This window comes from Herbaspirillum sp. SJZ106 (assembly GCF_006715495.1).
Lineage (GTDB): Bacteria > Pseudomonadota > Gammaproteobacteria > Burkholderiales > Burkholderiaceae_D > Herbaspirillum.
The window spans coordinates 402,745-459,735 of sequence record NZ_VFNI01000001.1 but is presented as its reverse complement, the minus strand read 5'-3'; the positions used below and the strand labels follow the sequence as shown (position 1 = coordinate 459,735).

At 61.0% G+C, this 56,991-nt stretch carries 54 protein-coding genes, 1 tRNA gene, 1 other RNA gene and 1 pseudogene (2 of these 57 cut by a window edge); 15 read left to right on the top strand and 42 right to left on the bottom strand.

Translation table 11 applies throughout. The features are described from left to right. The 8 genes from FB598_RS02045 to FB598_RS02010 all read right to left on the bottom strand — a co-directional run. Positions 1–144, bottom strand: the 5' end (the start) of a protein-coding gene (locus FB598_RS02045; protein WP_221292297.1) for an MFS transporter. The gene continues 1,047 nt to the left of window position 1, outside the view; 144 of the gene's 1,191 nt are visible here — the first part of the coding sequence; the start codon lies at positions 142–144; the stop codon falls past the left edge of the window. Positions 145–165: 21 nt separating this feature from the next. Further along, a complete protein-coding gene (locus tag FB598_RS02040; RefSeq protein ID WP_141912231.1) occupies positions 166–1,197 on the bottom strand; it encodes a transporter in 1,032 nt (343 codons plus the stop codon). A gap of 294 nt (positions 1,198–1,491) precedes the next feature. Then, positions 1,492–2,466 carry a helix-turn-helix domain-containing protein gene (locus FB598_RS02035; RefSeq protein ID WP_141912228.1) on the bottom strand — a complete coding sequence of 325 codons (975 nt, stop codon included), beginning with the start codon at positions 2,464–2,466 and terminating at the stop codon, positions 1,492–1,494. A gap of 98 nt (positions 2,467–2,564) precedes the next feature. After that, positions 2,565–3,341 carry an IclR family transcriptional regulator gene (locus tag FB598_RS02030; RefSeq protein ID WP_141912225.1) on the bottom strand — a complete coding sequence of 259 codons (777 nt, stop codon included), beginning with the start codon at positions 3,339–3,341 and terminating at the stop codon, positions 2,565–2,567. Between the two features lie 31 nt (positions 3,342–3,372). Next, positions 3,373–4,206, bottom strand: a complete 834-nt coding sequence (locus FB598_RS02025; RefSeq protein ID WP_141912221.1) for a VOC family protein — start codon at positions 4,204–4,206, stop codon at positions 3,373–3,375. An 11-nt stretch (positions 4,207–4,217) separates the two neighbouring features. Continuing rightward, entirely contained in the window at positions 4,218–5,912 is a 1,695-nt protein-coding gene (locus FB598_RS02020; RefSeq protein WP_141912217.1) for a bifunctional 3-(3-hydroxy-phenyl)propionate/3-hydroxycinnamic acid hydroxylase, read from the bottom strand. Between the two features lie 73 nt (positions 5,913–5,985). Beyond that, positions 5,986–6,825 carry a fumarylacetoacetate hydrolase family protein gene (locus FB598_RS02015; protein ID WP_141912214.1) on the bottom strand — a complete coding sequence of 280 codons (840 nt, stop codon included), beginning with the start codon at positions 6,823–6,825 and terminating at the stop codon, positions 5,986–5,988. 132 nt (positions 6,826–6,957) lie between these two features. Further along, positions 6,958–7,884 carry a LysR family transcriptional regulator gene (locus tag FB598_RS02010; protein WP_141912211.1) on the bottom strand — a complete coding sequence of 309 codons (927 nt, stop codon included), beginning with the start codon at positions 7,882–7,884 and terminating at the stop codon, positions 6,958–6,960. Positions 7,885–8,082: 198 nt separating this feature from the next. Here FB598_RS02010 and FB598_RS02005 point away from each other — a divergent pair, with 198 nt between their 5' ends. After that, a complete protein-coding gene (locus FB598_RS02005; protein WP_141912206.1) occupies positions 8,083–9,405 on the top strand; it encodes an MFS transporter in 1,323 nt (440 codons plus the stop codon). 66 nt (positions 9,406–9,471) lie between these two features. Here FB598_RS02005 and FB598_RS02000 read toward each other — a convergent pair whose 3' ends face one another. Both FB598_RS02000 and FB598_RS01995 read right to left on the bottom strand, forming a co-directional pair. Continuing rightward, a complete protein-coding gene (locus tag FB598_RS02000) occupies positions 9,472–10,917 on the bottom strand; it encodes a carotenoid oxygenase family protein (RefSeq protein WP_141912203.1) in 1,446 nt (481 codons plus the stop codon). A 33-nt stretch (positions 10,918–10,950) separates the two neighbouring features. Further along, complete coding sequence (locus FB598_RS01995) at positions 10,951–12,432, bottom strand: aldehyde dehydrogenase family protein (RefSeq protein ID WP_221292298.1); 1,482 nt, start codon at positions 12,430–12,432, stop codon at positions 10,951–10,953. Positions 12,433–12,635: 203 nt separating this feature from the next. On the opposite strand from FB598_RS01995, the gene FB598_RS01990 reads away from it, so the two are divergent. Beyond that, a complete protein-coding gene (locus tag FB598_RS01990) occupies positions 12,636–13,250 on the top strand; it encodes a TetR/AcrR family transcriptional regulator (protein ID WP_141912198.1) in 615 nt (204 codons plus the stop codon). Positions 13,251–13,466: 216 nt separating this feature from the next. Here FB598_RS01990 and FB598_RS01985 read toward each other — a convergent pair whose 3' ends face one another. From FB598_RS01985 to FB598_RS01970, 4 genes are all read right to left on the bottom strand, one after another. Continuing rightward, on the bottom strand, positions 13,467–13,868 hold the full coding sequence (locus FB598_RS01985; protein WP_370454987.1) for a DoxX family protein: 402 nt from the start codon (positions 13,866–13,868) through the stop codon (positions 13,467–13,469). A gap of 86 nt (positions 13,869–13,954) precedes the next feature. Continuing rightward, the gene (locus FB598_RS01980) at positions 13,955–14,704 is read right to left on the bottom strand and encodes a DNA-binding domain-containing protein (protein ID WP_255515712.1); all 750 of its coding nucleotides are present in this window, start codon (positions 14,702–14,704) and stop codon (positions 13,955–13,957) included. Beyond that, complete coding sequence (locus FB598_RS01975; RefSeq protein WP_141912191.1) at positions 14,701–15,558, bottom strand: DUF692 domain-containing protein; 858 nt, start codon at positions 15,556–15,558, stop codon at positions 14,701–14,703. Before FB598_RS01975 ends, FB598_RS01980 begins: the two co-directional genes overlap by 4 nt. A 15-nt stretch (positions 15,559–15,573) precedes the next feature. Beyond that, complete coding sequence (locus FB598_RS01970; RefSeq protein WP_141912188.1) at positions 15,574–15,852, bottom strand: DUF2282 domain-containing protein; 279 nt, start codon at positions 15,850–15,852, stop codon at positions 15,574–15,576. 235 nt (positions 15,853–16,087) lie between these two features. Between FB598_RS01970 and FB598_RS01965 the strand changes: the two genes are divergently transcribed. The 6 genes from FB598_RS01965 to FB598_RS01940 all read left to right on the top strand — a co-directional run bounded on the left by FB598_RS01965 (position 16,088) and on the right by FB598_RS01940 (position 22,806). Further along, positions 16,088–16,729, top strand: a complete 642-nt coding sequence (locus FB598_RS01965; RefSeq protein ID WP_141913326.1) for a DUF1109 domain-containing protein — start codon at positions 16,088–16,090, stop codon at positions 16,727–16,729. Positions 16,730–16,813: 84 nt separating this feature from the next. Next, positions 16,814–17,386: a sigma-70 family RNA polymerase sigma factor gene (locus tag FB598_RS01960; RefSeq protein WP_141913325.1), complete on the top strand. Its 573-nt coding sequence runs from the start codon at positions 16,814–16,816 to the stop codon at positions 17,384–17,386. 3 nt (positions 17,387–17,389) lie between these two features. After that, complete coding sequence (locus FB598_RS01955; RefSeq protein ID WP_141912186.1) at positions 17,390–18,031, top strand: DUF1109 domain-containing protein; 642 nt, start codon at positions 17,390–17,392, stop codon at positions 18,029–18,031. A gap of 152 nt (positions 18,032–18,183) precedes the next feature. Further along, on the top strand, positions 18,184–19,497 hold the full coding sequence (gene argA, locus FB598_RS01950; RefSeq protein ID WP_141912183.1) for an amino-acid N-acetyltransferase: 1,314 nt from the start codon (positions 18,184–18,186) through the stop codon (positions 19,495–19,497). 89 nt (positions 19,498–19,586) lie between these two features. Continuing rightward, positions 19,587–19,859 carry an oxidative damage protection protein gene (locus tag FB598_RS01945; RefSeq protein ID WP_141912179.1) on the top strand — a complete coding sequence of 91 codons (273 nt, stop codon included), beginning with the start codon at positions 19,587–19,589 and terminating at the stop codon, positions 19,857–19,859. A 190-nt stretch (positions 19,860–20,049) separates the two neighbouring features. Beyond that, positions 20,050–22,806 carry a pitrilysin family protein gene (locus FB598_RS01940; RefSeq protein WP_141912176.1) on the top strand — a complete coding sequence of 919 codons (2,757 nt, stop codon included), beginning with the start codon at positions 20,050–20,052 and terminating at the stop codon, positions 22,804–22,806. Positions 22,807–22,888: 82 nt separating this feature from the next. Here FB598_RS01940 and rpiA read toward each other — a convergent pair whose 3' ends face one another. The 3 genes from rpiA to FB598_RS01925 all read right to left on the bottom strand — a co-directional run bounded on the left by rpiA (position 22,889) and on the right by FB598_RS01925 (position 26,440). Then, positions 22,889–23,560: a ribose-5-phosphate isomerase RpiA gene (gene rpiA / locus FB598_RS01935; protein WP_141912172.1), complete on the bottom strand. Its 672-nt coding sequence runs from the start codon at positions 23,558–23,560 to the stop codon at positions 22,889–22,891. 39 nt (positions 23,561–23,599) lie between these two features. Continuing rightward, entirely contained in the window at positions 23,600–25,363 is a 1,764-nt protein-coding gene (locus tag FB598_RS01930; RefSeq protein WP_141912166.1) for a cation:proton antiporter, read from the bottom strand. 564 nt (positions 25,364–25,927) lie between these two features. Continuing rightward, positions 25,928–26,440, bottom strand: coding sequence for an Lrp/AsnC family transcriptional regulator (locus tag FB598_RS01925; RefSeq protein ID WP_141912163.1), 513 nt, complete (start codon positions 26,438–26,440; stop codon positions 25,928–25,930). 204 nt (positions 26,441–26,644) lie between these two features. Between FB598_RS01925 and FB598_RS01920 the strand changes: the two genes are divergently transcribed. Beyond that, the gene (locus FB598_RS01920) at positions 26,645–27,787 is read left to right on the top strand and encodes a branched-chain amino acid ABC transporter substrate-binding protein (RefSeq protein ID WP_141912160.1); all 1,143 of its coding nucleotides are present in this window, start codon (positions 26,645–26,647) and stop codon (positions 27,785–27,787) included. A gap of 189 nt (positions 27,788–27,976) precedes the next feature. Here the strand turns inward: FB598_RS01920 and FB598_RS01915 are convergent, their stop codons facing one another. The 4 genes and pseudogenes from FB598_RS01915 to FB598_RS01905 form a co-directional block, all read right to left on the bottom strand. Next, positions 27,977–28,303: a plasmid stabilization protein gene (locus FB598_RS01915; RefSeq protein ID WP_141912158.1), complete on the bottom strand. Its 327-nt coding sequence runs from the start codon at positions 28,301–28,303 to the stop codon at positions 27,977–27,979. A 413-nt stretch (positions 28,304–28,716) separates the two neighbouring features. After that, complete coding sequence (locus tag FB598_RS01910; protein WP_183405761.1) at positions 28,717–31,695, bottom strand: NEL-type E3 ubiquitin ligase domain-containing protein; 2,979 nt, start codon at positions 31,693–31,695, stop codon at positions 28,717–28,719. Positions 31,696–32,338: 643 nt separating this feature from the next. After that, positions 32,339–32,506 (bottom strand): annotated as a pseudogene (locus tag FB598_RS20855) (IS21 family transposase); the annotation flags it as partial. 61 nt (positions 32,507–32,567) lie between these two features. Continuing rightward, a complete protein-coding gene (locus FB598_RS01905; RefSeq protein WP_183405762.1) occupies positions 32,568–33,428 on the bottom strand; it encodes a site-specific integrase in 861 nt (286 codons plus the stop codon). Positions 33,429–33,592: 164 nt separating this feature from the next. Here FB598_RS01905 and FB598_RS01900 point away from each other — a divergent pair, with 164 nt between their 5' ends. Next, positions 33,593–33,916, top strand: coding sequence for a type II toxin-antitoxin system RelE/ParE family toxin (locus FB598_RS01900; RefSeq protein WP_141912153.1), 324 nt, complete (start codon positions 33,593–33,595; stop codon positions 33,914–33,916). After that, positions 33,913–34,242 carry an addiction module antidote protein gene (locus FB598_RS01895; protein WP_141912150.1) on the top strand — a complete coding sequence of 110 codons (330 nt, stop codon included), beginning with the start codon at positions 33,913–33,915 and terminating at the stop codon, positions 34,240–34,242. Before FB598_RS01900 ends, FB598_RS01895 begins: the two co-directional genes overlap by 4 nt. Before the next feature lie 100 nt (positions 34,243–34,342). On the opposite strand, the gene FB598_RS20630 is transcribed toward FB598_RS01895, so the two are convergent. Beyond that, positions 34,343–35,206: a hypothetical protein gene (locus FB598_RS20630; RefSeq protein WP_183405763.1), complete on the bottom strand. Its 864-nt coding sequence runs from the start codon at positions 35,204–35,206 to the stop codon at positions 34,343–34,345. Positions 35,207–35,774: 568 nt separating this feature from the next. On the opposite strand from FB598_RS20630, the gene FB598_RS01885 reads away from it, so the two are divergent. After that, entirely contained in the window at positions 35,775–36,074 is a 300-nt protein-coding gene (locus tag FB598_RS01885) for a hypothetical protein (protein WP_141912147.1), read from the top strand. 176 nt (positions 36,075–36,250) lie between these two features. Here FB598_RS01885 and FB598_RS01880 read toward each other — a convergent pair whose 3' ends face one another. The 9 genes from FB598_RS01880 to FB598_RS01840 form a co-directional block, all read right to left on the bottom strand. Beyond that, positions 36,251–38,371 (bottom strand): hypothetical protein, encoded by a 2,121-nt coding sequence (locus FB598_RS01880; protein WP_141912144.1) that lies wholly within the window; start codon positions 38,369–38,371, stop codon positions 36,251–36,253. Positions 38,372–38,550: 179 nt separating this feature from the next. Continuing rightward, a complete protein-coding gene (locus FB598_RS01875; RefSeq protein ID WP_141912142.1) occupies positions 38,551–39,936 on the bottom strand; it encodes a type II secretion system protein GspD in 1,386 nt (461 codons plus the stop codon). Then, positions 39,933–40,850 (bottom strand): zonular occludens toxin domain-containing protein, encoded by a 918-nt coding sequence (locus FB598_RS01870; protein ID WP_141912139.1) that lies wholly within the window; start codon positions 40,848–40,850, stop codon positions 39,933–39,935. The genes FB598_RS01875 and FB598_RS01870 overlap by 4 nt, the downstream gene beginning before the upstream one ends. Next, the gene (locus FB598_RS01865; protein ID WP_141912137.1) at positions 40,850–41,128 is read right to left on the bottom strand and encodes a DUF2523 family protein; all 279 of its coding nucleotides are present in this window, start codon (positions 41,126–41,128) and stop codon (positions 40,850–40,852) included. Before FB598_RS01865 ends, FB598_RS01870 begins: the two co-directional genes overlap by 1 nt. Further along, complete coding sequence (locus FB598_RS01860; RefSeq protein WP_141912134.1) at positions 41,125–42,567, bottom strand: virulence factor TspB C-terminal domain-related protein; 1,443 nt, start codon at positions 42,565–42,567, stop codon at positions 41,125–41,127. The genes FB598_RS01865 and FB598_RS01860 overlap by 4 nt, the downstream gene beginning before the upstream one ends. Positions 42,568–42,571: 4 nt before the next feature. Beyond that, the gene (locus FB598_RS01855) at positions 42,572–42,829 is read right to left on the bottom strand and encodes a hypothetical protein (protein WP_141912132.1); all 258 of its coding nucleotides are present in this window, start codon (positions 42,827–42,829) and stop codon (positions 42,572–42,574) included. 72 nt (positions 42,830–42,901) lie between these two features. Next, entirely contained in the window at positions 42,902–43,123 is a 222-nt protein-coding gene (locus FB598_RS01850; protein WP_141912129.1) for a major capsid protein, read from the bottom strand. A gap of 371 nt (positions 43,124–43,494) precedes the next feature. Continuing rightward, positions 43,495–43,785 carry a hypothetical protein gene (locus tag FB598_RS01845; protein ID WP_141912127.1) on the bottom strand — a complete coding sequence of 97 codons (291 nt, stop codon included), beginning with the start codon at positions 43,783–43,785 and terminating at the stop codon, positions 43,495–43,497. 48 nt (positions 43,786–43,833) lie between these two features. Next, entirely contained in the window at positions 43,834–44,148 is a 315-nt protein-coding gene (locus FB598_RS01840) for a hypothetical protein (protein WP_141912124.1), read from the bottom strand. Positions 44,149–44,320: 172 nt separating this feature from the next. On the opposite strand from FB598_RS01840, the gene FB598_RS20980 reads away from it, so the two are divergent. The 3 genes from FB598_RS20980 to ssrA all read left to right on the top strand — a co-directional run bounded on the left by FB598_RS20980 (position 44,321) and on the right by ssrA (position 45,344). Beyond that, positions 44,321–44,599 (top strand): helix-turn-helix domain-containing protein, encoded by a 279-nt coding sequence (locus tag FB598_RS20980; RefSeq protein WP_141913323.1) that lies wholly within the window; start codon positions 44,321–44,323, stop codon positions 44,597–44,599. Continuing rightward, positions 44,555–44,630, top strand: a tRNA-Thr gene (locus FB598_RS01830). The genes FB598_RS20980 and FB598_RS01830 overlap by 45 nt, the downstream gene beginning before the upstream one ends. Before the next feature lie 374 nt (positions 44,631–45,004). Further along, positions 45,005–45,344, top strand: a transfer-messenger RNA (tmRNA) gene (gene ssrA / locus FB598_RS01825). Between the two features lie 131 nt (positions 45,345–45,475). Here the strand turns inward: ssrA and FB598_RS01820 are convergent. The 11 genes from FB598_RS01820 to FB598_RS01770 all read right to left on the bottom strand — a co-directional run. Next, positions 45,476–46,633, bottom strand: coding sequence for an esterase-like activity of phytase family protein (locus FB598_RS01820; protein WP_141912121.1), 1,158 nt, complete (start codon positions 46,631–46,633; stop codon positions 45,476–45,478). Positions 46,634–46,677: 44 nt separating this feature from the next. After that, the gene (locus tag FB598_RS01815; protein ID WP_183405764.1) at positions 46,678–47,586 is read right to left on the bottom strand and encodes a nucleoside hydrolase; all 909 of its coding nucleotides are present in this window, start codon (positions 47,584–47,586) and stop codon (positions 46,678–46,680) included. Then, positions 47,583–48,524, bottom strand: a complete 942-nt coding sequence (locus FB598_RS01810) for a carbohydrate kinase family protein (protein WP_141912116.1) — start codon at positions 48,522–48,524, stop codon at positions 47,583–47,585. The genes FB598_RS01815 and FB598_RS01810 overlap by 4 nt, the downstream gene beginning before the upstream one ends. Beyond that, complete coding sequence (locus FB598_RS01805; protein ID WP_255515711.1) at positions 48,521–49,588, bottom strand: ADP-ribosylglycohydrolase family protein; 1,068 nt, start codon at positions 49,586–49,588, stop codon at positions 48,521–48,523. Before FB598_RS01805 ends, FB598_RS01810 begins: the two co-directional genes overlap by 4 nt. Before the next feature lie 31 nt (positions 49,589–49,619). Beyond that, complete coding sequence (locus FB598_RS01800) at positions 49,620–50,576, bottom strand: ABC transporter permease (protein WP_141912114.1); 957 nt, start codon at positions 50,574–50,576, stop codon at positions 49,620–49,622. Continuing rightward, positions 50,566–51,699 (bottom strand): ABC transporter permease, encoded by a 1,134-nt coding sequence (locus FB598_RS01795; protein WP_141912112.1) that lies wholly within the window; start codon positions 51,697–51,699, stop codon positions 50,566–50,568. Before FB598_RS01795 ends, FB598_RS01800 begins: the two co-directional genes overlap by 11 nt. Next, entirely contained in the window at positions 51,696–53,279 is a 1,584-nt protein-coding gene (locus FB598_RS01790; protein WP_141912110.1) for an ABC transporter ATP-binding protein, read from the bottom strand. The genes FB598_RS01795 and FB598_RS01790 overlap by 4 nt, the downstream gene beginning before the upstream one ends. Next, complete coding sequence (locus FB598_RS01785) at positions 53,276–54,379, bottom strand: BMP family protein (RefSeq protein ID WP_141912107.1); 1,104 nt, start codon at positions 54,377–54,379, stop codon at positions 53,276–53,278. The genes FB598_RS01790 and FB598_RS01785 overlap by 4 nt, the downstream gene beginning before the upstream one ends. A gap of 20 nt (positions 54,380–54,399) precedes the next feature. Next, positions 54,400–55,143 (bottom strand): GntR family transcriptional regulator, encoded by a 744-nt coding sequence (locus tag FB598_RS01780; protein ID WP_255463917.1) that lies wholly within the window; start codon positions 55,141–55,143, stop codon positions 54,400–54,402. A gap of 70 nt (positions 55,144–55,213) precedes the next feature. Then, positions 55,214–55,870 carry a MotA/TolQ/ExbB proton channel family protein gene (locus FB598_RS01775; protein WP_141912103.1) on the bottom strand — a complete coding sequence of 219 codons (657 nt, stop codon included), beginning with the start codon at positions 55,868–55,870 and terminating at the stop codon, positions 55,214–55,216. Positions 55,871–55,932: 62 nt separating this feature from the next. Continuing rightward, positions 55,933–56,991, bottom strand: partial view of a TonB-dependent receptor gene (locus FB598_RS01770; protein ID WP_141912100.1) — the 3' end only. It continues 1,413 nt past the right edge of the window; the window shows 1,059 of its 2,472 coding nt (coding positions 1,414–2,472); its start codon lies beyond the right edge, outside the window; its stop codon occupies positions 55,933–55,935.

The following is a 56,991-nucleotide window of genomic DNA, read 5'->3' as shown; positions in this document are numbered from 1 at the left end:
CCAATGATCGACCAACGCGCCGCCCAGCACCGGTTGCATCTGCAACGTACCTACGCCGATCATCATCAGGAACCCCAACAGACCGAGCGTCTTGCCGCTGTCGACGTTGTGGCTTGCCTCTGTCTTATGTTGCTGGCTCATCATGTTCTCCTGTGGTGGCCTGAATCAGAACTCGTAGGCGTAACGCGCCTGCACGATCAGGCTGTTGCGGGTGCGATTGCGCACGTGGCTTTCGGTATAGCTGTTGATCCACAAGGCATCGCGCTTGTCACCACGATGGATGGTAAACATCGCGCCAAGGCCCACACCCAGCACCTGTTCGCGCGAATCGGCCATGTCCATTCCATTGGTCTTGCTGTCGGTGAGTTGCTTGAAGTAGTAGCTGTTCAAGCCCAGTCGCACATCGCGCATCACCTCATAGGAAGTGGTCAGATTGATCCAGGCCGCCTGTCCGGCCTGGGTGTCGCGCACGGTTTGCCCCTGGTAGGCCAGAGGCGCGCTGCCCGCCGGCTGGGTGTTCTTGAAGTTGTAGAGATAGTGCAGGCGCCAGCTGATTTCCCAGCGCGGTGCGGGCAGCAGCGTCGCGGCCCAGTAGGGGTTGATCGAGTAATAGCCGGCCCCCTGGTTGAGGTCGTTGTTGCGGTTGTAGTGCCCCGTGGGCAGCAGGAAAGATAACTCCAGACGCTGTGAGTAAAGCGGCCCGGTCGCGCCCATCACGGGGGCGAATTGCAGGGATGGACCAATGGTCAGATCGCCGATGCTGGTTCCGCCCCCGGTCAGCGTTGCGCCAGGCTGACCAAAGCGCCCATCCAGGTAAACCACTGGCAGGATTGCGTTCATGCCAAGCGTGGCATTGCCGATACGAATGGGCGAGGTATAGGAAAGGTGATTGACCAGGGTCAGGGCGTCAATGCGCGGATCCTTGAAGGCGGCCGAATCTCGTCCGCTGCCATCCTTGATGGCATTCCCGTTGGAGTAACGCAGCGCGGGCAGGTAGACCCAGCCGGGCTCGGTGCGCGAAAAACCATCCATGAAACTGGTTTCGCCCAGGTTCAGTCCCTGCGGCTGCGATACCGTGGGTGCAATGCCGCTGGCCTGCGCCAGCGCATGGTCGGCGCCCAGTGCCAGGCTGGCACCGATGAGAGTGATGAGAATGAGATGACGGAAAGCCCGGCGCTTTCCCGATGGCACTTGCATGGTTGTCTCCGATATGAGGCGATCTGCGGATCGCTGTCTTGTTATGGTGAAACCCGAAGCCGCCTTGCCTACCTGTCTGGGCAGTGCTGTCAAGCGGTCTGATCAAGTTCCTGGCAAGTGTAGAAGCAATGCCGGAGCGGCTCTTTTGCCTGAGCGACGCGTTCTTTGTTGAAAGTGACCTGTGTCAAGAGCTGGAGCTCGAGCGGATTCATGACAAAGAAAAAAACGCACGCAGACACGAAAACGGCCCGCCAAAGCGGGCCGAATCGTTCAGACGAAGCGACGCAGGATCTTTCAGCAGCGCGCAGCCATCCTGCACTCACGAGGACTGAGGCCATAGGCCTGCTTGAAGGCATGGCTGAAGTGGGCCGCATTACTGAAGCCCCAGCGGAAAGCGATTTCGGTGATGGTGCAGCCGGCCTGCTCGCTATCCTGCAAATCCTTGAGACTCTGTGCCAGCCGACGCTGCCAGAGATACTGGGCCACCGTCATGCCAGTCTCGTCGCCGAACATGCGGTGGATCTGCCGGCTGGAATAACCGAATGCTTCGGCAATGCGCGCGACGGTAAGATGTTCGTCACCCAGGTGTTCATCGATGAATTGCACAATCCGCTGGCGCAAACCGATGGCGACGCCAGCCGGATGGTCGTTGCTGGCTTCCAGGGCCGAGGCCACCAGTTGCAGGATGCTGTTGGCCACTACGTTGCCTGAACGCAAGGGCATGGTGTGGCATTCGCGGAAGGCGCTGCTGATCTGCTCACGCACCATGCGCTCAATTCCGGTGCGACCGAAGCTGCGTGCAGCAAGATGGCCCAGTGCGGCTTGCAGAGGCGGTTCGGCAGAGCGCGGATGCAGCAGCACCAGATGCTCGCCCTCCCCTTCACTGGCAATGGAAAAGGCGCGCGAGGTGTCGTAGAGACTCCAGTCCCCTGGACGCAAGACATCCTGCCGCTGGCCCTGGCGAAATACGCTGGTGCCGCGCGTCTGCAGGACGATCATGGCAGCGCTCGGAGCATCCTGCGGCATCTTTGCCGGCTGGCGCAGATAACGGCATGCATCGCTGCGCACCCGGCATAGACTGGCGTCGCCCAGGTCGCCATATTCGATACAGCCACGAAAATCTTGCGAATCGCCAGGGCTGAAGCTGATGTCCGAGGCAGCCAGATCATCCGGGTCACGCGCCACATAAGTGCTCAGCCAGGTTTTCCAGATCTGGCTACGTTCTGTTTGTGCGATGTCGTCGGTGACGACGACAGCCAGTCTTGCCATGCTGATCTCCTTGGCCAGCGTCTTCGCTGCGCTTCATGACGCAACTCACGTGTGCATTACTCTTCTTGTTGCCTGCAGCCTTCTGCTTGTGGTCCGGGTCAGGCGCTTGCGCGTCTGTCCTCGTCGCCGCCAATGCTCTGCATACCGGTGGCAATATCCCGGCTGCCGGTGGCCAGCACGCTGGCCAGGATGGGAATGTGGGCCTCTTCGGCACTACCCGGCAGGACGAAACTGAGACTGCCGATGGGCTGGCGCGTATCTCCCAACAACGCCACGGCGATGCCGATGCGATCCGGATCGATCTCGCCGAAGGACACCGCATAACCGACCTTGCGCAACTGCGACTGCTGGCTGCGGAACTGCTCCCAGGAGTCGGCCATGCCACTGCTGCGCAATTGCTCCTGGTGGCGTTCGTAGAGCCGCTTGAGGCGGCGCGTCGGTTCATGTGCCAGGATGATGCGCGAAGTCGCGCCAAGAAACAGCGGCATCGGCCTGCCGCGCTCGTAGCTGATCAGCGATTGCGGGCCTTTGGTATGTACCTGGTGGATGCATAGCACGGTATCGGCGAAGGCGCGGCATAGGAGCACCACCGAGCCATCCGGTGCATAGCCGGCCAGCCGGTTCATCACCGGGCGCGCGCTCAAGAGCAGCGGATCGGTCAACTGGATCTGGCGATCCAGTTGCAGGATGGCCGGCCCCAGAATGTAGTACCCGCCGCCGCTGGCAGCCACCAGCCCAACCTCTTCCAGCGCCAGCACGTAACGGTAGGCGGTGCTCATGGAAACCTCTAGCGTGCGGGCAATCTGCTCCACGGTCCAGGCTGGCGTCTCCAGCGTGAAGAGGCGCAGTACGCTTAACGATCGGTCGGTTGCCATGGCTTTCCTGTACATCTTACCGGGTCGGCGCTCAGGTCCGAATCCAGGCGCGGCCCCACGAATTGAGGGTGTATTCATTGTGGGGCCAGACGCCGGGCACGGCGTCGATGGCGACGCGATCGATCTCGGCCGAGATTTCCAGGCGGTTGCCATCCGGATCGGTGACCATAAAGAACAGGTTGTTGCCTGGTCCATGACGGCCCGGCCCGAAGAAGATGGGAATTCTCAAGCGCGCAAACCGATCGCCCCAGTCGCGAATGTTATTCCATTCATTGGTCTCGTAGCAATGATGATCCCATTCATTGCGCGATCCACGGAAGAAAGCCAGAGAATGATGCTCGTCGTCCGAGCGCAGGAAGACCACCATGACTTGCCCGCTCTCTTCATCAATGACCTCGTCGGAGACCGTGAAGCCAACCTGTTCAATGTAGAAGCGCACCACCTCATCGAGCTGGGTAGTCTGGAACACGGCGTGCTGCAGGCGGGCCGGCATGGCATCGGCCTGGCGCGGCGCGCGAGCCAGGCCATAGACGGTCAAGCGCCCTTGCGGATCGGCGATGCTGAAGGCCCCGGCTTGCAGCAAGGGATCATCGACGCCGCGCATGGCCACGCCATTGCGCGCCAGTCGCGTGATCAGCGCGTCCAGGGCGTCGGCATCGCGCAGGGCATAGGCCGGATACATTAGGCCAGCCGGTCCGGCCGAGATCACGGCGGCACGGCTGCCGCCGAGCAACACGTGGCATTCTTGCTCACGGCTGGCCTGCAGATCCATATGCTGGCTATAGAAGAGCGCCAGCGCATCTGGATTCGGACTGGTGATGTGCAGATGATGCAGTTGCGCCGGGCTGTGCGATTGCATGCTCATATCGGGTTTCCTTATTCGGCTAAGGCAGTGGGACGAACCAGGGCGCTTGCTTCGACAATGCCCTCTGCGCTGGCGGTGGCGGTGGCGGCGGCCGGTGTCGAGTGCAGCCTAAAGCTGTCCATGCAGGCCTGGGCAAAAACGGCTTCCTGGGCGACGGTAAAACTGCCGGCGACGTAGCGGTCAGGGCGCACCAGCACAATGGCTGCCCCCAAGGACTTGAAGAAGGCTTGGGCCTGGTCCTCAACGTCCACGCATTGCACCACGCCCGGACTATCAATGGCAGCAACCGCAGCCTGGCGCGGGACAATGGCAATGCGGCGAGTACCCAGAGCATCCCACAAGGGCGCCTGCAAACCGGCCAGCATCTGTGCTGCTTGCGTACCGAAGGCCAGCAAGGCATAGGCGGGGCCGACCACATCGTCAAGCCGTACGATGCTGCCATCGACGGCCTGCAGTTTTGGCTGCGGACACATGGTTCCTACCAGCTGCTGGCCGCCCGGTTTGCCCTGCCTGACCAGCAAACCCCGGTAATAGCGCGGCTTGGGTTTGAATTTCATCTGCAGGAAGTAGTCACGCAGCGGCGGCACATACGCCACCAGCCGAAAGAAACCGCTGATGGCGGCGGCGTGCCAGCGGCTGCGCGGCGCCATCACTTCACCCAGATTCAGGGCCAGCTTGATCAAGGCCCAGGCATGCGGACGGCGCTCGGATTCATAGGAATCCAGGGCGGCATCGGGCAGGCGCCCGGCGATCACCTCGGCCAGCTTCCAGCCCAGGTTGTGGGCATCACGAATGCCGCTGTTCATGCCTTGGCCAGCATAGGGCGGCGTCAGGTGGGCGGCGTCGCCGGCCAGAAAAACGTTGCCGATGCGCCAGCGTTCGGCCATGCGCGCATGGAAGGTATAGACCACCTTACGCACGATCGTGGTGGGCTTATCGCCGCGGAAGGGACGCAGGAATTCACTAATGCGCTCATCCTGTAGCATCGCATCGGCATCTTCATGCGGATGGATCATCACCTCGAAACGCCGTGTGCGATGCGGCCCCGGCACTTCCACGATGGGGCGCTCGGCATCACAATAGACGCGGGTCTGCCAGAAGGAATCGTCATCGTTCTCGGTATCGAGCACAATCCAGCGCGACTTGAAGGTAGTGCCCGACATGGGGATATCGAGCATGGTGCGGACCGTGCTGCGGCCCCCGTCGCACGCCACCAGATAGCGCGCGCAGACCTTCAATGCCTGGCCTGCGTCATTCCGGATCAGCGCCTCGACTTGCCCGTCCGCCTGCTGGAAGGATGTCAGCTCATGCCCGAAGCGCATCTCCAGCGAAGCGAAACGCTGTCCCCCCTGGCGCAGGGTAGCTTCGAAGAGCGGCTGGCGGAAGGCGTTGCGACGCGGGAAACCGTACTCGCTGCGGGTCGGCTCGACCTTGCCAAAACAATGGCCGCCGGGGCGGGTGAAATAATGCACACCGTATCCCAGCACAACATCCTTCAAGACCTGTTGGTCCATCCCGATGAACTGCATGGTGCGCAGGGATTCATCATCGATGGACACCGCGCGGGGCTCGGCCACGGTCGATGGCTTGCGGTCGATGATGAGGGTGCGGATGCCGGCTTGGCCCAGGACGTTGGCCAGCGTGAGGCCGGTCGGACCGGCCCCGACGATGAGAATATCGACGCTGTGCGTCTGTTGGTCTGTCATAGGTGTCTCTCTCTTCCAAGGCGCCCTGCCCTTTGCGCTGTCATCGCCGTGGGGCCAGAACGCAGGCTCCTACTCAAGCTTCCTGGGCGATCGGATTGACCAGCTTGCCGAGGCCGGAAATCTCGACCTCGACCACATCGCCGGGCTTCATCCACAGCGGCGGCTCGCGGAAGGCGCCCACGCCGCCAGTGGTGCCGGTGATGATGACGTCGCCCGGGTTCAGCTCGGTGAAGGTGCTGCAGTATTCGATCAGCGCCGGGATAGGGAAGATCAGGTCATCGGTGCGCGCCTCCTGCACGACGGTGCCGTTGAGCCGGGTCACCAGGCTCAGTTGCGAGGGATCGCCTGCTTCATCGGGCGTGACCAACCACGGGCCAAAGCCGCCGGTCTGGGGGAAGTTCTTGCCGGGGATGAACTGGATGGTGTGCTTTTGCCAGTCGCGCACGCTGCCATCGTTGTAGCAGGCATAGCCGGCCACGTAATCCAGAGCCTCGGCGGCCTTGACATGACGTGCCTTGCGTCCGATGACCACGGCCAGCTCCCCCTCGAAATCGAGCTTTTCCGACGCATGCGGACGGATGATGGGCTGCAGGTGGCCGGTCTGCGAGTCGGCAAAGCGGGCAAAGATCATCGGATGCTTGGGCAGTTCACGCCCGGTTTCCTTGACGTGCGAAAGGTAGTTGATGCCCACGCACAGAATCTTTTCAGGATCGGGAATGACCGGCAGGAATTGCACTTCGGCAATCGCCAGCGCGCGTCCCTGTTCGGCATCCTGCTGCGCCCGCGCCGCGCCGCCCTGGGCCAGATACTGCTTCAGGCTGCCGGCACCGGCATGGCCCAGATCAACCACCTGCTTGCCTGCCACGAGGCCGAAACCGTCCCTGCCCTGATGGCGAAAACTCGCGAATTTCATGACATCTCCTTTGCTGTTCGAGGGCCCGATCATAATCCCGTCAGCGCGGAGAAGTAAACATAATTATCAAAATAAGATAATTTTTATTGTTTATACATATAAAAACGTCTAAATAAGATATTTATGTTTTTATCATCCACCCAGTTTCCGGGCTCCCTGCGCATCCCCGAATAACTGCGCGATGACCTGGCGCAACCATTTGATTCCGGGATCATTGGCGTAACGCCCATGCCAGTGCTGCATGACGCGGTAAGGCGCTAGCCTGAAGGGCAACTCCACCAGCCGCACCGGATTGTGCTGGGAGACGATGCGGCCGAAGCGCTCCGGCACCAGGGCCAGGTAATCCGAATCGATGATGCTAGAGACCACGCCCAGGTAGTTGGGAATGCGCAAACCCACCTTGCGCTGGATACCCAGGTCTTCCTCGATTTTGCGGTCGATCATGTGATGGCCCGTGCCCTGAGTAGAGATGACCAGATGCCACTCCCGCTCGAAGTCGCGCAGCGACATGCGTCCTCTACGGATACGCGGGTGATCGCGGCTAACCATGCAGATGAAGCGTTCGCTAAACAAGGCTTGCTGATAGAAACCGGCGTCCAGACCGCTGATGTAGCCCAGCGCCAGGTCGATGTGCCCTGATTCGAGGTCCTTGCTGGTGCGCTCGGACACGTAGCTGAGCTCCATGCGGATGGCCGGCGCGGATTGCTTCAGATGCGCCAGCAGCCGGGGAATGATGACGCGCTGGCCGATATCGGTGATGCACAGGCGAAACAGCCGATCCGAGCGCGCCGGATCGAAGCTGACGCGGTGCTGCAAGGTCGAGGTCAGGGTACTCAGCGCTAGCCGCATCGGCCCCGCGATCTGTTCAGCCAACGGGGTCGGCTGCATGCCGCTGGAGGTGCGGGAAAACAGCGGATCGTCGTAGTGCTCGCGCAGCTTGGCCAGCGCCATGCTGACCGCCGGCTGTCCCAGATCCAGGCTGGCAGCGGCCTGGGAAATACTCTTGGTCTTGTAGATTTCGAGAAAGATGCGTAACTGCCGGAGATCGAGATTGTCCATGGCCTTTATCAATATCACTGATTAAAAGTATCAGCATGGACGTATTGATTGATAAAAGTCAAACTCCTAGACTGCCTCGCGATGGTCGCCCGTTTCGTCGCACGCCATCGGCCGCCTGCGCCGCTGCGTTGCCCTCCCTGGCAACGCAGCGGGTGCCAATACAACAAAGACAAACTCGACAAGAAGAGGAAGAGACACATGCAATCCGCTACCCCCATCCAGGTCAGCGAGGTCATCGACGCGCGCCCTGTCGGCATGGTGCAATGGAGCGCCATCGGTACCTGCATCCTGATCGCCGTGCTGGACGGCTTCGATACCCAGACTATCGGCATGCTGGCGCCGGCCATGGCCCGCGAACTGGGAATACCGATGGCCAGCTTCGGCCCCATCTTCAGCGCCGGACTACTGGGCATGCTGATGGGCGCCATGATCCTGGGGCCGCTGGCCGACCGCCTTGGCCGCAAAACCATGGTGATCGCTTCCACCCTGGCCTTTGGCAGCATGTCGCTGCTGACCGCACTGGCGGCCACCCATGATGATTTGCTGCTGTTGCGCTTTCTGACCGGCATCGGCCTGGGAGGCGCGCTGCCCAATGCGCTGGCGCTGGCTTCCGAGTATTCTCCGCGCCGCCATGCGCGCGTGATTGTCGCCACACTGATGTGCGGCATGCCGCTGGGGGCGGTGCTGGGTGGCATCGTCACTTCTCTGCTGCTGCCCTCGCATGGCTGGCAAGCGGTGTTCATCGTCGGCGGCGCGCTGCCCGTCGCGGTGGCGCTGTTTGCGCTGATCTTCATGCCCGAATCGGCGCGCTTTCTGCTGGTGCGAGGCAACCACCGCGCCCGCCTGCAGGCGCTGATGCGCCGCATCGCCCCGGAGCTGGGCGCCGATCAGGACCTGGCCGTACCGCCGCCGCAGGCGCCGGGCGTGCCCGTGGCCGAGCTGTTTCGCCATGGCCGCTGGAAGGATACGGTATTGCTGTGGATCCCTTACTTCATGAACCTGGTGGTGTTGTACTTCATCGTCAGCTGGATGCCTGCCGTGCTCATGGGAGCGCATCATCCGGTGAACGTGGGCATTACCGCCATCTCTTGCTTCAGTGCCGGCGGTGTCCTTGGCAGCCTGTTGCAAGGCTGGCTGATGAATGCGCTGGGCGTGCGCCGCCCCCTGGTGCTGGAACTGGCGCTGTACGCCTTGCTGGCACTGGCGCTAGCCAACTGGCCGCAGTCGGAATGGAACGTTATTGCGGTCAGCAGCTTGATGGGTGTGGTGATTCAGGGCGCGCAAGCGGGGCTGAATGTGCTGGCTACGGAAATCTATCCGACCGCCATTCGCGCCACCGGTGTCGGATTCGCGCTTGGCATCGGCCGCATCGGATCGATCTGCGGACCGCTGGCCGGCAGCCTGATGCTGGGATGGCAGATGGACGTGAGGCACATTTTCCTGATGGGCATCACCCCGGCCGTGATCGCCGGGCTGGCCATCGTCTTCAATCGCCGTGCCGAGACGCCGTGCACCGAGTGAAGCACTAACGTGCATGACCGGTAGCGGCGGACAGGCGCAAGCCCGTCCGCCGCTGTGCTGTGGCACTCAGTCAGACGACCAGTTGCCATGCAGGGACATGCGCATGCGCAAGGGAATCTGTACCCGCGCCACCGGCCCGGCTGAGATATCCCGCGTGTCCAGAATCACCAGTTCGGCCGCACCGCTGCGCAGGTGATTGAGCAGACTCAGCAAGAAGCCGTCACCCTCGGGGGCCTCGGAGCTACGCGGCACGAAGACCGGCTCCTGGAAGCAGTGCGCATCCCCGGCATACCAGGTGCGGGTCTCCCCGGTGCTGACGTTGACGTGGGCCAGCTGGTTGAAGAACTGGAACGGCGGCGCTCCCAGCGTGGCGGCATCGAATGGCAGCGTCGGATCGAAGGCCAGCATGAAACCATGCTGGTAGGGACGGCCGCTGTAGCGCTCGTCGCAGCGCGGGAATTCGCAGGGGAACTGGGTCAGCGGCTCGGGCAGGACCTGATCGCTGCTCGCATCCAGATCAAAGATCCAGCGCGCCAGGCTGGATTTAAGTGTCTCCGGGGAAGGCACGAAACCATCGGCCTGCGGGAAGAAATAGAACACGTTGCCGCTGGTGACGGGCATGTCCAGGATCAGCTTGCGGCCCTGCTCATAGGCATTGAGGGTATGGCCCTGGAAACCATCGGCCGGACCGTAGAACCAGCGTACCTCACTGGCCTTGCCGGCGCGCGGCAAGATGCCGAACAGTTGCGGCAGATCCGGTTGCCATTGGAAGTGCTGGCCGCCTTGCTTCATCCTTTCCACGTCGACGGTCAGGGGGATGATGGGAAAGATCACGTAATTTTCCGTCACCGCAAAATCATGGATCATGGCAGCGTAAGGCGCCTGGAACCAGGTTTCGCGGATGAGCTTGCCGGCCGCATCGATCTCGTAATAGGCGATGTCGGGCGTGCCATCGCCCTTGGCCTCATAGGCGAAGCAGAGCATGCTCCCGGTCTCGGGACAGATCTTGGGATGGGCGGTGAACGTCGCCGACTTGACCTGGCCGTGGAAATCCCAGACCCCGTGCGTTTCCAGCGTCACCGGATCCATGGCGTAGGGCAGGCCGTCTTCCTTCAGCGCCAGCAGTATTCCGGCATGCTTGATCACTGTGGTATTGGCCGTGGTGTTGTCGCGGGCCGCCTCAGGCGCATTGGTGTAGCTGTTGCGATAGACGCCATTGAGCGAGCGCCCGGCGCGGCGCTGCGCCTTGATCCGTTCGGTCTGGACGTAGCGGCGGGTCAGGCTAACCTGGCCCTGGCCGAAGCGAAAGGCACTGACCATGCCGTCGCCGTTGAAGAAGATGTCCTGGCCCAGCATCGGTGGATAGGCCGGATCGGGCGAGACCTGGTAGAAGCTGCCTTGAAGCTGCGCGGGCAGTTCGCCGACGACTTCCAGCGCCTGCACGCTGGCCTCGACTCGGCTGGGACGATAGATGCCCTGGAATTCAGGGGTGGCGGGATATTGCATGGACATGATCTGGCTTCCTTGTGGAGAGGGAGAGGAGCTTCAGTGCTGCTGGGACTGCGGCGACTGGATACTGACCCAGTGCTCCGTGGTCATCTCGGCGACGATCCAGTCACTGTTGAAGCGGCCGATACCGCTGTTCTTTTCGCCGCCGAACATGTTGTTGGGATCGTCGCAGGGCGAGATGGCATTGACGTGCGTCATGCCCGCCTCGATCCCCTGTGCGAAGCGCACGCCGCGCGCCTCATCGCGAGTGAAGACACAGCTCGACAGGCCGAACTCGGTTTGGTTGGCCAGGCGCAGGGCCTCCGCCTCATCGGCGGCCTTGATGAGCGGCGCGATGGGCGCAAACTGCTCGGCCTGGGCCAGCGGCGAATCATTGGCCACATCCACGAAGACCTGCGGCGGCAGCACCAGGCCTTGCGCCTCTCCACCGAGCACCTGGCGCTGGCCAGCATGTCGCGCGGCCTCCAGGCGTCCCAGCGCCGCTTGCAACTGGCGCTGATTAATCAGCGGACCGATCAGGGTATCGGGATCATTGGGATTGCCATGCTTGAGCGCCTTGGCCTTTTCGACGAAGGCGTCGACGAAGCGCGGATAGAGGCTGGCATCGACGATGATGCGATTGCTGCTCATGCAGATCTGCCCCTGGTGCAGGAAGCGCCCGAGTATCGCGCCATCAACCGCCCGCTCCAGATCGGCATCGTCCAGCACCACGCAGGGCGCGTTGCCGCCCAGCTCCAACCCTACGCGCTTGATCGTCGGCCCGGTCATGGCCAGCGCACCGATGTGGCGGCCGACCCGGGTAGAGCCGGTAAAGGAAATAAACCTGGGCGTCGGGTGCAGCGTGAAGGCATCGCCGATCTCGCTGACTGCACCGATGACGATGTTGAGCAGGCCCTGCGGCAAGCCGGCCTCTTCATAAATCTTGGCCAGCAGCAAGCCACCCGTGACCGGAGTGTCGTCAGCCGGTTTGACCACCACGGCATTGCCAACGGCCAACGCCGGTGCAATGGAGCGGTTCGACAGATGCATCGGCCAGTTCCACGGACTGATGACTCCAACCACGCCCAACGGCTGACGATAGACCCGGCTCTCGCGGCCGGCAATATCGATGGGCAAGATGCGGCCATGCACACGCGCCGGCATGGCAGTCGCCGCCAGCATGCCCGACTTGACTGCAGCCCACTCGATCTCTGCCTTGATGCGGGTGCTGCCGGACTCGCGAATCAGCCAGTCGACGATCTCGCCATGGCGTTGCTCCATGATGGCGGCAGCACGCAGGAACAGTGCCGCTCGCTCCGACGGCAAGACCGCCGCCCAGGCCTGCTGCGCCTGGGCAGCAGCGGCATAGGCAGCGTCGAGGTCGCCCAGGGAAGCCTGGCGGATCTCGGTCAGCAATTGCCCGGTATAGGGATCATGGTCCTGCAGCAGGCTGGCGGCAGTGCCTTCGCGCCACTGCCCGCCTATGTATTGGCCGGTAAAGCCGTTCTGGTAGTGCGGCAATGTCAGGTTGTCTTTCAAGGTGGTCTCCTTGCTTGTCATGCGCCCATGAGGCGAAAGAGTCCGCGCAAGACCATAGCCGTGCGCGAACCAGATGGCTGGAGCAGCCCGGATCGATCGGGCCCAGCCCAATAATGAACGACTTCGTTCATTTAAAAATATGGTAGCACAGCCCGTGCTAAAATGTACGAATACGTTCAGATATAAGAAAAGGATGCCTAGCGATGCGGGTCAAGACCGTGGAACAGCGCAATGAATTCATCAGTGCCGCAGGGCATTTGTTCATCCAACAGGGCTACGCCGACGTGACCATGGAGGCTATTGCGGCGACCGCAGGCAAATCCAAGGTCACGCTGTACAACTATTTTTCGAGCAAGGAAGAATTGTTCGAGGCCTTCGTCGTGCAGGCCGGTGCTGGGGCGGTGGAGAAACTGACCAAGGTGTACGCGGAAGAAGACAACGCCCAGGACATCTTGCAACGCCTGGGCGTAGCGCTGCTGCACCTGGTGTCGCGGCCGGACGTGATCGCACTGGACCGGCTCATCATCGGTGAGGCCAAACGCTATCCGGAACTGGCGCGCATCTTCTTCGAAAATGGCCCCAAGCGCACCGTCGCCGCCCTCGCCGAGGTGATGGCGCATTGCATGGAAAACGGGAAAATAGCCGTCCGGGATGCGGAACTGGCCGCCCTGCATTTCAAGGGGATTTGTGCGAGTGACCTCATCGAAAATTTGATGTGGGGCACTGTTAATCCACCTACAAAAAGAGAACTAGAGAAAATTTCAAAAGATGCCGTGAAGATATTTCTCAATGGATACGCGGCTAGTTCTCCAAGCTAAGAGATACTTGGGCCAACGTTAGATCTGGTAAAACTATTTGATGAGTGCTCTCAGAAGACGAGATATTTCCCGCATAACAACTTGATCAACTCATTTACTGTATCCGCCAGCTTGGGTTGCTACGCTTTGTCCCACCTGGTGTTCGGGTGACAGCGCACCATCAGCAAAAGGAAATGGCCCCACCGGGGCCATTTCCTTTTGTCTTCGCAAACCAAGTCAACGAATACCAAAACGGCGATCCAGCGACCACGCGCCGCCGCCGCGCGCCGCCAGCAACAGCAGCAGGCCGGCCCATGACAGGTGCGTGGGCCATGCGTCCGGGTAGACGAAGATCTCGATCACGGCCGTCATCCCGAGCAGCGCCAGTGCGGCGCCGCGCGTGAACAGGCCCAGCACCAGCAGCAGCGGGAACAGGTGTTCGGCATAGGCAGCCAGGTGGGCGGCGATGTCGGGCGGGACCAGCGGCAAGCGATATTCTTCCTGGAACAACACGTAAGTGCCGTCCTTGATCGTCAGGAAACCGCTGACCTTGGTGCGGCCGGACAGGAAGAAGATCGCGGCCATCGCCACGCGCGCCACCAGCGCCAGCAGCGAATCGCCGATCAGGCGTTCGGCCATGCCTGCGCCGCGCGACCAGAGGGAATTCCGGCAATGCTCCGTCTCGCCGGTACGGGTCAAGGTAGTGTTGTTCATGTCGCTCTCCATCAATGAAAAGAAGTGAAGGCGCCGGCCTGCACCAGCTCGCCCAGCATGGCGGCCACATCCAGGCCGGGCTCGGCTTCCAGCGCCAATCCTGCCGCTGCGGCCACGCCCATGCCGGCCCGGCAGGCATCCAGGAAACGGCAGGCGCCAAGGCCGATCGGCTGCCACCGCACCTGGCCTTCCGGCCGGGTCAGCAGCGCGCCTTCGCCGTGCCATCCGAGTTCGGATGGCAGCTCGACACCAGGCCTGCGGTTGGCATCCCAGATCGAATAGCCCGGATACGCCGGCTCCCAGTGCCAGCGCGTCGCTGCCTGCGGCGCCAGTTGCACATCGCGCCCGGACGCCAGCACTGCATGCAAGCCGGCGGTATCGAGCGGCGCATCGTCCGCCGCCAAGTGCGACTCGCTCCAGTAGCGGTCGAGTCTCGCCACGCCCGGCAAGTAAGGCAGTTCGCGTACCGCATCGACACTGTCGAGAAAATCCGGGAAGCCGTCGCCATAAGCGATCAGGCAGGCGTCGTCAGGCATGTGCCGGCGCGCATAGGCCAGCGCCGCGCCCTGGAACCACTGTTCGCCGACCAGCCGCTGCACCGCCGGGTAATTGGCAGACAAGGCATCGACGCAACCCTTGAAAATCGTGTTGCGGTAAACCGCGAAGGCAGGCTGCGCCAACAGCGAAGCCACCAGCGGATGGCCGCTTTCGCCATGCCATACGGCATGCAGGAATTGGCTGAAATAATCATGACGGCTCACGATGCGCACGCCTCCTGCAGCTGCCGGCTGGCGGCGAGGATTTCCTGCGCGGTGTCGCGTTCGGCCAGCAGTTCATCGAAAGCCGGCACGTTGCCGTCGCGTTCGATCAGCGTCGGCCTCGGACCGATGCGCGCCACCAGGGCGCGATACAACGTCCACACGGATGGCGCCACCGCGGCGTCATGCGAATCGACCAGCAGGCCGGGCAGGTTGCTGTCGCTGCTGTGGCCGGCAAGGTGGATTTCTTCGATGGCATCGGCCGGCAATTGCGCCAGGTAAGCGGCCGCATCGATGCCCAGGTTGGCCGCGCTGACGTGCACGTTGTTGACGTCCACCAGCAGGCCGCAGCCGGTGCGGCGCACCAGCTCGCCCAGGAACTCCGGCTCGCTCCATTCGTGGCAATCCATATGCAAATAGTGGGACGGATTCTCCAGCGCGATGCGGCGCTTGAGTACATCTTGCGTGCGTGCGATGTTGGCCGCCAGGCGCGCCAGCGTTGCGCCGGTGCGCGGCACCGGCAGGAGATCGGGGAAATAGCGGCCATCGGCCCGCGACCAGGCCAGGTGCTCGGACACCAGCACCGGCTCGATGCGGGCGATCAGCCTGGCCAGCCGCCGCAGGTGAGCGGCGTCCGGCGCATCCGGCCCTGCAAGAGAAAGCGACACCCCGTGCAGCGCGATGGGATGGCGGCCGCGCACGGCGTCCAGCCAGGCCAGCCTCGGGCCGCCATCCATCATGTAGTTCTCCGGATGGACCTCGAACCATAAACCCGGCGCCGTACAGGACAGCGCCGCATCGAAATGCTGGGGCTTGAGGCCGAGTCCGGCGCCTGCCGGCGCGGAGGTCGCTTCCATTTTTACGGCTCCGGTTCAGAACGGCTTCAACGAACCCATGCCGTGCGGGGTCTTGATCGAGGTGCAGGTGCCGGCGGGCACGTTCTTCCAGGCGTTGCCCTGGTAATCCATCTTGGCGGTGCCGGCGCAGGTGGTGCCTTCGCCTGCCTTGCAATCGTTCTGGCCGGCCATCGAGACGCCATAACATTTTTCGACTGCGGTCTTGGCGGCAGGCGGCTGGTTTTGCGCCATGGCGACGCCGGAGGCCAGGGTAGCGAGAGTGAAGGCGGCGGTAGCGAGGGTACGGGTATGCATGGTGTGACTCCTTATGGGGTTGAAAGTGGATACGACCGGCGGCGCCATCATTGCCGCGCCGTGACTGCCGATCTGTACGTTATTTCGCCGCCCCATGCGCTGCGGTTACAGCGTACGGCGCAAATTCCGGATAAATATTTTTTGCGCGCCCTGTAACCGAACCGGCCCGGCCAACGAATAGGTAGGAAAGCGGCGCCCAGTGCGCCGATGGCGAAAAGGAAATCGGATGAAGACAATGGAGTTGGTCAACATGCTGGCCGCCGGCACCGCTGGCAGCAACAGCCTGCCCGGCGGCGTGGGCGCCCGCATGGCGGTGGCGCTTGCGGCGGGCCTGGGCGGCTCCGCGCTATTGCTGGCCATCATCTACGGCGTGCGCAGCGACATGCCGGAACTGCTGTTACAGCCGCTGTTCTGGCTCAAGGTATCGTTCCCGCTGGCGGTATTGCTGGCGGCGCAGGCGGCGGCCTCGCGGCTGGCCCGTCCCGGCGTGCGCATCGGCATTGGCCCTGCCGCCGCCCTGATGCTGCCGCCGGCAGTGCTATGGCTGGCTGGCGCCGGCTGGCTGGCGCTGGCGCCGAACTCGCAACGCCTGGCATTGCTGCTGGGCTCGACCTGGGAAGTCTGCTCGCTCAACATCGCCCTGCTGTCGCTGCCGACGCTGGCCGCCATGTTCTGGTTCATGCGCGGCCTGGCCCCGACCCGGCTCGCGGCCGCCGGCGCCGTCGCCGGCCTGGTGGCCGGCGCCCAGGGCGTGCTAGTCTATTCGCTCTACTGCGTGGAAATGGCGCCGCCATTCTGGGGCGTCTGGTATGTATTGGGAATGCTGGCGCCGACGCTGCTGGGCGCGTTGGCCGGCCCCATACTCCTGCGCTGGTGAACCTGCGGCATGCCCATGACAAAAAGCCAACCGTTCTTTGCCCATGAATTGCCCTCCTTCGAGGACAACGCGGCCGGCCGCGCCATGAAACCCCTGGCCGGCAAGGAACCTGCCTATCCGGCCGAGGAACGTCTCCGGACCTTGCTCCTGGCCGGGCTGGAGGGCAACGCGGACGCCTACCGCAACTTCCTGTCGGAACTGAGCGGCCGCCTGCGCGCCTTCCTGCGCAAGCGGCTGCAACACATGCAGGACGAAGTCGAGGACATTGTCCAGGAAACCCTGCTGGCAGTGCACAACGCGCGCCACACCTACCGCGCCGACCAACCGCTCACGGCCTGGGTGCACGCCATCGCGCGCTACAAGCTGATGGATTTCCTGCGCGCCCGTTCGCGCCGCGAAGCCCTCAATGATCCGCTGGACGACGAGCATGAGTTGTTCGCCGCCTGCGACGAGGAACCCGCGCAAGCGCGGCGCGACGTCGGCTCGCTCCTGGATCTGTTGCCCGACAAGCAGCGCTTGCCGATCGTACACGTCAAGCTGGAAGGCTTGTCGGTGGCGGAAACCGCGCAATTGACCGGCATGACGGAGTCAGCGGTCAAGGTGGGAATCCATCGCGGCCTCAAAGCGCTGGCGGCGAAAATTAGAGAGAAAATGTGAATCATGAAAACCGATGACCTGATATCGATGATGGCCGCCGGCGTCGCCCCGGTCGACCGCGGCTTGCCGGCGCGCCGCATGGCGCAGGCGCTGGCCCTGGGCATGGCAGCCTGCGTGGCGTTGATGCTCCTGCTGTTCGGCCCGCGCCCGGATTTGACAGCCATGCTGTCGACACCGCTGTTCTGGATCAAGCTGGCCTTTCCCACCGCGCTGGCGGCAGGTTCGTTGCTGGTGCTGCGTCGGCTGCTGCGCCCCGGCCTGCGGGTGGGCTTGCGCTGGAGCGGCATCGCCGCACCGAGCGCAGCTCTCTGGGTTGCCGGCGCACTGGTGCTGCTGTCCGCCCCGGCGGCCGAACGTATGGCGCTGCTGATGGGATCCACCTGGCGCACCTGCCCTTTCAACATCGCGCTGCTGTCGCTGCCGCTGTTCGCCGCCATCGTCTGGGCGGTGCGCGCCATGGCGCCGACGCGGCTGCGCTTGGCCGGCGCCATCGCCGGACTGCTGGCCGGCGCCACTGCCACCATGGTGTATTGCCTGCATTGTCCGGAAATGGGCGTGCCGTTCTGGGGACTGTGGTATTTCCTCGGCATGCTGATCCCTGCGATGGCGGGCTTTTTATTCGGCCCTCGCCTGCTGCGCTGGTAAATCCCTTGGAGACTTCTGTTCCAGGCCGGCAATAGGGTAATGGGATTTATTCTCAAACGTCTGGAATCCATCCGACTTTCCTGCGATACGACGTGCGCCGGCCGCAACATCGCAACCGGCAGTCCGCGCCTGCGCTGGTTATAATGCGCGTCATGGAAAATCAGACCGAATTCGTCAACTGGCTGCGCTCCGTCGCGCCCTATGTTCACGCCTTCCGCGGCAAGACCTTCGTGGTCGCCTTTCCGGGCGAACTGGTCACGGCCGGCGGCCTGCAAGTGCTGGCCCAGGACCTGTCGCTGTTGCATGCGCTGGGCATCCGCATCGTGGTGGTGCATGGGTCGCGCCCGCAGGTAGCCGAACAGTTGGCCTTGCGCAACGTCGAGGCGCACTTCCACAATGGCTTGCGCGTCACCGACAGCGCGGCCCTGGAATGCGCCAAGGAAGCCGCCGGCGAGCTGCGCCTGGATATCGAGGCCGCCTTCAGCCAGGGCTTGCCCAATACGCCGATGGCGCATTCGGCCATCCGCGTCATTTCAGGCAACTTCGTGACCGCGCGCCCGATGGGCGTGATCGACGGCGTCGACCTGCAGCTGACCGGCGTGGTGCGCAAAATCGCCGCCGACGTGATCCAGCCGATCATGAACGCGGGCGGCATCGTGCTGCTCTCGCCGCTGGGTTTCTCGCCGACCGGCGAAGCCTTCAACCTGACCATGGAAGACGTGGCGGTGTCGGCCGCCATCGCGCTGCGCGCCGAGAAGCTGATCTTCCTGTCTGAAACACCGCTGATGAAGGATGCCGGCGACGCCGATATCCGCGAACTATCCTCGCACCAGGCCGAGGCCGTGCTGTCGGCGGGCTTCCTGCCGGCCGACGCCGCCTTCTACCTGGGCAGCGTGGTCAAGGCCTGCAACGCCGGCGTGTCGCGCGCGCACATCGTGCCTTTCGCCACCGACGGCTCGGTGCTGCTGGAGCTGTTCACCCACGACGGCATCGGCACCATGGTCACCTACGAGAACCTGGAAAGCCTGCGCCAGGCTACCATCGAGGACGTGGGCGGCATCCTGAAGCTGATCGAACCGCTGGAGGCCGACGGCACCCTGGTCAAGCGCGGCCGCGAGCTGATCGAGCGCGAAATCCATTACTTCTCGGTGATCGAGCACGACAGCGTGATCTTCGGCTGCGCCGCGCTCTACCCTTTCCCCAAGGAACGGATGGGCGAGATGGCCTGCCTCACCGTCAATCCCGAAGTGCAAGGCCAGGGCGACGGCGACCGTATCCTGAAACACATCGAAACGCGCGCGCGCGAAGCCGGACTGACCAAGCTGTTCGTGCTCACCACCCGCACCTCGCACTGGTTCTTGAAGCGCGGCTTCGTGCTTTCCGGCGTCAGCGACCTGCCGCAGGACCGCCAGCAGATCTACAACTGGCAGCGCAAGTCGCAGGTGCTGATCAAGAACCTGTATTGAATTTTTCCGGGAGCGGGCAGGCTCGACGCACAACAGATCGCAGAGCCGCCGCCTCCGGCGCAACAACCCTAACCGAACAAGGAATCGACATGGCACGCATGGTCCACTGCATCAAACTGAACAAGGAAGCCGAAGGTCTGGACTTCCCGCCGTACCCGGGCGAACTGGGCAAGCGCATCTATGAAAACGTCTCCAAGGAAGCCTGGGCCGCCTGGCTCAAGCACCAAACCATGCTGGTCAACGAAAACCGCCTGATGCTGGCCGATGCCCGCGCACGCAAGTACCTGGCGGTGCAAATGGAAAAGCATTTCTTCGGCGAAGGCGCCGATGCCGCACAGGGGTATGTGCCGCCGAGCGAGTAAGCGCAGCCTTCTTCCGAACAAACGCCGTCGCGGGTCTGCCTGCTGCGGCGTTTTTTATCGCCAGCGGATTTCCCTGGAATCCGTGTGCGATCTTTTACAATGGCTGCCTGGCCGCCATCTTTGGCGCCATCTTTGTCGCCATTTACCCCATACATCGCAGGAGAAGAATTTGCCCTTCCGTGCATCACGCATGTTCATTGCCGCCCTCAGCCTCGCTACTGCGCTGTCGGGCCTGTCCATCCCGCCTTCTTATGCTGCCGGCGCCGCCGTATCCGCCTCGCCGGCGGCGCCGTTGCCGCCCGGCGTGGTACAGGGCCCATCGGCCGAGGGCATCACCGAATACCGCTTCGCCAACGGCTTCAAGCTGCTGATGTTCCCTGACGACTCCAAGCCTACCGTTACGGTCAACATTACCTACCTGGTCGGCTCGCGCCACGAAAACTATGGCGAAACCGGCATGGCCCACCTGCTGGAGCACCTGATGTTCAAGGGATCGCCGAATTACCCGGCAATCCCGCAGGAGTTCAGCAAGCGCGGCATGAACTTCAACGGCACCACCTGGCTGGACCGCACCAATTACTACGAGACCTTCCAGGCCAGCGACGACAACCTGCGCTGGGCCATCGCCATGGAAGCCGATCGCATGCTGCATTCGAACATCGCCCGGAAGGATCTCGACACCGAGATGACGGTGGTGCGCAACGAGTTCGAAAGCGGCGAGAATTCGCCCACCAGCGTGATGTTGAAACGCATGCAAAGCGTGGCCTACGACTGGCACAGCTATGGCCGTTCGACGATCGGCAACCGCAGCGATATCGAGAACGTGAAGATCGAAAACCTGCAAGCGTTCTACCGCACCTATTACCAGCCCGACAACGCCGTGCTGCTGGTGGCGGGCAAGTTCGAGCCGGCCAAGGTGCTGCAATGGGTCAACCAGAGTTTCGGGCGCATGCCCAAACCCAAGCGCACGCTGCCGCCCTTCTGGACGGTGGAGCCGACGCAGGATGGCGAACGCCAGTTCACCATCCGCCGCAAGGGCGATATCCAGCTGGTGGCGGTGGCCTACAAGATGCCCTCCAGCCTGCATCCGGACGCCAACGCCCTGGCCTTCGCCGGCGCCATTCTGGCCGATACGCCCAACGGCCGCCTGCACAAGTCGCTGGTCGAAACCGGCAAGGCCAGCGCGGTCTACCACATGCAGTTGAACGGCGTGGCGCCGGGGCTGCAGATCATCGCTGCGATGGTCAAGGCCGGTGCGGATATCGCGCCGGTCAAGCAGGAACTGATCGCAGCCATCGAGTCCTTCGCCGCCACCCCGCCGACTGCCGAGGAGATGGAACGCCTGCGCCGCGAAAGCGCCAATGCGTTCGAAAAGCTGCAGAACAATCCGCAACAGCTGGCGGTGACCATGTCCGGCGCCATCGCCTTGGGCGACTGGCGGCTGCTGTTCGCCGACCGCGACAACGAGCAACGGGTCAGCCCGGCCGATGTCGCCGCCGCGGCCGCCAGATACTTCCGTCGCGACAACCGCACCGTCGGCCTGTACCTGCCGGAAGACAAGCCGGAACGCACCGACGTGCCGGCCGCGCCCCCGGTCGAGTCGCTGCTGGCGCAGTACCAGCCGCGTCCGCCGGTGGCGGCGGGCGAAACCTTCGACCCGGCGCCCGGCAACATCGAACGGCGCACCACGCTGGTAACATCCGGCAGCGCGCCGCACACCGCGCTGAAGCTGGCCTTGCTGCCGAAGAAGTCGCGCGGGGCCACGGTCTCGGTGCGGCTGAACTTGGAGTTCGGCGACGAAAAGACCCTGTTCGGCAAGAAAGCCGTGGCCCAACTGGCAGCGGCCATGCTCATGCGCGGCAACCAGCAGTTCAACCGCCAGCAACTGGCTGACGAATTCAGCCGCCTGAAAATCAGCGGCAGTGTCTACAACTTCCAGACCACGCGCGACAACCTGGCGCCGGCCCTCAGGCTGGTGGCCGATGTGTTGCGCCATCCGCGCTTCGACGCCGCTGAATTCACCCAGTTGAAAAACGAAACCCTGGTCTCGCTGGAAGCCTCGCGCAATGAACCCGAAGCGCGCGCGGCCGAGGCAGTGGCGCTGCACTTCAACCACTACCCGGCGGGGGACTGGCGCGCCGCGCAAACGCTGGATGAACGCATCGCCGCCATCCAGGCCGTGACGCTGGAACAGGTCAAGGATTTCCATCGCGACTTCTATGGCGCCTCCAACGGCGAGCTGGCGGTAGTCGGCGACTTCGACCCGGCCATGGCGCGCCAGGCCATCGACGAAGGCTTCGGCGGCTGGCACAGCGCTGCGCCCTATGCGCGCGTGCTGCCGACCTGGGCTGACATTGCCGCCACGCGCCAGGCGGTCAACACGCCCGACAAGGAAAACGGCGTGTATTACGCGCGCCAGAACCTGCGCCTGCTCGACAGCGATCCGGACTATCCGGCGCTGGTCGTGGCCAACTATCTGCTGGGCGGCGCCAGCCTGAAGTCGCGCCTGGCCGACCGCGTGCGGCAGCAGGACGGCCTGTCCTACGGCATCGGTTCCGGCCTGAACGTGGGCGCCGTCAGCGACGCCGGCAATTTCGTGGTGCGCGCCATCGCCGCGCCGCAGAACCTGGACAAGGTGGATGTGGCGGTGCGCGAAGAGATCGCGCGCGCGGTCGCACAGGGCTTTACCCAAGACGAGCTGCTGCGCGCCAAGTCCGGCATCCTGCAGCAACGCAACCAGCAGCGCGCGCAGGATGGCGGCATCGCCAGCGGCTGGACTTCATTGCTGAACCTGGGGCGTACCTACCTCTGGCAGCAGCAGATGGACGAGAAGATCGCCGGCCTGACGCTGGAACAGGTCAACGCGGCGGCGCGCAAGTACTTCGATCCGACCAAGATGAGCGTGGTGGTGGCGCGCGACGAAGCCAAGGCGGCGGCGTCCCAATAAGCCCCCCCTGCTGCCCAACGAAAAAGGCCGTGTCCATTGAGGACACGGCCTTTTTCAATTCCGGTGGCGACAAGGAAGTACGTCAGAACTCCAGTTTCTTCATGCCTTCCGGCGTCCCCAGCAGACAGACATTGGCGCCCTGGCGCGCGAACAGGCCGTTGGTGACCACGCCGACGATATTGTTGATCTTGTCTTCGATATCGGCCGGTTCGGTGATGGACAAGCCGACCACGTCGATGATGTAGCAACCGTTGTCGGTCACCACCGGCTTGCCGTCCTTGACGCGCAGGCGCGGCTCGCCGCCCAGCGCGCCCAGCTTGCGGGCGACCACCGCCTGCGACATCGGGATCACCTCCACCGGCAGCGGGAACTTGCCCAGCACCTCCACCAGCTTGGAACCGTCGGCGATGCACACGAACTTCTGCGCCACCGAGGCGACGATCTTCTCGCGCGTCAAGGCCGCGCCGCCGCCCTTGATCATGGCGCCAGCGGCGTTGATCTCGTCGGCGCCGTCGATGTAGACCGGCATGGTGTCGACGTCGTTGAGGTCGAACACCTTGATGCCATGCGAGCGCAGGCGTTCGGCCGTGGCTTCCGACGAGGCCACGGCGCCCTTGATGCGGTCTTTGATCTTGCCCAGCTCATCGATGAAGAAATTGGCCGTGGAGCCGGTGCCCACGCCGATGATCTCGCTATCGACCACATATTCGATCGCGGCCTTGGCGACCGCTTGTTTCAGTTCATCTTGCGTCATGATTTTTCAGTCAGGTAATAAATACTTTGTATGGCGGCGTCAGTGCACGTCCTCGGGTTGCTCGTCCAACGTCTCGAAGAGGGCGATCTGCAGCCGCGAATGCAGCTTGACCAGCTTGCTCCACAGCAGCCACAACAGCCCCGCCGCCCCCGCCAGCACGAACGCCAGCAGGTTCAGCGGCGGCAGGATGCTGGCCGAGAGCACGAAGATCAGCAACATGATGCCGACAATGGACATGATGGGCAGGATCTCGGAAATGACGCGCCGCACCCCCGAAGTATACGCTCCCGCGAACTCCGGCTTGACGCCGACCTCGGCCAGCAGCATGGACAACGCCTGCAGCTTGCGGTAAGTGGCGATCAGGAACGGCAGCGACACCACCAGCGCGCAGCCCCAGATGATGGCCTTTTGCACGTCGGGATCCGGGGTCCAGTCCGACAGGTACTTGCTCAAGCCGTCGACGAAGAAGGCGCCGGCCAGGAAGAGCGCGATCACCAGCGCCAGATTGACCAGCACCTGCATCAGGATGCGGCGGATGATCTTGGAGAGCTCGGCACGGTCGCCCTGCGGCTGCAGGCTTTCCAGCCAGCGCGAATACATGCCCAGCAAATTGGAGACCTTGGACGGCACCAGCGAGACCGCCTTCGCCGACAAGGGATCGGCGGCCTTGATCAGGTACGGCGTCAACAACGCGGTGACGGCGGAAACCGCCACCACGATCGGGTACAGGAATTCGCTGGTGACCTTCAGGCTCACCCCCAGCGCGGCGATGATGAAGGAAAACTCGCCGATCTGCGCCAGCCCCATGCCCACGCGCATCGGCGTGCGCCCGCTCTGGCCGGCCAGGAAGGTGCCCATGCCGCAACTGAACAGCTTGCCGAACACCACCGCCAGGGTGATGACGGTGATCGGCTGCCAGTACTGGACCAGCACGTTGGGGTCGAACATGAGGCCGATGGCGACGAAGAAGATGGCGGAGAACATGTCGCGGATCGGTTCGACCAGGCGCTCGATGCGGTGCAGCTGGCGCGATTCGGCCATCACCGCGCCGACCAGGAAGGCGCCCAGCGCCACGCTGTACTGCAGCTTCATCACCAGCAGGCAGAAGCCGAACAGGATGCCCAGCATCGCCACCAGCAGCATCTCATTGCTCTTGAAGCGCGAGATGAAGTTGAGCAGGCGCGGCACCGCCAGGATGCCCACCACCAGCGAGACGGTCATGAACAGCACCAGCTTGCCCACGGTGGTGAAGACATCGCCCGAGTTGACCGAGCCGCTGGTGGCGATGCCCGACAGCAAGGCGATCATGCCGATGGCGAGGATGTCTTCCACGATCAGGATGCCGAAGATGATCTGGGCGAATTTCTCGTTCTTCATGCCCAGCTCGTTCAAGGCCTTGACGATGATGGTGGTGGACGATACCGCCAGCATGGCGCCCAGGAAGATGGCGTCCATGCGCTTCCAGCCGAAATACAGGCCGATCTCGTAGCCGATCCAGATCATCAGCAGGATCTCGGCGGCAGCGCCGATGAAGGCGGTGGCTCCGACCTTGGCCAGCTTTTTCAGGCTGAACTCCAGCCCCAGCGAGAACAGCAGGAAGATCACCCCGAGCTCGGAGAGGATGTGCACGGTCTTCTCATCCTGGATCAGGTCGTACGGCGGGGTATGCGGGCCGATGATCACGCCTGCCACGATATATCCCAGCACCACGGGCTGCTTCAGTTTGTTGAAAAGCACCGTGACGATGCCGGCGATCAGCATGATGATCGCCATGTCCTGGATGAATAGCTCGACTTCGTGCATCGTGCGGGGTTTCCTTTCGGTTTCAGGTAAGGGTTGCCAAATTTGTCGCGGTCCGGACATGCGCCACTTTGCAGCGGCGCTGCACCATCAGGCGCCGGCGCCCCGCATTTCCGCTTGCTGCATGGGCAACACTCCCTCTGCATCCGGAGCTCGGCTCCTGACGCGGCTTGGGATACGGCTGTTGCGCCGCACAAGGTGGATGATGCTGGATGGTTCGGCTGATGCCGGCGCGGCTGGCGACTGGTTCTGCTGATCTGCGTCCGCTCTTGGTGCGTATGGCCTGAATGACAATGCCGGGCAGAACAGTCGCCCGGCAACGCCATCGGATGCCTCGAAAATAACACAGGAGGCTTGTCGGCCGCAACGGCGCATCGTACCGGGGCAACCGGCGCGGCGCTCTGGCGCCCGCATCCTCGGCCATACGGCGGCCATGACGGCCATGGCCGCTCAAATGATGATCACTCCAGCGGGCAAGCAGGCAGTAAAGGCCTGCTCCACGCAGGCATGAAAACTGCTAAACAAGGTTCGCGCGTATTGGGCCGGGCTACCGGCCACGACGGCGGCTCAGCCCGGTACGCGCACCAGTACTTCGGCCGCCTTTTCATCGAAGGCGATACGCGTCGTGAACTTGGCGCGCTTCATCGGGAAGCGCGACTGGAAATGGCGCACATTGCCGGAGCCGGAAATGACGCGCCGCACGAACTGGTAATAGGCATCCATATCGATGACATGCACCGCCAGGAAATAGTCGTATTCGCCCGAGACGAAGTAGCACTGCATGACCTCGGCCTCCTTGGCCATGCGTTGCTCGAAGTCCTGCATGTGCTGGTCGGACTGGTTATTCAGCGAAATCTCCAGGAAGGCCAGCATGCCGTAGCCCAGGGCGAAAGGGTCGACCATCGCCACCTCGGCGCTGATGATCCCCGCCTCCCGCAGCTCCCGGATACGGCGCAAGCAGGTCGGCTGGGAAATATGCAGTTTCTCGGCCAACACGCGAGTCGAGATCTGATTGTCTTTCTGCAGCATGTTGAGCAGCTTGCGATCAACCTTGTCGAGCGTATGGTGTTTGGCGGGCATGGGCAAATGATATGGAAATTTTTAGGCGAGCCGCTAAAAAAAACTTGGCGAAGCCGAATCTTATGTTGTACCGTCTGCATTATTCAGAAAGTCGGGGACGAAAGCAAAAGCGGGCCGCCCAATCCCCGCAACAAGGATCTGGATAAAGCTTGAGTAGTGAGACAAAACATCAAAAATGGTCAATTCAATCTACAGAGGAATTTTATGAAACTCAAGAGCGCAATTATTCCATTAACCGCAGCTATCGGACTGGCCTTCGCTGGTGCAGCCTATTCCCAGGAAGTCGTCAAGATCGCGCACGTCGGTCCGCTCTCCGGCCCCAACGCCCACATGGGCAAGGACAATGAAAACGGCGCCCGCATGGCCGTGGATGAATTGAACGCCAAGGGTTTCACCATCGGCGGCAAGAAGGTCAAGTTCGAACTGATCGGCGAAGATGACGCCTCCGATCCGAAGCAAGCCACCGCCGTCGCCACCAAGCTGGTCGACCAGAAGGTCGCCGCCGTGATCGGCCACCTGAACTCGGGCACCACCATCCCCGCCTCCAAGATCTACAGCGACGCCGGCATCCCGCAGGTTTCGCCTTCGGCCACCAACCCCAAGTACACGCAACAAGGCTTCAAGACCGCCTTCCGCGTGGTGGCCAACGATGCGCAACTGGGCGCCGCGCTGGGCAAGTATGCGGTGCAGAAGCTGGGCACCAAGCAGATCGCCGTGATCGACGACCGCACCGCCTACGGCCAGGGCGTGGCTGAAGAATTCGCCAAGGGCGCGCAAGCCGCCGGCGGCACCATCGTCGGCAAGCAGTTCACCAACGACAAGGCGACCGACTTCAACGCCATCCTGACCTCGATCAAGTCCAAGAAGCCTGAAGTCGTGTTCTTCGGCGGCATGGACGCGGTCGGCGGCCCGATGCTGCGCCAGATGAAGCAACTGGGCATCACCGCCAAGTTCATGGGCGGCGACGGCATCTGTACCGGCTCCCTGCCGGGCCTGGCCGGTGACGGCCTGGGCGACGACCAGGTGGTCTGCGCTGAAGCCGGCGGCGTCGACGAGGCCGGCAAGAAGGGCATGGACGACTTCCGCGCTGCCTACAAGAAGAAGTTCGGCATCGACGTGGTCTACAACGCCGCCTACGCCTACGACGCCACCATGACCGTGGCTGACGCCATGGCCAAGGCCGGCTCGGCCGATCCCAAGAAATACCTGCCGGAACTGGCCAAGGCCAACCACAAGGGCGTGACCGGCACCATCGCCTTCGACGCCAAGGGCGACATCAAGGACGGTTCGCTGACCCTGTACACCTACAAGGGCGGCCAACGCACCTTGCTGGCGGTGACCAAGTAATCGCCATACCTTGCCCGCAACCTTTCGGGGAACCGGGCAAGCCGGCCTGATTGCAAGGCGCACAGCAACAATGAGAACGCCCCCGGTATATTGCCGGGGGCGTTTTTTTGCATCGGCATGGTTTCAGTCAACAGGGGCGACACCGCCCAAACCGGGCATCCTCCATCCGTTTTCATGCCGCGGTCGCCATCAGCGCCTCAGCGCCCTCTCCAGTTCCGCCTTGTTCATCGCCGAACGCCCCTTGATATTGGCGCGGGCTGCCTCGGCATAAAGTTGGCGGTAAGTGCGGCCGCCAGCCCCCTTGTGCGAGCGCAATCCGCCTCGCCGGGATGGCGCCAGGTCTTGCGTCGACGTCCTGCTGGCTTGCCTGGCCTCACCATGTTGCGCACGCTCCTTATTGACGGTGCGCGCCGCAATCTCTTCCGCCCGCTCTTCATTGCCCTCGCGCTTCAATACGCTGGACTTGATGTGCTGATACTGGCGTTCACGTTTATTGCTCCATGTGGTCTGCGGCATGACAATCTCCCTAATCTGCACTCCGATGCTTCATCATAGAAAGCAAGCGATGCCCGGGCCATCCTCCGGCCGCTGATCCTGCTGTCAGAAATGGGGACGCGCCTTGCAGGCGCAGGACTACATGGCCAATCCCCCCGCCCGTATCGCCGGAATTCCCCGGTTTTGACGCGCATGCGAGGCCATTCCATGGATTTGCGCCACCGAATTGGCGATAGATGCAGAGGAAGTATTGGCGAAACCGAAGTTTTTGATAGAATACCGCCCTTGCGCTGATGTAGCTCAGTTGGTAGAGCAACTGATTCGTAATCAAGTTTCGCGCTTCAGCAAAGTCCGGCAACGTCTCAGACAATTACGGAAAACTAAATTTCAATAAAAAAGCCCGCGCAAGCGGGCTTTTTCACATCTGGGGCAAATCATCCGGGGCCATCAGCATTACTCACATCACTTGAACGACTCGTTCCTATAATCCCGTCAAGGAACGCCTCCTCTCCGCGTGCGCCCAACACCCCTCTTGAGATTTGGACGCGGGCCTTTAGTTGATGCTCCTTCATCACCGCGGCCCCTAGTTGAATCCGTGCATCGTTATCCTCCTCGGAAAAACCGCTCTCCGCCAATTTCATATTCACTTCTTGCTCGAAGTTCGGCAGCATATCCGTCAACATCGCATTCTCTCGCTCACGCCAATTGGCGTCGAGCCGGGTCAGCATTGCCTCCCAAGGCGCCCATTCGACGAGGAAGTACTGGGGGAACTCGGCCTGCTCTCGCATTTGAACCTCAGTAACAGCATCATCCAGGTCCTTCTGTCCAACACCCGACACACGGAAGAATTTCATTTTTGCAAGACCGGTGTGCAAGCCCAACCGCTCACGCAATTGGACCCGATAAGCCAAGTAGACTTCAATTTCGTCCACCAACCGCAACGATTGAGCCTTCCTTCGAGAGATCTTCTCCAGTGCATCCACGCGAAATGCGCTACGTCCAAGTTTGGCGAGCGCATCAAGCCTGCCGTCATACGCACCGCCACTGACATCGTGCGCATCAAAGAGATTCGTTAGGCTGTTATAAACCAGCGCAACCCGGTCTTCACAAGATGCGGTCGATCCCTTGGTAATCTCAAAGGTAAGCGCTCGAAGCTTACTATCTCCTGCGACTTTGGATAGCCGCTTGGCAACTGCAGCCTTGCCCTCAGGATTGTCCTTGAAGTTAACGGATTGTCCTAGTCGATCCAAAAACCGTGAAAACGCCTCTGCCCCAGGTTCAGTGCCGAGCTTTCGCCATTCTTCTTCCTGAACCTGGTCACTGCTATTGAACCAGTCCGCAACCGCCTCGTGAAGAGCCCGCGCCTGAAAACCCTCATCGCCGGAGTCCATAGACAAGTCATTGTCCGAGTCCAAGTCCATGGAAAACCTGATTTGAGGGCCGTTGTACCCTGGTGCGGATGTAATCTCCATCATCCGCTGCAGAACCGTCTCCGATATTGAATTGCCTTCAATATTCACCGAGCACTCTGGCGGCAGAGAGAAAACACTTTCCGGCAAGGAAGTTAGTCGGTTGTTTTGAAGGGAAATAAATCGGAGGCTCCCAGGCAACAAGGGCGGCAACAACATCAACTCGCAGTCCCGTACATTAAGCTCGTAGAGGCCCGCAGGCAAGAGCGGCAACGCTGTCAAGTCGCAGTCGTCTACACAAAGCGTGTAGAGGCCCGCAGGCAAGGGCGGCAACGTCGTCAACCTACAGTCCCGTAGACGAAGCGTGTGGAGGCCAGCAGGCAAGGGCGGCAACGTCGTCAACTCGCAGTCCCGTACATTAAGCTCGTAGAGGCCCGCAGGCAAGAGCGGCAACGCTGTCAAGTCGCAGTCGTCTACACAAAGCGTGTAGAGGCCCGCAGGCAAGGGCGGCAACGTCGTCAACCTACAGTCCCGTAGACGAAGCGTGTGGAGGCCAGCAGGCAAGGGCGGCAACGTCGTCAACTCGCCATTCTGTATATCAAGCTTACGGAGACTCACGGGCAAGGGCGGCAACTCAGTTAGCGGGTTGAAATGTATCTTAAGGACCTCAAGGCTCACGGGCAACGGCGGCAACGTCGTCAATTCGCCACCCCGTATATCAAGCTTACTGAGACTCGCGGGCAAGAGCGACAACCCAGTTAGCCGCTCGCAATTTATCTCAAGGAACCCAATGCTCTCGGGCAATGTCGGTAACGTTAGCTGCTCACCATGTATCGTAAGGACCTCGAGGTTTGCGGGCAACGTCGTCAACGCCGTCAACTCATCACCCTTTATATTTATAAAAAGCTTACGGAGACTTGCGGGCAAGAGCGGCAACCCAGTTAGCGGGGTGCAATGTATCTCAAGGTGCTCGAGGTTCGGAGGCAAGGCCGGAAACGCTATGAATTCGCTGACCAGATAATTAAACTCACGGGAGATTGCTAGCATCATGCCAAGCATCCTCGTGCTCGCGGGCAAATCCGGCAACACAGCCAATTGGTTGCCATTTAAGGTACATTCTTTGAGGCTCGCAGGCAAGGTAGGTATTTCAGACAGTTGGTTGCCCACTAGGGCAAATCTGGTGAGTCGCTCAGAAAAGGGCGGCAACGGCCCCAACCTGCAGCCTACCACGTAGAGCTTGGTGCAGTGATCGGGCAGGAGTGGCAGGCTACGCAACTCCATTTTTGAAAAATACAGTTCCCCGTCCCTCATACTTAGAATTTGACCCCTTATTTGCTCACGGATACCTGCTTCGCCCTGCCGCGCGACTTTCTCCCATGCGTATAGGGCATAACGATAAAACTCATCGCAGCCACTGCCAATTTGTTCATGCGGTGCCGTTGAACTCTCGACCAGAGAGTCCAGAAACTTCTTCGTCTTCACTCGAGTACCTAGCATAGCGAGCACTTCACTGGTGAGTTGCACGTGAGCCTGCGAAAACTCGGGCGATTTACCACCGTTCGCATTATCCTGCCAAAGCTCCAGGAGATTTTCGGTCAAAGCCTCGACGTCCATGCCTTCTCTGCATGCACGCATCAAATTCTGCTTGAGGTCCCGACGCACTTCCCCAATATCAGGAACGTACGGTTGAGTGAACTGATGGCGGGTCCAGGCTATGGCTGCCAGTAAGCGGGTGCAGCGTAACTCATGATGAGAAGTGCCTCGCCGCCCCGCATATTCAAGTATCAGTTTTTTAACTCTTGCGAGTGGATGGGGTGGCGTACTTGATGAACTGGCTAGCACGCTCAGTGGAGTATTGGGACCAAAGCCGCCTTGAATTAACCCTGGGTTGTCCCTCACTCTCCGTAGCAAATCAATACTGATGACTGGCTTTCCGTTGGTTCTTTTTACCGGAGGAGACATGAACATCGCATCCGTCGCATTGCCCGCGCTCAGCCCCCTCATTTCAAGAGACTGCTCGCCTTGGTGGGGATCTCTAATGATTGGTCGCGTTTCTGACGACGATGGACATTGCGCTGACATCAAGGGTCGCGCTCCTAGCAGGACATCTCTAACGCTTGGCGGCATTTCCTGCGGTAGCGGACGGCGCACTGACGTCGAGGGCCCAGCAGGCTGCTCCCCAGCGGAAACATCACTCAGATTTCGCCACGTTTCTGGCTGGAATGGCCCTGGCTCCACGCTCTCCATATCAAACGTGATGACCGGGACGGAGTGCGCAGCCTGTACATTCTGCGCAAGGGGCCTCTGCGGAGAGGAAGCTTCCTCTAGCGGCGGCGTTGCCTGATCAGGCGTACGTGCCAGACCTGGATATCGGAGGGTCGAAAAGGGGGGGAGACGCATATTTTCTCCTGGCGTCGTGTTGCCACACGCGCCTTTTTTCATTGATCAAAATATCCTCCGCACACTGGGTAATAGAGGAAGGTAGGCCGCTACTCTATAAAATAAGATGGCCGCCATCTTTCACATTTCGCGCAAATTCCGTTTTTAATAGAAGGACGCCATGACATTGCAAGATGCCATGGATCGAGCAATCGGTGAGCGGACTGTTAATTTGCTCGCAGATTTGCCCCCCACCCCATTTGCCCCCCCATTGCCTGCTGAGGGCAGCCACCCGGTCATACGGCCCTTCATCTCCCAGTTCTCTCAAGTCCAGGAACATCTGTTTCAGGGTTCTTCTTTGCTTCCGAGAGTTGACCGCTTCCGCACTGAGTCAAGCGGAGAGCCTGGCGGTGAAGTCATCGAGCGAGCTTGGAGAACCCCCTTGGGGTTCGCGTACGCGGGCATTGCATGTTCACCTAAAAGTCGCTGGATGAATTTCAAATTTCGCTCATTTCAACGCAAGAGGGCCGCATCATCGTGGGAAGATTCGCTGCAAAAGTAGAAAGATTAAGTTGAGAAAAATGGGCGTATCTACGTACCATTTCAGCCGACTCCCATCCCCCTAATTCTTGCAACGCCAGAAGCGGAGTACCACTTTGCACATGCCAGCTCGCCCAAGTGTGGCGTAAATCATGCCATCGAAAATCCTGAATCCCAGCACGCTCCAACGCCTTATACCAAGCCGCTGTACTTGCTTGGACGATCTTGTTTCCCTTGTAGGTGAACACATAGACTGGATGCGTCCTATGCCGGGCTATCAGCACGCGCATCGCATCGTCATTCAAGGGGACGGTTTGCGGATTGCCGTTCTTCATATCTTCCCCGTCGAACCACGCTATCCGTCTTTTCATATCGACCTGCTCCCACCTCAAGCCTGTAACGTTGGCGCGTCGTAGACCAGTCGCAAGTGAAAATGCAGCCATAGCAGCTAAATGGGGAGGAAGTTCAGCAAGCAGCCGAACAGCCTGTTTAGGAGACAAGAAGCGAACCCGACGAACAGGCTCACGAAGCAATCGCACGTGAGGAGCCGCCGGCATCCACTCCCACTCAATCACAGCCATGCGCAAAATCGCTCGCAGCAGAGCCAGCATACGATTGACAGTTGCGTTTGATGCGCCACTAGCGATTTTTTTCGTACGTAAAGAAGCCACAACTTCGCGGTCAATATCCCGCAGGGGAATCCCACTAAGGAACCTGTTCAGCCAACGAATATTCGACTGGTCGGACTTCAACGACCGCTTGTCAGCCTTATCCTCTAGCCACTTATTGACAGCATCGTCCCATGTTTTACTGCCCATCACTTTTCAATCTCCATCCAAACAGCCCCAAAGAGTATTTCCATAATGGAACATAAGACATGAGAACAAAGCAATGTTTTCAAATTCCGAGAAATGGAGGTGACCGTTAACGGCGTCCCGAGTTGAGCATAGAAATTCTGTAGCTTTTAAGTTACAATGCGGGCATGATTGAATTGTTCCGATACCAGCGTGCCGATGGCCACGAACCACTCTCCGATTGGCTAGATAAGTTGCGCGACAAGATTGCCCAAGCCCGTATCCGAATACGTTTGCGCCAGATACAGGCCGGCAATTTCGGCGACTGCGAACCGGTCGGGGATGGCGTGATGGAGCTACGCGTGCATGTTGGAGCTGGATATCGTGTTTATTGCGGTCGGCACGGAAAAGCAGTTGTTATTTTGCTATGCGGTGGCGATAAGAAATCGCAGCAAACGGATATCAAGCTGGCCAAGGAATATTGGGTTGAATGGAAACGGAGGCAAACATGAACAAAGTGAAAGCAGCTACCTCTCATCATGACCGCGAGGTGGCCGAATTGCGTGCCGATCGTGAACTGGCCGTGGAATATCTAAAGGCGGCAATGGAATCGCTCGACAATCCGGATGATCGTGCTGCTGGTTTACTGGCGTTGCGCACGGTGGCGGAAGCTTACGGTGGTCTGGCCGCGGTGGCGGCTGAGGCTGGCATAAGCCGTGAATCGCTATACCGTACCCTTTCGCCGAAAGGTAATCCGACGCTGAAAACACTGCTGGCAGTTCTCAAGACAGTGGGAATGCGCTTGTCGGTCGAGCCGGAAAACCATGTGCATGTGTGATATGGCCCCTGACGTTGAAATCGAGAACTCTCCTTTTCTGTCTGCAGTCTATTCATGGCGCTGAAGGCAAACCATAGATGTGGCGGGATTCACTCCAAGTCTAGATCGTTCCAGCAGCAAACCAATAGAACGAATTAAGCCGGTCGTAGTATTGCGTGTAATCGCCGAAACCACGCATGGCGAACTCCTGCGCCACCAGCACCACGATGTCGAACGTATCCGTATCAGGCTTGAAGTAAATCTTGTACTGCCTCGGCTTGGGGATGCCCCTTGAAGACCAGTAGCTTTTCTTGTTGAAACGCGCCTCTTCCAGATTCTTGGAGACGTACTTGCTGATATAGCTGGCGATGCGATGCGCCGAGTTACGGCCACGCGGTCGTGTGAAATCAACATTGCCATTGTCCTTTCCGACGACACGACGCCACATCGAACGAATCAGGTTCCAACTCCGCACCCGGACACCGTGTTCGTTCTTCAACCATGCGGGGAACTGCTGGCATGCGATATGGACATGCAAAGCACCTCTCTGCTGCACTTCCAACGTGGCGACATAGTGGAACTCGCCCAGCGTACGCAGACGCTCCCGGAATGCCTTAAAGTCTGCCTCTACCCGTGCGTAATCCGTCATGCACTCCCGATAGGTCAACGTGAGCAGGCAATCAGCCTCCAACATCTTCGCCAGCCTACGCACTTTTGTCTTTGCGCGGCGTGCCGCCACGGCCTTAGCTTTCTCATGATCACCCTCACCGCGCTTGGGCAATTCCCCGGCTTCCGTTGAGTGGTCAAATATCTGGCCATCGCTGTATGTCTGGTAGCCCTCATCAAGAAACACCTCGATACCCTTTGGAAATTCCGTTACTGTGAGCGTTTTCCAGCTGCGTTCGTCAACTCCGGAAAAATAGGAACCCAAAGACGCTTTCAGAGTTGCATTCGCTGCTGCCTTGTCTATACTCGCGGTAAGCACAATCCCTCCTAAATGCTTGGTTGTGTGAGCCCGGCAGCGTTGGCGCGCTGATCCGGGTATTTTTACGTCCCTACAAAGTCACTTCCCAACTCCCCGCAAAAGCGGTGTTTTCTCTCTTTTTCCTTAAGTGTTCTAGGTACAAGTCTAGGCGCTCGCTTCGCTCGCGCCGTCCGCGCAAGCTGCGGTCGGCGCGAGCGTTCGAGCACATGCAAGCACTCACCGCAACATCAACGACAACCCCGTACACCCTAATCAGTCGGCACAAGTGCCGATCCGGTTAGCCCGGTCCTCTCTTCGAACAAGCACCGCCGTTTTCCTGAGTTCCTCGCCTTATCGGTCAACGATAGGCGGCGCGTCTTTTGCTGCAAGGGGGTATTCGTAAAAGCGCATACCCCCGCGCTTTTACAAACCTTCCCCCTTGCAGCAAAAGCCTATTGCGCCGCCTATTCGATGACCGGGCGAAGAACTCGGGAAAACGGCGGCGGCATAGCGCAAACATGACCGCTCTAACCAACCCCAACGCGGGGCTCCGAATCTAGGAACCCGGTCAGCTTGAAAGGCGAACACCATGGAACAGATTGAATTGCCATTGCTTCACTTCCCTTACCAGCCTTACCTCGCGCACTTCAAGCGCACCCACAAGCCGCTGGCGCCATCGAACTTTGTCGTGCCCTGGAAGCAGCTTCGCTTGACGCTGTACGTGCGCAATCTTGTGCGCAAGGGCGCGGCCTTCATCTGGACACGTGCCGATGGCCGGCAATTCTTCTGCAAGACCATGCGCCAATTGGTGGCGCGCATAATGGACTATGATGGTCACATCTTGCATAGCATTTTTAAAGGGAATGGCAGGCTCATTAAGACGGTTTGAAGTAGGGATACTTGCAAAATGAGAAGAACCTCGTTTTCCCCTTCCCCTCTGGTGGTTGAGCGTATCCAATCCTGCAGGAACAAGAAGTCGGCATGCCCGTCACTCTCTCGGTTCTCGGTAAGCCTACCAATCACGACGATGCCCCCAAACGGGGAGCGAGAACGATATACGTACCCCTAGCTCGCCCGCTCGATCCGATTCTTGGCTCGCGGCCTCATTTTTCCATTGGTCGTCAAATAATTGCCCAATGATTTATACGTGACGCGCTCTTGCGCAGCAAAGTTCGCCAAGCCACCTGCCTTTTTAATTAGCCCTGGATTGGCCTCCACTTTCCGTAGCAGGTCGATAGTGATAGGGAGAAAATGCGATCCGTTCGCCGTGTCGAGTCGATTCCTAGCGTGCGGCTTCAGACTGCCATCTGCAGTGAAATAAGCGGTCAATGCAATATACGAGACGTTCTCCTGCGCAGCAAAGTTATCCAAGCCACCTGCCTTTTTAATTAGCCCTGGATTGGCCTCCACTTTCCGTAGCAGGTCGATAGTGACAGGAGGAAAATGCGATCCGTTCGCCTTTTTGAGTCGACTCCTGGCTAGCGGCCTCAGACGGCCATCAGCATTGAAATAAGTGGTCAATGTTTTATAATTGACGCGCTCTTGTACAGCAAAGTTCGCCAAGCCACCTGCGTCTTGAATTAGTCCTGGGTTGGCCTCCACTTTCCGTAGCAGGTCGATAGTGATAGGGAGAAAATGCGATCCGTTCGCCTTTTTGAGTCGATCCTTGGCTGGCGGCCTCAAAGTGCCATCGGCACTGAAATAATTGCACAATGATTTATATCTGACGCCCTCTTGCGCAGCAAAGTTCTTCAAGCCACCTGCGTCTTGAATTAGTCCTGGATTGGCCTCCACTTTCCGTATTAGATCAATGTTGATAGCAGCATACCTTTTGGAAATTTTTACAGGCGAAAGCATGAGTTGCGCATTCTCCGTATTGTCTGCGCTCCGCTTTCTCATCTTGGGCGGTGGCACTCCTTTCAGGGCATCTTTAATGACCTGAGGCGTTTCTGTCCGTGCCGGTCGTTGTGCTAACGCCGAGAGTTCAGGAGACTGGCATTCCGGTAAAACATCACGCAACATTTTCCGTGTTTCTGGCAATGGCGCCACGTTCTCCAGTCGCGCAGCAAAGTTATTCAAGCCACCTGCTTTTTGAATTAGCCCTGGATTGGCCTCCACTTTCCGCATTAGATCAATGTTGATAGCAGCATTCCTTTTGGAAATTTTTACAGGCGGAAGCATGAGTCGCGCATTCTTCGTATTGTCTGCGCTCCGCTTGCTCATCTCGGGAGGTGGCACTCCTTTCAGGGCATCTTTAATGACCTGAGGCGTTTCTGTCCGTGCCGGCCGTTGTGCTAACGTCGAGAGTTCAGGAGACTGGCACTCCGGTAAAACATCACGCAACATTTCCCGCGTTTCTGGCAATGGCGCCACGCTCTTCAGTCGAAACGGGGCGGAATGCGCAGCGAGTGAGCCTTTCGAAGTACCAGCCCTGTTTGCACTGTTGAGCAGATCTAGGCCTGGCTGCATCAGGTTGCCATTTGAATCCAAATAAGTAACCAATGTTGCATACATAACGCGCTCCTGCGCAGCAAATTCAGCGAGGCCACCTGCTTTTTGAATCAGCCCTGGGTTGTCCCGCACTTTCTGTAGTAGTGCAGTACTGACGTGAACAAAAGCGAAGCCATCCGCCAGGTGGATTCGATTCTTGGCTTTCTCCGTCAGGTCGCCATCTGGAGTTAAATAAGAGGCCAATTTTTCAGGCATAACGCGCTCCTGCGCAGCAAACTCATCGAAGCCACCTGCTTTTTTAATTAGCCCTGGGTTGGCCTGCACTTTCCGTAACAGGTCAATGCTGATAACAGTATTCCTTTTGGGAATTTTTACAGGCGGAAGAATGAGTGGCGCATTCTCCGTATTGTCTGCACTCTGCTTTCTCATCTCGGGAGGTGGCACTCCTTGGAGGGCGGCTTTAATGACTGGAGGTGTTTCTGGCGGTGACGGGCGTTGCGCTGACATCTCAGATTGCTGAGACATCCACTGCGCAAAAAGATCTTCCCCACGTTGTTGTGACCCTGGCTGGAAATACAACGGTTCAATGCCCAGCGGGACGGAGTTCACATCGCGTACGTTCTGCGCAAGAGACATGTGCGAAGAGGAAGCTCCCGCCACTGTCGGCAACGTTCCATGATTGGGCGCGTATGTTGGGCTTGGAAATTGGGGAATTGGAATGGCGGAAAAATACACACTCGCTCCTGACGCCGTGCTCACTACACAGCTTGTTTTTTATTGATCAAAATTTCCCCATCCATCTTTGAGTAACAGAGGGGGCATCCCCCCCATCCTATAAAATAAGATGCCTACCAGCTTTCATATTTCGCTCAAATCTTGTGTTTTGTATTGACGTGTTGAGGCACGTTGTCACGTTAAAGCCTCAGCACCTGCAACACCAATAGCACTTCCGTACGCCCCTTCGATGCGCTATGCCCGTCGAGGAAGCGTGGCAGCCAGCCGGGGCTATTCCTGGTCGCTGCATCCGTGTCCTGCACCAGACCACCCAACACGATGACTTCGCCGTCTTTCATACTCACCGTCGTTTGCATCTGCCGCGTGTTCTTCGTCGGCGAATTATTCACGCCCGTTGTCGTCGCCACGAAACTCGACATTTGTTCTTGCAACTCGACCTGAATCGCATCGGCCATGACGGTTGGCCGCACATCGAAGATTAATCCTGCATCCTGATACTGCACCGATTGCACCGGCGTCCCGCCCTGCCCCTGATAGCTGATACTGCCGAGCGTCGGCACCTGCGAGCCGACATTGAGCCGCACGCGGTCGCCCGACAGTACCCGGACATGCGGATCGCTGATTTGCGTGAATCGCGTATCAGCGTTGAGCGCCGAAATCACAAAATTCAGAGAACTGGACGAGAACCGCAGCGCAGTCGGATCGGTATCCGTTGGCCCGTTCGTGGCCGACAACGAACCGCCCACGCCGTTAAATAGCTTCGCCACCAGAGAAAACGCCGAGTTCTTGTCGGCCGTGTTGCTGACCTCGAACACCCAGCCACGCACCATTACTTCTCCCGGCTTTTGATCCAGTTCGGGTAGCAGCTTGACCAGGTCACGCACTTCCGAAGCTTTACCGGTGAACACCAGCTCATCGGCCTGCGACAGTTTGTCTTGAGGGAGGCGGAGTAAATCAGCCGAGGCCGCTGCGTCAGGTGTTTCTGCTGAAGGCGGCACCGCATCCGAGGCGGGCAGCATTCCGACTACTGTATCCGACGCATTAAAACGCCCAGCAAACAACGGCTGTAGCGCCTTGGCCAAGTACGCAGTCGTGCGGTAGCGAGGCCGATACACGAAGGTTTCCCGATCCACTGGTTCGCCTTCATTAGCGGGTTTCTTTGACACGAAATCTACGCCGTCGCGTGTTTCGACCTTGAACCCTTGCGAATCAAGGAACACCTTCACGAACGCACGTAAATCGCCCGCGGTGGCGTCATAGTTGAACGACACCAGCCGCGTGTCTTGTAAAACGTCTGAGTCGATCACGTGAGGCGTGCGCATCGCGTCGCCGTATAGCAAATCCACTAGTTGGCCGACGCTGACATAACGCAGATCGAACGCGCCGCTCTTCATGCGGTGCAGCGGCTTCAATGGGGACATGGGCGCAGCCTCGATTGCGGTGGGCGTCAGCACCGGCAGGGCCGGAACCGCTGTATTTGATCCCTGAGGTAACGGCGGCACGTCCGCTGCCATGACCGAACACGCCACCCAAACTCCGCACACTACCCCGATCAACCGTTTCATTTACCTACCTCCATTGCGTTCTTGCCCGCCCCGGTCCAAGTGGTCACCCGCTCACCGTCAACCACACCCGTGACGCCCAGCGTCTCACCCCGGAAACCTTGTGCAGATTCGCGCCGCAAGCGCCCTTGTGAATCCGTCAGCAGCACATACCCGCGCCCATCGATGGCGTACTGGCCCGCTACCCGCCATGTACCGGATGCCTTGCTCTTGTCCGTCCCGGCCTGCCCGGTTCCTGTGCCACCAGAAGCCCCAGAAACAGCCTCCAGCGATCCAGCACCACCCACGACGCCGAAGCCCGTCGAGACGCTATTAAATCCCTGCCACGCCATCGTCACGGCCACGACCAATGCAATCGGGATGATGAACAGCGCTTTCGGGATCACCGCCTTGGGCTTGGTGTGCAGCTCGGCGCTGGTGTACAGATCGAACACGTTCTTGGGGTAGCGCCATGGCGTCTTGACCGCATCGCGCAAGCCGCTATTGGGGTTATGTGCGTGATCCCATTGGTACAGCATCGCCCGATTCCCACCGAACAAGCGCCGCACGTGCACGTGATGCCCGACCAAATCGCGGATGGTCTTATTCATCCGGTTCGGATGCTGCGTAATGACGATCATGTCCACGCCAAAGTGGCGATGTACGTGCAGTTGCTCGATGGCCTCGGTCGGCTTTACTGAGGAGGAAACATTGGGCCAGATACGCTGCACTTCATCGATCACGATCAGATCGTTCGGTTGGCAATGCCGATGCCATTCCCGAATCCAATCGTCATCGACGGGTTCGTGATCGATCACCAGATCGCGGATGCCGTTGACAATGACCCGCCGCCCGGCCTTGACTTCTTTCTGTAACGACGAGACCGCCCACAAGGTCTTGCCGCTTCCCGGCACTCCGGTAACGAGTGTGATTGCCATTATTTGATAAAGAATTTCTTGAAGCCAGACGCACCTGCCAACGCGACACGTGCACTGATGCCGCCGCCGATGTAGCCCAACCCCTGAAAGATGCCGCCCAGCGCCAGCACGTTGGCCAGATCGACCGGTAAGCCACCCACCGATGCGGTGAGCCAGCCCATGGCCTGATTCACGGCCAGATCGATGCCGCCTACGGTCAGTACACCGACGCCCAGCGCGATCAAGGCCCGAACGATCAACGGGCCGACCAGACTCAACAGCCATGATGCCCAGGTCATGCCGCCACTCCCAGGGCAACGATCAGCACGGCGCCTAGCGCGCACAGTGCCAGCACCAATGGCCGCAGGTCACGCACGACCGAGCAGAGCGGATCGAAGGAAAATGAATAGTCCTTGTCGAGGATTGTGACGACCTTTGGAGCGGGACATGCGCCATTGGCAGGCCCGATCTTCCAAGGCGTCATCGACACCTCGGTTGAGCTCGACGGAAGCGCAGGCGTATCGGGCGGCGGATCGCCCAGCGGCGCGCATGCCGAAATGAAGGGGAACAACTTGCACAATCCGGGACTGGGCGTTGGAGTTGGATCAGGTCTAGGATCAGGATCGGGCCAGGAATTGCGATTCACATTGATACCAATCGGAATGATTTTCGAACCCTCCGGCGAAATACGCTCTTGGACTACGTCATTCCAAGACAACATCGGCGCCGCAGATGCGATATCCGCCTCCGACACCGGATTGGCAGCTTCATAGGGCAGCCCGTCATAATCCGGTTGTGCGGCCGCTCGTTCCCAAAGCTTATCGACTACCGTCGCTAACAACCCTGGCGGAACCGGTTCCCGCAACATCCCCGGCGCCAGCCGCAAATCCTTGAGATCGCCTTCCTGTTCGCCGATGTAAGCGAAATTGCGCCGGATGCTAGCAAAGCCCGTTTTCTCATAGGGATACCACCCCAATTGCTCTCCATCCGAATCAATCGCCAATGTTTCTCCTGAAACGTCGATTTGATACGTACCAGTCGAATACACACTCACCTGGTAAGTCATCTTGCGATATTCGTCTTTTGGGAAAAAATCAGGATCGGCAAGCCACTGCCTCGCATACTGAGCGGCACAATCTGATTCATCCACGCACCCGGCTACCCCATAGGAATTGCGCCAATGCCGTGTGTAATACTTGAACTGCGCAGGAACAGCGCGCTCTTCAAAATTGGTCCACGATCCGGGGTCAATCGGCTCGGTCGGTTCTTTCGGTGTCAACTTGAATTGCGGTTTTTGTGGTGTTCCGGTTTGCGTCAGCGTATAAATCCCCCAGCCTACTCCGCCCACCACGGCAAGCGCACCTAAACCAATCAGCGCACTCGCCCATACGGGCGCACCGAACAACGTTGCCGCCGTACCCGCTATGAAACTCGCATCGTTAGCTGCGTCACCGATAAAATTCGCCGTGCGAAGAAACTTGGCATCATTCGCAGCAACGTCCACTGCGCGACGCGCAAGATTTGACCTGACCGCCCGCGCCACAAGTCGATTCATCGCCCCACCAAAGACGGGTTCGACCCACTGCGCTACCTGCGCTTGTGCGGCCTGCTGTTGCACCAGCATCGCTACTAAGGCAAATGCCATTACGATTTTTTTACACATGGCGCTCAACCAAACAGGATGAAACCGACAAGCCAGCACGTCGCAACCACAATCGCCACACATTCGTAAAACCATGTCATTACGTCTCTCCTGTCGAATTCAGAAAATCGCGGATCACCCTGACGCCCCACGCCACCGCCAGCACCCCGAGCATCGCCCCGCCGATTTGCAAACCAACCAACTCGCCACCCGGCACCGGTTGATCGCCGGCCAGCGTCGAAACTTGCACGTACAGCGTGTTGCCGTTCGAATCGTTGCCGCAGCTCACCTGCTGCGCATTGACGTAGGCATACGTCACGCCATCCACGCCACCCGGCCCGCATACGATTCCCGACATCGCCATCCACACCCCCACTCAGAAAAAAGGCGTCTAGTTACCCAGACGCCTTGCTCCTTCTCACACCACCGATTAACGGCCAATAAAACCCTTGACCGTGCGATAGCCCCACGCCACCACCACGACACTGAGCACCGCCGCGCCAATGGTCACGAGGGACACGCCTACGCCAGTGAGCGATGTAACAGCACTCGTCACATCCACTGTCGGCGCTGCGTCACCCGCCGCAAACGCTACCGTTGACACGCCTGCGGCACCTGCGGCTACCGCCGCTTTGTTGATCCAACTCTTCATCTAATCTCCTCTAGGTTACGGCCCCATCAAACATCGTTCCCGTGGGCCAAGTGAGAACGACGAACTTTCTGAATAGGTCAGGCGGTATCGCCGACACCAGGTTTATACCGAGAGCGGCCAGTGCTAATTTGACGAGCAGACTGCTGATGTAACCGATGAACAGGGAAAAGACGCACGCCACCCTCACGGCGATTTTCACGTCACTTCCCTGCATTCGATTTTCCGTTCTGCACCCCGGTATTGAAGCAATTGGACTGGCCGTTGCCGGAACTCGCGCTGAGTTTGCACATTGGATTTAGGAGCCAGAGTTGGTGGACGCCCATGACGCTTCGCTCCGAACATGTCCATCGTGAACTTACCCGCCGGTTGCTTCATTCCTCGTCCGTCTCGATCTTGCCGGCTGGAATAAGAGAGAGGATGCGCGGCACCACGATCCGATCATGAGTAACTTCCAGCTCAATATGGGCAAAGTAGAATCCTGACTGGGCCGTTTTCAGACCAGCAGCCAGAATCATCTCTCCACGTCTTTCGCCATCCTCAAAACCACTCACCACGCACTCCGCACGTAGCGAATCGAACGGCAATCCAGTTTTGGAATTGGTAGCAACGACGCTACGGACCTCCAAAATTTGAATCAGATGTTTCCTATCAATGTTGAGCACCTAAGCCTCCTAAAAGGAGCAGTGGGCAAAACGACCCGCTGCGGTTGATTACGCCTTTGCCGCCTCTCCTGCTGCTTCTTTCCCAGTGGGCTTTGCCCCATAGGGATGCAGCCCAATGACGACCGGCACCACTTCGCATTCCCAGTTCACATCAAGGCCAATTTCAGCCAAATACTTGCCCGGACGAGTTTCTTTCAGCGTATTCGGCAACAGAAGTTGACCGATGCGCACGCCCTTATCGGGGCCGGTCACGACGCACTGCGCGCGGTACATATCCCAGGGCTGCCCGGTTTTACGGCTGATGCCAGAAGCATGAGCGACGGCGACGATATCAATCAGATGAGAGTTCACGATTGCGGACATAGCAGTTCCTTTCGATGTTAATGAAGCGTTTAGTTGCCGTTCTGAAAATGTTTACTTGTATAGAGTTTGTATAGATAATGTTTATCCATTCGGAGTAACGCCAAAACATGCTACTCCACACAGGGTAATCCAAGATTACTCCGTTCGAGGTATATTTGCAAGAGGAAAATCGATGAGCTATACAGAAATTTTGAAATTGGCCTTGGACGGCAAGTCGGTGAATTCGCTTGCGAAACAATGGGGCATCCCGCAGCAAACGCTGGACAAGTACGCACGGGGTGAGCGTTTGCCAAGCTTCAAGGCAGCAAAAGCCCTCGCGCAAGCTGCTGGAATCAGTGCCGAAGAGATGCTGGAGTCGTTAGCACTAGAAGAGGAGGCAAGAAAGGGCTATAATCGCGGACTTTCCGCTGATGTAGCTCAGTCGGTAGAGCAACTGATTCGTAATCAGTAGGTCGACGGTTCGATTCCGCCCATCAGCACCAAAACAGAAGCGGCTTGCAGCGATGCAGGCCGCTTTTTTTTTCTCCGCAACCCCAGATACAAAAACCCATTTACAGCAAGAATTTAAGGATTAAATTCGATTCTGCCCATCGCACCAATGAAATCAAGCACTTAAGCCGATTCTTCGGAATTGGCTTTTTATTTTCCGCGTGCATGTAACCCCGACGTCTCCCCATGTTGAGTAGCAACGGGCTTTAGGTAACGGTTTTCTCCGTCAATTTCCAGTATAGGTTGCGAATAAGCGAGCAGACCTGACCCACTAGCCGACACTCGGCAATGGCAGCCTAAGATCCCAACCAATCGCGTTGAATCGTCTTGAATCGAAGCCAAGGATGGAACCGGCGCGCATGCCGCTCCACTCATCGATATTGGTGTAGGCGACATGCGTCGCGCACTCGAGGGCCAACAGTGTCCTGGACGGGGGTTCGATTCCCCCCACCTCCACCCGATGGCATCGCGATGCCTTGGCTGGCCTGACGGGCCGGTGCCATTCGGTGGGGGTGACCTGGTTTCGACAGGGTAGCCAGTAACCCGAGATACATCACGTCAGGCGACCGACGTTAATTGCGCACAACCACAATTGCAAATGACTCGCAATTCCTTGCCTACGGTACTTACTCCTAAGACCCGTTAGCCGAGTTTCCGGCCCCTTCGAAAGAAGGCTTGTGAACAGAAAGGCCGGACCTACTCTGTCGTTAGCAGCGAGAGAAATGTCGAGCGCAAGCGGGGGCTTCGGAAGTCTCCATAGTCGGCAACCGTAGAGGGCGCCACCTGTAGACTGGGGGCACGTTAAAGCTCCCGGCCCGCCTTCGCAGGGCCTTGAAACTCAGGGCGGCAACACCTCGAACACCAGGACCTGGGTGACTTGCGAAGGCTGGAAATTGTTATCCGAAATAAACACCAGGCTATCGTGACCGTTGGCCAGCTTCGGCCCCCATGCCACGCCTTCCAGGTTGTCTACCTTGTCGATGCCCAGCGTGTCGAAGTCCAGCACCAGGCGCTTGGCCGCGGGGGTCACATCGGTGGCCGTCTCCAATGATGGTATCCGGCCAATATCGCTGGCCTGGCTGACGTCCATCTCGTAGAGCCGGATATGAAACTTGAACACCCCGTCGCTGCCCTGCACGCCAGAGCGTTCCAGCGCCAGCAGCCGCCGGTCGTCCACCGCCAGGATTTCGGACAAGCCGTTGTCGGCATAGCGCCCGCCCGGGGCGAAACGGATAGCGTCGAGCATATAGGCGTACTGCGCCAGCAGGACGCCATCGCGGCCGTAACGACTGATGCGCACCGGCGCTCCCTGCTCCCGACTGGCCGGCGCGCCATCCTGGTACAAGGGACCCTCCATGCCCAGCCACAGGTCGCGGCCATCGGATGAAAAGCTGATTCCCTCGAACGACAGGTTGTTGCGCGAACCCAGTCGCTGCCCGGGATGAACGTCGAACATGCTGCCTACCGGAAAGTGCGCAAGGAAATTGCCGTTGCGGTCGGCCCGCCGCACGAATGGCGACATGCCGTGCGGCCGGCTACCCTCGCTGGCGTACCAGATGCTGGCGTCGCGGGGATCGATACGGATCGATTCGAGATCGGGGATATCCCCTGCCCGCCCGGGCCAGTCGGCCTTGCCAGGATAGAGCGAGCCATCGGGCTGCCTGAAGAACCTCACGTCTTCCACCGCCAGGCGATGAAAACCGGCCAGGTCGTATTGCAAGCGCAGCACGTAGAAGCGGGCCGGGCTGATCTCGGAGCGATCATCGCTTTGCGCCACCCAGGTATCGGTGGCGGCATCGTAGTCGATACCCGACAGGCCACCGATGACGGTGCCGCGAAATGGCTGGTTCAGCGCAATGCGCTGCTCACCCAGAAAGCGCAAGCTGCCGACACGATGGGCAGCTTGCGTCTCGTGTGGCGCCATCTGCGCGCAGGCCGCCAACCAAAGGCAGGACGCCATGAGCAACAAGCGCATGCACCAGTAAGAGCGTTTCATAAAAAACTCGTCAAAAGAAGACAAACACCAGAAGACAAACACCATCAGGGCAAAGTGGCAATGCGCTCCAATACCAGCGCCAGCAATGCCGGATTATCGACACCCGTGGCGGCTTGCAGCACCGGACCCGGGCCGGCGGCGACGCCGAAATGGGCCAGCGCCTTCCCCTCGTCGGGCCCGGCACGAAAATCCACCTCCACCCGGCAGGCTTCCAGGCTGAACAACTGCTCGCGCAACAGGTAAGCCACCGGGCAGACATCGTGCAGCAACGGGTCCATCGCGGCGTAGGCCTGCAGCATGGCGGCGGCGGCCCTGCCGCTGCGGCTATCCAGATCCGAAAACGAGGCGATCCATGGCCCGCTCATGATGGCCTGGTGCGTCACATCCAGCGCGAACAGCGTAATCGGCGCGCCACTGCGCATGACGATGTCGGCCGCCAGCGGATCGGCATAGAAGTTGAATTCCGCCGCCGGCGTGATATTGCCCGGCACCCGCAAGGCGCCGCCCATGATCGCCAGACGGCCGGCCCGCCGCAAGATTCCGGGCGAGAGCAACTCAGCCAGCGCCAGGTTGGTCAACGGCCCCATGGCCACCAGGTCGATACTAGCGGGCGAATGTTGCCGCAGTATGTCCACCAGCGCGACGGCGGCATGGCCGGCGGCAATCGCGCCGGGCTCGTCCAGCGGCACGCCACCGAGCCCATCCTCGCCATGCACCAGGTTGCAACGCGCATCCCCACCCATCAAGGGTCGTTCGGCGCCGGCATGGACCGGCACCGCCACGCGCCCGGCCAGGTCGAGGATCTTGCGGGCATTGCGGGCCGTGATCGGCGCCGGACGATTGCCGGCCACCGTGGTGACGGCCAGCAAACCGAGTTCGGGGCTGCCGGCGGCCAGCAGCAGCGCCAGGGCGTCGTCTATCCCCGGATCGCAGTCGATGATGGTTGGTTTCACGCAGGCTCCTCTGGCAACATGCCATGTTGCAGCACCAACGCCACCCGGTCCCGGTCGGGCAGCCCGGCGCGGGCGCCCAGCGCGGCCACCGTACAGCTGGCCGCGGCGCAAGCAAAGCGCAGCGACGCGGGCAGCGCCTGCCCCTCCAGCCGGGCGCACAGGTAAGCGGCATTGAAGCTGTCGCCGGCGCCCGTGGTGTCCAGCACCGTTGCCGGAAAAGCGGCATGGCGCGCATGCGCGCCATGGTCCATCGCCACGGCGCCGTCAGCGCCGAGCGTCACCACGACTTCACTGGGCCCCAGCGCCAGGACCTGGCGCATCGCCTCCGGCGTGGGCGCCTGGCCGGTGCCGGCAAAAAAGCCGGCCTCGTTGAAGAAGACGATATCGGCCAGCGCCGCGCGGCGCTGCATCTGCCCGGCGTCGGGCGCGACCGCCGCTTCGAGATCGATGGCGATGCGCACCCCGGCCTGGCGGGCGTGATGGCACAAGCGCGCGAACTCGTCGTAGTCATAGGGCATGGCATACATCCATCGGACCTGCGCCATGGCCTGCGCCAGGCGCTCGTCCCGCAGCGGCGCGACCGGCATGGGCAGGTAGATGATCGACTTCTCGCCCGACGGCGCCAGCACCGCAATGGCCGAGGCCGAAGGCGTGTGCGCGGCGGTCGACAACCATTGCGTTGCCACCGCATGATCGCTCAACGAACCCCGCAGCAGCGCGGCATAGGCATCATCGCCGGTGCGGCCGAACAGGGCCGAACGCAGTCCCAGGCGCGCGGCGGCGCAGGCGACGTTAGCGGTGGTGCCGCCGGGCCAGATGCCCAGCGACTGCCCAAGCGCCTTGCCGCCCGCCGGCGGCAGCGCATCGGCTCGCAGCATGATATCGGCCACCGGGTCGCCAAAGGCCAGCAGGTCGTAGGGACGCGACGCCGCCATCATCGCAATGCCCCGAGATTGGCAACGGCAATGCGATGCAAGCCATCGGCCATTTGCTCCAGGTCGAAGTCGGCCCGATTGACCTGCAGAAATTCGTCCAGCAGATCGGCCGGCAATGCCGCCGAACCGCGCAGGGCGCCGGCCACTGCCCCGGCCATGGTGGCGATGGAATCGGTATCGTTGCCGATCGACGAACACAGGGCGATGGTGCGCAGCGGGTCGCCCTGGGCATAGCGCAGCACACCCAGCGCGGCCGGCACCGATTCGGCCGCCAGTACCGAATTGCCGACCATCTTTTCCATGTCGACCAGGAACGCGTAATCGTCATGCGCCTCGTCGGCGATGCGCAAGGCCATGTCCAGGCGCGCCAGGTAATTGGGGCCGGCCACGCTGCGCGCCTGCTGGCGCGCCAGTTGCTCGCCGATGCGCCCGCCCTGCACCGCCGCCGCGATGACCTCGGCCAAATCACCTGCCACCAGCGCCTGGGCGACAGCCGCGGCAATCGAACAGGCGGCCGAGATCGCCACATCGGTATCGTGCGAAGGCAGGCAAGTGACCAATGCCTGGGCGCAGGCGCCCTCGATATCGCCCGGGTGCACCAGCCCCGCCGGCGCCACCCGCATGGCGGCGCCATTGGTGATGCCGATGGTGGTCATCTTGCGCCGCGAGCGGCCGATGATGCCGACATCGTTGACGTCGCCCCCCTCCTGCAACGCCTTGACCATCAAGGCCGTGCTGGGGCCCATGAATCCGGCCTTGGGGCTGGTCGCGGCCCAGTCCAGCAGGCACGCTACCCATCCATCGTAGTCGAGCTCGCCGCCGGCCGCGATCAGTGCGCGCGCCAGGTAGTACATCTGGCTGGCATCGTCGGTGACCTCGCCGCGCAGCCCGGCATTGGCGCCGGCAAAGGTGTCATCGGGCGGCGTGCCGAAACGGGTCACCAGGCCGCCGTGGCGAGCGGCGATCTCTTCGATGCTCCATTGTTCGGTCTGCGCGCCCAGGGCGTCTCCCATTCCGGCCAGCGCCAGCGAGGCGAAGATCCGGTCCCTCAAGGTAATACTGCTCACATGCGTCTCCAGTTATGTGTTGCGCTTGCCATTACATGCCTGTCCGGCGGCGGCGAACCCCGGCCACCGCCAGCGCCAGCAAGGTCACCAGTGGCGGCAGCAAGTAAATCAATTGCGGCGGGATGCGCGACGCCCCCAGTTGCGTGGCCAGCACCGCACTGGCGCCGAACAGCACCGAAGCGACCACCGCGCCGCGCATGGCGCGGGCGCCGACAAACACCGCCGCCAACGCCAGGAAGCCGCGCCCGGCCGTCATGTCGGCCTGGAACAGGCTGAGGTAGCCCAGGCTCAGGTAGACGCCGCCCAGTCCGGCCAGCACGCCCGACAGCAACAGCGCCAGATAGCGCATGCGCTTGACCGGGATCCCGGCCGCGGCTGCCGCCAGCGGGTTCTCGCCGACAGCGCGCAGCCAGACTCCCCAGCGCATCCTGCGCAAGAACCACCACAACGCAGGTATCGCCAGCAGCGCCGCATACAACAACACGTGATGGCCGGTCCGCTGCTCGCCATTGAGCAACAGGTCGAGCACCGGCCAGCCTTGCAGCCCCGGGACATGCACAGCGGGCAACACCGGGCTGTCGAGGCTGGCGGTGGAACCCTTGTCGCCGGTCACGGACGCCATCAGCAACACCGTCAGGCCAGCCGCGAGGATGTTGATGGCGATGCCTGCGACAATCAGGTCGGCGCCCCACTCCAGATGAAAAACCGCCAACAGGCCCGCCATCAGCAGCGCCGCCAGCAAGCCGCCGCCGCACCCGATCCAGGGATAAAAAACAGGGGCGAGACCGGGAAACCAGTGTGCCGCCTGTACCGACACCAACACGGCAAAGAACGCCGCCACCAGCATCAAGCCTTCAAGGGCGACATTAATGCAACCGGCGAGGTCCGACACCAGCCCGCCCAGCGCCGCCAGCAAGATGGGCGCAGTAGCGCGCAGGATGGCCGGAAACAGTCCGGCCGCCAGCAGCATCCAGGCCTCATGCGCCATGGCGCCCTCCCCGTCGGGCGCGCCAGTCCAGCCACAAGCCGGCCAGCGCCGGCCCCATGCGCTCGGACACAACGAACAGGATCATCAGCGCCTGGATCACCAGCACCATCTCGCGCGAGACGTCGGTGCTGCGTTCCATAGCCAGCGCGCCGGTGCGCAACCAGGCATACAGCAGCGCCGCCAGCGGCACCACACGCGGATTGTTGCGCGCCAGCAGCGCCACCAGCAGCCCTTCGTAGCCAAGCCCGGTGGGCAAGTCCACTGGCAGCCGCTTGAGCAAGCCATGGCTGACATGAACGCCAGCCAGCGCGGCGAACGCGCCGCCCAGCGCCATCGACAGCCAGATGGTGCGTTGTACCGGCAGCCCGGCCTGGCGGGCAAAGGCCGGCGCCTCGCCCACCACGCGGATCTCGTAGCCCAGCGTGGTGCGCATCAACAGCACCCAGGCCAGCCATACCATTGCCGGCAGCGCCAGCAGCATCACGGTGACGTTGGTATGGGCCAGCAACACCGGCAATTGCAAACCCGGCGCCAGCATGGGCGTGACGATGAAACCGGCCGCCGGATCGCGCAGGATGTCGGTGACGACCCAGCGATAGAATTGCACGGCGATGATATTGAGCATCAGCGTGCTGACGATTTCATTGATGTCGAAGCGCACCTTGAGCAGGCCCGGCACCGCCCCCCAGGCAAAGCCGGTGATGCAGGCGGCGGCAAACGCCAGCGGCAGCGCCGCATACCACGGCCCGGGCCACCACAGGCTGGCGGCGGTGGCTGCCAGCGCCCCGAGAAACAGCTGGCCATCCGCGCCCAGCGAGAACTGGCGCGCCCGAAACGGCAAGCTCACCGCTAGGCCAAGCAGGCACAGCGTGATGGCGTCTTCGATCACGGCCCCGAAGCGCACCATGCGGGTCAGTTGCCAGCCGTCCGCCGCGCTCCAGTCCAGGCGCGGCATCGGACCGGTCAACAGCATCAGGAACGCCCGCAGCGGTTGGTCGCTCACCGCCAGCGTGATGATAAAACCGACGGCCAGCGACGCCAGCAAGGCCAACGGCAGGCGCCAGCGCTGCGCCAGCGCCTGCCGTTGCAACTGCTGCTGCAAGAGCGGATTGGCCGGGGTCATGGCGCAACGCCTGACGGTGTAAAGGGCGCATCCAGGGTCGCCGCCGCATCGGCTTGCCGGCGTGTTCCGGTCATGTAGGGCCCAAGGGTTTCGGCCGCCAGGCCGCGGCTGGCAAAGTGCGCTACCAGCTCGCCGCCGGCCATGACCGCCACCCGGTCCGACAGCGACAGCAATTCGTCCAGGTCGGCCGAGATCAGCAACACCGCGCTACCCGCCTCGCACAGCGCCGCCAACTGCGACTGCAGGCTGCGCGCGGCGCCGATATCGACGCCGCGGGTGGGCTGGCTGGCGATCAGCAGGCGCGGCGCGCTGGCGGTCTCGCGCCCCAGCACCACCTTTTGCATGTTGCCGCCGGACAGCGTTCCGATCAGGTCCGCGGGCGATGCCGCTTTCACACCGCAGCGTTCAACCACCTGCCGGGCCGCCGCACCGATGGCGGCCGGGTCCAGCCAGCCGCGCAGCGACAGCGGACGCCGGTGATATTGCGTGGCGATGACGTTGTCGGCAATGCTCATGTTGGGCGCCACGCCGTCGTGCAGACGGTCTTCGGCGATGGCCGCCACGCCGCAATCGCGTACCGCCCGCACATCCAGGCCGGTAATGCGCCGTCCGTCGACACTGGCCTGCCCGCCCTGCGCTGCATGCTGCCCCAGCAAAACCCTGGCCAACAGGTCCTGGCCATTGCCTTCGATGCCGGCGATGCCGAGGATTTCACCGGCCGCGATATCGAACGACAGCGGACCCATTGCATGCCCGCCGTGGGCATGCGCCTGCAATGCGCGCACCGACACCAGCGGCACGCTGGCGCGTGCGCCCGGATCGCGCAATGGCAGCGGCGCCGGCGCCGTGCCGACGATCATGTGGTCCAGTTGCGCCGGCGTGGTATCCCACAGCGACCCGGCGCCGCTCACACGTCCCCGGCGCAATACCGTGAAGCGGTCGGCGATGGCGCAGATGTCGGCGGTCTTGTGCGAGATCAGCACCACCGTCAGCCCTTGGGCCACCATGTTGCGCAAGGAATCGAACAAGGTATGCACCTCCTGCGCCGCCAATACCGCCGTGGGTTCATCCAGCAGCAGGATGCGCGCGCCGCGGTACAGCGCCTTGAGAATCTCGACCCGTTGCTGCACCCCGATGGCCAGGCTGCCGGCCTTGGCAAGCGGATCGACTTGCAACCCGAAATGGCGCGACAGCGCGCGTACCCGCTCTACCGCTGCGCGCCGGTCGAGGCAAACGCCACGCACGGGCTCCGCGCCCAGCACGATATTGTCGGCCACGCTGAATGACGGCAGCAGTTGCAGGTGTTGCGGCACCAGCCCGATGCCGGCAGCAATGGCCGCCGCCGGATTGGGCAGGTGCAGTTCCTGGCCCTGCATCCGCAACTGGCCGCTGCCGGGCTGTTCCAGGCCATAGAGCATCTTCATCACGGTTGACTTGCCGGCGCCGTTTTCGCCGACGATGGCGTGGATCTCGCCGGCATGGATCGCCAGGCAGACATCGTCGCTGGCCAGGGTACCGTTGGGATAGACCTTGGAGACATGCCGCAGCTCAAGCAAAGGGACGCGCTGACTGTGGTTCACCCGGGACTCCCCGCTCGCGCCAGGGCGCTGGGTATCTGCAGCCTGCCCGCCACGATATCGGCGCGCACCGCGTCGAGCCGCGCGCCAATGGCGGCAGGCGCACTGTCCATCACTTGCGAGTGCGGCGCCAGACCGACCCCGCCTTCTGCCAGCCCCAGCGAGCGGGCGCGTCCCCATGGCAGCTGCCCTTGCAAGTGCTGGCCCAGCGCGCCGACGATGGCCACGTCGATGTTCTTCATCACCGATGTCACGATGGCGCCGGCGCGCTGGGGATTGCTGCGGTAGGCCAATGCGTACTGGTCAAGATCAACGCCGATGGCATAGCGGTGCGCCTGGCTGACCGCTTCGTTGACGCCCTGCCCGGTGGCGCCGGCGGCGTGGAAGATCAGGGCCGCGCCCGCGGCCATCTGGGCATTGGCGATGTCCTTGCCGGCCGCAGGATCGGAAAAACCGTTGGCATACTGGCTGGCCACCACGATGGCGGGGTCGAAGGCGCGGGCGCCGGCCCGAAAACCGATCATGTAGTCCTCGATCACGGGAAACTGCATGCCGCCGACAACGCCCAGGCTGCCATTGGCGGCCGCGCCCGGCAGTACCCGCTCGCGCAGCAGCATTGCAGCCAGATAGCCGGCCAGATAGGCGCCTTCGTTCTGGCGAAACAGGATGGAGTGAACATTGGCGCATGCGCAGTGCGCATAATCGACGGCGGCATCGAAGACGATGAAGCGCATGCGTGGAAACTGCGCCGCCAGCTTTTGCACATAAGGCACCATGGTGAAGGTGCCCGCGACGATCAGGTCATACTCGCCGCTATCGGCCAGATCGGCCAGGGCCGATTCCCAACGGGTCGGATCGGCGCCGCCCTCGACGATCCTGGTCGTCACCGGCAACGTCTGGCGTGCCTGACGCATGCCGGCCGCCGCCGAATCGAAGAACGATTTGTCGCCCAGCGTACCGTTGACGAACAACACAGCCCGCAACCGGCTGCCGCCCGCGCCCGCATCGACGCGGTCGGCCAGGCGCCCCAGCAGCGACAGCGCGATCACGGCGGCAATGCCCCACGCCATGCGTTTCAACAGGATATTCAGTGTCTGTGTCATCGATGGCGGGAGTGGCCGCTTCAGCTCATGCCGCCGCTATGCTTGGCGATGCGGGTACGGTAACGATACGTGGAGACGTATTTCATCAGGCAGTATTCGATCGGCTGGCGGCGATCCGACAAGGTGATGCGCTCGCACACCAGCAACGGGTCGCCCGCACCGATGCCGAGCAACTGCGCGTCCTCGGCATCGGCGGCGCCCGCGCACAGGTTCTCGACCGCTTCGGCCGGCTCAAAGGCAAACTCTGCCGTCAGCAACTTGTAGAGCGAACCGGCCTTTTCGATCTGGCTGCGACTGATCCTGGCGCCGCGCGGCAACACCAGGTAGGCATCATGCAGGCCCACCGGCGCATCGTCGATCAGGCGGATACGGCGCACCCGCACCAGCGGCGTGCCCGGCTCCAGGTTGAGCAGGTTGGCGATGGCCATGCTGGCGCCGACAGTTTCGATGGCCAGGATACGCTGGCCGGGTACGCCGCCGCGGTTGCCCGTATCTTGCGAAAAGCTGTCGATGAAACGGGTAGTACCGCGCACGATCGCCGGCGACACGAACGTGCCTCGACCATGATCGCTGTAGATGATGCCGCGCTCTTCCATGAAGCGCACCGCCTTGCGTACGGTGTCGCGACTGACTTCATAACGCTCGGCCAGTTCGCGCTCGGGCGGCAAGGCCTGGTTGTCGGTGAGCACGCCGCGGTCAATGGTGTCGCGGATGATATCGGCCAGCCAGCGATAACGCGGCTGCACTGCTTCGGTGGTGTCCATAGATTTTTTCATGACGCGGATATTACATTGGTACGTACCAATTGTAAATCGCGACCTTCCCGACAGGATCTCAACCCACAGCCTGCATCGGATGCCGTTCCGGGCGCCCGGTCTGGCTCTCCCGTTCTTCGCCATGCACCACGCCGGCGGCGCGCAGCAGCAGTTCCTTGAGCTGGTCGTTGAGGCGATCGGCGCACTCCCGCAGGTAGTTATAGAACAGCAGGCCGAACAGCGCAATGGAAATGCCCAGCGCCGTCGCATAGAGCGCCGTGCCGATCCCTTTGGACACGCCCGACGGATCCGAGATGCCGGATGACGCCAACACCGAAAAGGTATCGATGATGCCCAGGATGGTGCCCACCAGGCCCAGCAGCGGCGCGGCCGTGACGATGGTGTCGAGCACCCACAGGCGTGCATTGACGCGCGACTTGCCGGCGATGTAGATGGCCTCGCCCAAGTCTTGCAGCCGGGTCTGGTCCGACACTGCCGCATGCGCCTCCAGCGCTTCGCGCACCAGTTGCACGGGCACCGTCTTGCGTTCCAGCATGGCCGGATCGAGTTGCGGCTTGAAATTGGTATGCGCGCTCATCGAATGCAGCAGTTTTCCGGCATCGCGCGAACCGAACCAGAAAAACAACTGTCGTTCGACGATCAGAAACACCGCCAGCGCGGCGGCCGCATACATCGCATAAAAGGTCAGGTCGTGAAACAGCTGGATGGCGTTCATGTGAATTCCTTGTAAAGGATGCGCCGCTGACCGCGCGGCGCATCGGACAAATCAGGCCCGGCTCAGAAATCGCTGCTGAACGAAACCTGGAAGGTGCGCGGCGCCCCGGTATAGAACACTGGCGCCGACGCCGCAGCAATGGCAGCGCCGTTGGTGCCGGTGGTGGCGTTGGCATTGGTAGTGAAGCTCGATCCGCTAGGGCCGTTCATGCTCAGGTACTTGCGGCTGAACAGGTTGAACAGCTGGAAGCGGATGGTCGGGTTCTGCATGAACATCGCCTTGTTGAAACGGTAGCCTGCCCCGAGATCGAACAGGGTGTAGCCGCCCACGGCATCGTCGTTGACCAATGTGGTGTAACGCCGGCCGACATAGCGTCCCTGCGCGGTGGCATAGAACGGGCCGCTGTTGTACTGCAGCGCCAGCGAACCAAGCCAGTCGGGCGTATCGGGCATCTTCTTGCCGGAAGTCGACAAGGTAGTGGCCGTACCGTTGGCGGCACGCACCGCCACCTTGTCGTCAAGCATGCTCGAATCGGTACGGGTCAGCGAGCCATACAGGTTCCAGTTGCCGTTCATCTTGTAGCCGGCTTCCAGTTCGAGGCCAAAGGTGCGGGACTTGCCGACGTTGAACTGGGTGGTCAGGTTGGACGCCGGATCGTATTGACTGGCGATGCGGTCGCGGAAATCGACATAGAACAGCGAACCGGAGAACGTCAGCTGGCTACCCGCGTAGCGGTATCCCAGATCGAAGTTGTTGGACTTCTCGGCGCCCACGCGAGGCGAGCCGATCCGCACCGGAATCACGGCGCCTGCCGCATTGCGGGCCACCAGCACGCCATTGACAATCGATGTCGTGTAATTGGACGAAGCGGCGGTCTGGGCCAGGCCGGTATTGGCATTGTTTTCCGGCGCGCGGGCATTCTGGCCGGCGTTGAAGAAGGCCGACTGGGTTTCGGTCAATTGCAGCCGCAAGCCGAGGTTGCCCAGCGTATTGGTAAAGGTCTGGTCGACCGTATAGTCAGCGCCATTGCCATTCGCCGTCAGTCCGCTGGCGATGTTATTGAAATTGCGCTTGACCTCCTGGCGCTTGACGCCCAGTTGCACGTTGAGGCGATCGTTCAT

Excerpts from the sequence above, each read along its gene's own strand:
- FB598_RS02040 (WP_141912231.1), bottom strand. The coding sequence starts at position 1,197 with ATGCAAGTGCCATCGGGAAAGCGCCGGGCTTTCCGTCATCTCATTCTC.
- FB598_RS02035 (WP_141912228.1), bottom strand. The coding sequence starts at position 2,466 with ATGGCAAGACTGGCTGTCGTCGTCACCGACGACATCGCACAAACAGAA.
- FB598_RS02030 (WP_141912225.1), bottom strand. The coding sequence starts at position 3,341 with ATGGCAACCGACCGATCGTTAAGCGTACTGCGCCTCTTCACGCTGGAG.
- FB598_RS02025 (WP_141912221.1), bottom strand. The coding sequence starts at position 4,206 with ATGAGCATGCAATCGCACAGCCCGGCGCAACTGCATCATCTGCACATC.
- FB598_RS02020 (WP_141912217.1), bottom strand. The coding sequence starts at position 5,912 with ATGACAGACCAACAGACGCACAGCGTCGATATTCTCATCGTCGGGGCC.
- FB598_RS02015 (WP_141912214.1), bottom strand. The coding sequence starts at position 6,825 with ATGAAATTCGCGAGTTTTCGCCATCAGGGCAGGGACGGTTTCGGCCTC.
- FB598_RS02010 (WP_141912211.1), bottom strand. The coding sequence starts at position 7,884 with ATGGACAATCTCGATCTCCGGCAGTTACGCATCTTTCTCGAAATCTAC.
- FB598_RS02005 (WP_141912206.1), top strand. The coding sequence starts at position 8,083 with ATGCAATCCGCTACCCCCATCCAGGTCAGCGAGGTCATCGACGCGCGC.
- FB598_RS02000 (WP_141912203.1), bottom strand. The coding sequence starts at position 10,917 with ATGTCCATGCAATATCCCGCCACCCCTGAATTCCAGGGCATCTATCGT.
- FB598_RS01990 (WP_141912198.1), top strand. The coding sequence starts at position 12,636 with ATGCGGGTCAAGACCGTGGAACAGCGCAATGAATTCATCAGTGCCGCA.
- FB598_RS01985 (WP_370454987.1), bottom strand. The coding sequence starts at position 13,868 with ATGGCCGAACGCCTGATCGGCGATTCGCTGCTGGCGCTGGTGGCGCGC.
- FB598_RS01975 (WP_141912191.1), bottom strand. The coding sequence starts at position 15,558 with ATGGAAGCGACCTCCGCGCCGGCAGGCGCCGGACTCGGCCTCAAGCCC.
- FB598_RS01970 (WP_141912188.1), bottom strand. The coding sequence starts at position 15,852 with ATGCATACCCGTACCCTCGCTACCGCCGCCTTCACTCTCGCTACCCTG.
- FB598_RS01965 (WP_141913326.1), top strand. The coding sequence starts at position 16,088 with ATGGAGTTGGTCAACATGCTGGCCGCCGGCACCGCTGGCAGCAACAGC.
- FB598_RS01960 (WP_141913325.1), top strand. The coding sequence starts at position 16,814 with ATGAAACCCCTGGCCGGCAAGGAACCTGCCTATCCGGCCGAGGAACGT.
- FB598_RS01955 (WP_141912186.1), top strand. The coding sequence starts at position 17,390 with ATGAAAACCGATGACCTGATATCGATGATGGCCGCCGGCGTCGCCCCG.
- argA (WP_141912183.1), top strand. The coding sequence starts at position 18,184 with ATGGAAAATCAGACCGAATTCGTCAACTGGCTGCGCTCCGTCGCGCCC.
- FB598_RS01945 (WP_141912179.1), top strand. The coding sequence starts at position 19,587 with ATGGCACGCATGGTCCACTGCATCAAACTGAACAAGGAAGCCGAAGGT.
- FB598_RS01940 (WP_141912176.1), top strand. The coding sequence starts at position 20,050 with ATGTTCATTGCCGCCCTCAGCCTCGCTACTGCGCTGTCGGGCCTGTCC.
- rpiA (WP_141912172.1), bottom strand. The coding sequence starts at position 23,560 with ATGACGCAAGATGAACTGAAACAAGCGGTCGCCAAGGCCGCGATCGAA.
- FB598_RS01930 (WP_141912166.1), bottom strand. The coding sequence starts at position 25,363 with ATGCACGAAGTCGAGCTATTCATCCAGGACATGGCGATCATCATGCTG.
- FB598_RS01925 (WP_141912163.1), bottom strand. The coding sequence starts at position 26,440 with ATGCCCGCCAAACACCATACGCTCGACAAGGTTGATCGCAAGCTGCTC.
- FB598_RS01920 (WP_141912160.1), top strand. The coding sequence starts at position 26,645 with ATGAAACTCAAGAGCGCAATTATTCCATTAACCGCAGCTATCGGACTG.
- FB598_RS01915 (WP_141912158.1), bottom strand. The coding sequence starts at position 28,303 with ATGCCGCAGACCACATGGAGCAATAAACGTGAACGCCAGTATCAGCAC.
- FB598_RS01910 (WP_183405761.1), bottom strand. The coding sequence starts at position 31,695 with ATGAGGGGGCTGAGCGCGGGCAATGCGACGGATGCGATGTTCATGTCT.
- FB598_RS01905 (WP_183405762.1), bottom strand. The coding sequence starts at position 33,428 with ATGGGCAGTAAAACATGGGACGATGCTGTCAATAAGTGGCTAGAGGAT.
- FB598_RS01900 (WP_141912153.1), top strand. The coding sequence starts at position 33,593 with ATGATTGAATTGTTCCGATACCAGCGTGCCGATGGCCACGAACCACTC.
- FB598_RS01895 (WP_141912150.1), top strand. The coding sequence starts at position 33,913 with ATGAACAAAGTGAAAGCAGCTACCTCTCATCATGACCGCGAGGTGGCC.
- FB598_RS01885 (WP_141912147.1), top strand. The coding sequence starts at position 35,775 with ATGGAACAGATTGAATTGCCATTGCTTCACTTCCCTTACCAGCCTTAC.
- FB598_RS01875 (WP_141912142.1), bottom strand. The coding sequence starts at position 39,936 with ATGAAACGGTTGATCGGGGTAGTGTGCGGAGTTTGGGTGGCGTGTTCG.
- FB598_RS01870 (WP_141912139.1), bottom strand. The coding sequence starts at position 40,850 with ATGGCAATCACACTCGTTACCGGAGTGCCGGGAAGCGGCAAGACCTTG.
- FB598_RS01865 (WP_141912137.1), bottom strand. The coding sequence starts at position 41,128 with ATGACCTGGGCATCATGGCTGTTGAGTCTGGTCGGCCCGTTGATCGTT.
- FB598_RS01860 (WP_141912134.1), bottom strand. The coding sequence starts at position 42,567 with ATGGTTTTACGAATGTGTGGCGATTGTGGTTGCGACGTGCTGGCTTGT.
- FB598_RS01855 (WP_141912132.1), bottom strand. The coding sequence starts at position 42,829 with ATGTCGGGAATCGTATGCGGGCCGGGTGGCGTGGATGGCGTGACGTAT.
- FB598_RS01850 (WP_141912129.1), bottom strand. The coding sequence starts at position 43,123 with ATGAAGAGTTGGATCAACAAAGCGGCGGTAGCCGCAGGTGCCGCAGGC.
- FB598_RS01840 (WP_141912124.1), bottom strand. The coding sequence starts at position 44,148 with ATGTCCGCAATCGTGAACTCTCATCTGATTGATATCGTCGCCGTCGCT.
- FB598_RS20980 (WP_141913323.1), top strand. The coding sequence starts at position 44,321 with ATGAGCTATACAGAAATTTTGAAATTGGCCTTGGACGGCAAGTCGGTG.
- FB598_RS01820 (WP_141912121.1), bottom strand. The coding sequence starts at position 46,633 with ATGAAACGCTCTTACTGGTGCATGCGCTTGTTGCTCATGGCGTCCTGC.
- FB598_RS01810 (WP_141912116.1), bottom strand. The coding sequence starts at position 48,524 with ATGATGGCGGCGTCGCGTCCCTACGACCTGCTGGCCTTTGGCGACCCG.
- FB598_RS01800 (WP_141912114.1), bottom strand. The coding sequence starts at position 50,576 with ATGGCGCATGAGGCCTGGATGCTGCTGGCGGCCGGACTGTTTCCGGCC.
- FB598_RS01795 (WP_141912112.1), bottom strand. The coding sequence starts at position 51,699 with ATGACCCCGGCCAATCCGCTCTTGCAGCAGCAGTTGCAACGGCAGGCG.
- FB598_RS01785 (WP_141912107.1), bottom strand. The coding sequence starts at position 54,379 with ATGACACAGACACTGAATATCCTGTTGAAACGCATGGCGTGGGGCATT.
- FB598_RS01780 (WP_255463917.1), bottom strand. The coding sequence starts at position 55,143 with ATGGACACCACCGAAGCAGTGCAGCCGCGTTATCGCTGGCTGGCCGAT.
- FB598_RS01775 (WP_141912103.1), bottom strand. The coding sequence starts at position 55,870 with ATGAACGCCATCCAGCTGTTTCACGACCTGACCTTTTATGCGATGTAT.